General features: G+C 67.4%; 61 protein-coding genes and 2 pseudogenes (1 of these 63 only partly in view). 25 read left to right on the top strand and 38 right to left on the bottom strand.

The window, feature by feature from the left end; all coding sequences use genetic code 11:
• From K6T84_RS15835 to K6T84_RS15785, 11 genes are all read right to left on the bottom strand, one after another.
• A protein-coding gene (locus K6T84_RS15835; protein WP_224863986.1) for an MCE family protein crosses the window boundary here: on the bottom strand, positions 1-82 show its start. 1,511 nt of this gene lie to the left of the window's left edge; 82 of the gene's 1,593 nt are visible here — the first part of the coding sequence; the start codon lies at positions 80-82; the stop codon falls past the left edge of the window.
• On the bottom strand, positions 76-1,227 hold the full coding sequence (locus K6T84_RS15830) for an MCE family protein (RefSeq protein WP_225402092.1): 1,152 nt from the start codon (positions 1,225-1,227) through the stop codon (positions 76-78). The genes K6T84_RS15835 and K6T84_RS15830 overlap by 7 nt, the downstream gene beginning before the upstream one ends.
• A 17-nt stretch (positions 1,228-1,244) precedes the next feature.
• Positions 1,245-2,810 (bottom strand): MCE family protein, encoded by a 1,566-nt coding sequence (locus K6T84_RS15825; protein WP_224863985.1) that lies wholly within the window; start codon positions 2,808-2,810, stop codon positions 1,245-1,247.
• Complete coding sequence (locus tag K6T84_RS15820) at positions 2,807-4,411, bottom strand: MCE family protein (RefSeq protein WP_224865619.1); 1,605 nt, start codon at positions 4,409-4,411, stop codon at positions 2,807-2,809. Before K6T84_RS15820 ends, K6T84_RS15825 begins: the two co-directional genes overlap by 4 nt.
• Positions 4,408-5,436, bottom strand: a complete 1,029-nt coding sequence (locus K6T84_RS15815; protein WP_224863984.1) for an MCE family protein — start codon at positions 5,434-5,436, stop codon at positions 4,408-4,410. The genes K6T84_RS15820 and K6T84_RS15815 overlap by 4 nt, the downstream gene beginning before the upstream one ends.
• Positions 5,433-6,647: an MCE family protein gene (locus tag K6T84_RS15810; protein ID WP_224863983.1), complete on the bottom strand. Its 1,215-nt coding sequence runs from the start codon at positions 6,645-6,647 to the stop codon at positions 5,433-5,435. The genes K6T84_RS15815 and K6T84_RS15810 overlap by 4 nt, the downstream gene beginning before the upstream one ends.
• A 5-nt stretch (positions 6,648-6,652) precedes the next feature.
• Entirely contained in the window at positions 6,653-7,522 is an 870-nt protein-coding gene (locus tag K6T84_RS15805; RefSeq protein ID WP_224863982.1) for an ABC transporter permease, read from the bottom strand.
• A 1-nt stretch (position 7,523) separates the two neighbouring features.
• Positions 7,524-8,261 carry an MlaE family ABC transporter permease gene (locus K6T84_RS15800; RefSeq protein WP_224865618.1) on the bottom strand — a complete coding sequence of 246 codons (738 nt, stop codon included), beginning with the start codon at positions 8,259-8,261 and terminating at the stop codon, positions 7,524-7,526.
• Positions 8,262-8,558: 297 nt separating this feature from the next.
• Entirely contained in the window at positions 8,559-10,136 is a 1,578-nt protein-coding gene (gene fadD5, locus K6T84_RS15795) for a fatty-acid--CoA ligase FadD5 (RefSeq protein ID WP_224863981.1), read from the bottom strand.
• A gap of 18 nt (positions 10,137-10,154) precedes the next feature.
• The gene (locus K6T84_RS15790; protein ID WP_224863980.1) at positions 10,155-10,595 is read right to left on the bottom strand and encodes an SRPBCC family protein; all 441 of its coding nucleotides are present in this window, start codon (positions 10,593-10,595) and stop codon (positions 10,155-10,157) included.
• A gap of 34 nt (positions 10,596-10,629) precedes the next feature.
• Complete coding sequence (locus K6T84_RS15785; protein ID WP_224863979.1) at positions 10,630-11,088, bottom strand: acyl-CoA thioesterase; 459 nt, start codon at positions 11,086-11,088, stop codon at positions 10,630-10,632.
• 14 nt (positions 11,089-11,102) lie between these two features.
• Here K6T84_RS15785 and K6T84_RS15780 point away from each other — a divergent pair, with 14 nt between their 5' ends.
• Positions 11,103-12,212, top strand: a complete 1,110-nt coding sequence (locus K6T84_RS15780; protein ID WP_224863978.1) for an alcohol dehydrogenase catalytic domain-containing protein — start codon at positions 11,103-11,105, stop codon at positions 12,210-12,212.
• Here K6T84_RS15780 and K6T84_RS15775 read toward each other — a convergent pair whose 3' ends face one another.
• Genes K6T84_RS15775 through K6T84_RS15750 form a run of 6 tightly spaced genes read right to left on the bottom strand, consistent with a single transcriptional unit; the run spans position 12,213 to position 17,155 of the window.
• The gene (locus K6T84_RS15775; protein ID WP_224865617.1) at positions 12,213-12,932 is read right to left on the bottom strand and encodes an SDR family NAD(P)-dependent oxidoreductase; all 720 of its coding nucleotides are present in this window, start codon (positions 12,930-12,932) and stop codon (positions 12,213-12,215) included.
• Between the two features lie 11 nt (positions 12,933-12,943).
• The gene (locus K6T84_RS15770; RefSeq protein WP_224863977.1) at positions 12,944-13,699 is read right to left on the bottom strand and encodes an HpcH/HpaI aldolase family protein; all 756 of its coding nucleotides are present in this window, start codon (positions 13,697-13,699) and stop codon (positions 12,944-12,946) included.
• Positions 13,696-14,664, bottom strand: a complete 969-nt coding sequence (locus K6T84_RS15765) for a zinc-binding dehydrogenase (RefSeq protein WP_225401084.1) — start codon at positions 14,662-14,664, stop codon at positions 13,696-13,698. The genes K6T84_RS15770 and K6T84_RS15765 overlap by 4 nt, the downstream gene beginning before the upstream one ends.
• Before the next feature lie 3 nt (positions 14,665-14,667).
• The gene (locus tag K6T84_RS15760; protein ID WP_224865616.1) at positions 14,668-15,840 is read right to left on the bottom strand and encodes a cytochrome P450; all 1,173 of its coding nucleotides are present in this window, start codon (positions 15,838-15,840) and stop codon (positions 14,668-14,670) included.
• Between the two features lie 50 nt (positions 15,841-15,890).
• Positions 15,891-16,607 (bottom strand): NIPSNAP family protein, encoded by a 717-nt coding sequence (locus K6T84_RS15755; protein ID WP_225401083.1) that lies wholly within the window; start codon positions 16,605-16,607, stop codon positions 15,891-15,893.
• Positions 16,607-17,155 (bottom strand): hypothetical protein, encoded by a 549-nt coding sequence (locus K6T84_RS15750; protein WP_224863974.1) that lies wholly within the window; start codon positions 17,153-17,155, stop codon positions 16,607-16,609. Before K6T84_RS15750 ends, K6T84_RS15755 begins: the two co-directional genes overlap by 1 nt.
• A 74-nt stretch (positions 17,156-17,229) precedes the next feature.
• Between K6T84_RS15750 and K6T84_RS15745 the strand changes: the two genes are divergently transcribed.
• Positions 17,230-17,901 carry a DUF427 domain-containing protein gene (locus K6T84_RS15745; RefSeq protein WP_224863973.1) on the top strand — a complete coding sequence of 224 codons (672 nt, stop codon included), beginning with the start codon at positions 17,230-17,232 and terminating at the stop codon, positions 17,899-17,901.
• On the opposite strand, the gene K6T84_RS15740 is transcribed toward K6T84_RS15745, so the two are convergent.
• Complete coding sequence (locus tag K6T84_RS15740) at positions 17,898-18,788, bottom strand: acyl-CoA thioesterase (RefSeq protein WP_224863972.1); 891 nt, start codon at positions 18,786-18,788, stop codon at positions 17,898-17,900. The two genes, K6T84_RS15745 and K6T84_RS15740, sit on opposite strands and share 4 nt — an antisense overlap.
• Positions 18,789-18,873: 85 nt before the next feature.
• Here K6T84_RS15740 and K6T84_RS15735 point away from each other — a divergent pair, with 85 nt between their 5' ends.
• Genes K6T84_RS15735 through K6T84_RS15725 form a run of 3 tightly spaced genes read left to right on the top strand, consistent with a single transcriptional unit; the run spans position 18,874 to position 21,061 of the window.
• Positions 18,874-19,707 (top strand): SMP-30/gluconolactonase/LRE family protein, encoded by an 834-nt coding sequence (locus K6T84_RS15735; protein ID WP_224865615.1) that lies wholly within the window; start codon positions 18,874-18,876, stop codon positions 19,705-19,707.
• 11 nt (positions 19,708-19,718) lie between these two features.
• A complete protein-coding gene (locus K6T84_RS15730; RefSeq protein WP_225401082.1) occupies positions 19,719-20,534 on the top strand; it encodes a thioesterase family protein in 816 nt (271 codons plus the stop codon).
• Positions 20,531-21,061 (top strand): TetR/AcrR family transcriptional regulator, encoded by a 531-nt coding sequence (locus K6T84_RS15725; protein WP_224863970.1) that lies wholly within the window; start codon positions 20,531-20,533, stop codon positions 21,059-21,061. Before K6T84_RS15730 ends, K6T84_RS15725 begins: the two co-directional genes overlap by 4 nt.
• 22 nt (positions 21,062-21,083) lie before the next feature.
• Here K6T84_RS15725 and K6T84_RS15720 read toward each other — a convergent pair whose 3' ends face one another.
• Positions 21,084-22,424, bottom strand: coding sequence for an FAD-binding oxidoreductase (locus K6T84_RS15720; RefSeq protein WP_225402091.1), 1,341 nt, complete (start codon positions 22,422-22,424; stop codon positions 21,084-21,086).
• Positions 22,425-22,485: 61 nt separating this feature from the next.
• On the opposite strand from K6T84_RS15720, the gene K6T84_RS15715 reads away from it, so the two are divergent.
• Positions 22,486-23,379 carry an alpha/beta hydrolase gene (locus tag K6T84_RS15715; RefSeq protein WP_225401081.1) on the top strand — a complete coding sequence of 298 codons (894 nt, stop codon included), beginning with the start codon at positions 22,486-22,488 and terminating at the stop codon, positions 23,377-23,379.
• Here the strand turns inward: K6T84_RS15715 and K6T84_RS15710 are convergent.
• On the bottom strand, positions 23,376-24,011 hold the full coding sequence (locus K6T84_RS15710; RefSeq protein WP_225401080.1) for a TetR/AcrR family transcriptional regulator: 636 nt from the start codon (positions 24,009-24,011) through the stop codon (positions 23,376-23,378). The two genes, K6T84_RS15715 and K6T84_RS15710, sit on opposite strands and share 4 nt — an antisense overlap.
• Before the next feature lie 134 nt (positions 24,012-24,145).
• Between K6T84_RS15710 and K6T84_RS15705 the strand changes: the two genes are divergently transcribed.
• Together K6T84_RS15705 and K6T84_RS15700 are read left to right on the top strand one after the other, a co-directional pair.
• Positions 24,146-24,289, top strand: a complete 144-nt coding sequence (locus K6T84_RS15705) for a hypothetical protein (protein ID WP_224863966.1) — start codon at positions 24,146-24,148, stop codon at positions 24,287-24,289.
• A 75-nt stretch (positions 24,290-24,364) separates the two neighbouring features.
• Complete coding sequence (locus K6T84_RS15700; RefSeq protein ID WP_224863965.1) at positions 24,365-25,192, top strand: tyrosine-protein phosphatase; 828 nt, start codon at positions 24,365-24,367, stop codon at positions 25,190-25,192.
• Between the two features lie 18 nt (positions 25,193-25,210).
• On the opposite strand, the gene K6T84_RS15695 is transcribed toward K6T84_RS15700, so the two are convergent.
• The 3 genes from K6T84_RS15695 to K6T84_RS15685 all read right to left on the bottom strand — a co-directional run bounded on the left by K6T84_RS15695 (position 25,211) and on the right by K6T84_RS15685 (position 27,813).
• The gene (locus tag K6T84_RS15695; protein WP_224863964.1) at positions 25,211-26,074 is read right to left on the bottom strand and encodes an SDR family oxidoreductase; all 864 of its coding nucleotides are present in this window, start codon (positions 26,072-26,074) and stop codon (positions 25,211-25,213) included.
• A gap of 72 nt (positions 26,075-26,146) precedes the next feature.
• A complete protein-coding gene (locus K6T84_RS15690; protein ID WP_225401079.1) occupies positions 26,147-27,085 on the bottom strand; it encodes a class I SAM-dependent methyltransferase in 939 nt (312 codons plus the stop codon).
• Between the two features lie 62 nt (positions 27,086-27,147).
• Entirely contained in the window at positions 27,148-27,813 is a 666-nt protein-coding gene (locus K6T84_RS15685; RefSeq protein ID WP_225401078.1) for a TetR/AcrR family transcriptional regulator, read from the bottom strand.
• 125 nt (positions 27,814-27,938) lie between these two features.
• Here K6T84_RS15685 and K6T84_RS15680 point away from each other — a divergent pair, with 125 nt between their 5' ends.
• Positions 27,939-28,538 carry a TetR/AcrR family transcriptional regulator gene (locus tag K6T84_RS15680; protein WP_224863961.1) on the top strand — a complete coding sequence of 200 codons (600 nt, stop codon included), beginning with the start codon at positions 27,939-27,941 and terminating at the stop codon, positions 28,536-28,538.
• Here K6T84_RS15680 and K6T84_RS15675 read toward each other — a convergent pair.
• Positions 28,525-29,502 (bottom strand): DNA-3-methyladenine glycosylase family protein, encoded by a 978-nt coding sequence (locus K6T84_RS15675; RefSeq protein ID WP_225401077.1) that lies wholly within the window; start codon positions 29,500-29,502, stop codon positions 28,525-28,527. The genes K6T84_RS15680 and K6T84_RS15675 overlap by 14 nt on opposite strands.
• Before the next feature lie 6 nt (positions 29,503-29,508).
• On the opposite strand from K6T84_RS15675, the gene K6T84_RS15670 reads away from it, so the two are divergent.
• Positions 29,509-29,898, top strand: coding sequence for a nuclear transport factor 2 family protein (locus K6T84_RS15670; RefSeq protein WP_225401076.1), 390 nt, complete (start codon positions 29,509-29,511; stop codon positions 29,896-29,898).
• 4 nt (positions 29,899-29,902) lie between these two features.
• Here K6T84_RS15670 and K6T84_RS15665 read toward each other — a convergent pair whose 3' ends face one another.
• From K6T84_RS15665 to K6T84_RS15655, 3 genes are read right to left on the bottom strand one after another with little or no spacing between them, the layout of a single operon-like run.
• On the bottom strand, positions 29,903-30,280 hold the full coding sequence (locus K6T84_RS15665; protein WP_225401075.1) for a DUF427 domain-containing protein: 378 nt from the start codon (positions 30,278-30,280) through the stop codon (positions 29,903-29,905).
• A complete protein-coding gene (locus K6T84_RS15660) occupies positions 30,277-31,290 on the bottom strand; it encodes an NAD-dependent epimerase/dehydratase family protein (protein WP_225401074.1) in 1,014 nt (337 codons plus the stop codon). The genes K6T84_RS15665 and K6T84_RS15660 overlap by 4 nt, the downstream gene beginning before the upstream one ends.
• Positions 31,287-31,790, bottom strand: a complete 504-nt coding sequence (locus tag K6T84_RS15655) for a nuclear transport factor 2 family protein (RefSeq protein ID WP_225401073.1) — start codon at positions 31,788-31,790, stop codon at positions 31,287-31,289. The genes K6T84_RS15660 and K6T84_RS15655 overlap by 4 nt, the downstream gene beginning before the upstream one ends.
• 82 nt (positions 31,791-31,872) lie before the next feature.
• Here K6T84_RS15655 and K6T84_RS15650 point away from each other — a divergent pair, with 82 nt between their 5' ends.
• Together K6T84_RS15650 and msrA are read left to right on the top strand one after the other, a co-directional pair.
• Positions 31,873-33,012: an alpha/beta hydrolase gene (locus K6T84_RS15650; RefSeq protein WP_408066125.1), complete on the top strand. Its 1,140-nt coding sequence runs from the start codon at positions 31,873-31,875 to the stop codon at positions 33,010-33,012.
• Positions 33,013-33,093: 81 nt separating this feature from the next.
• Entirely contained in the window at positions 33,094-33,594 is a 501-nt protein-coding gene (gene msrA, locus K6T84_RS15645) for a peptide-methionine (S)-S-oxide reductase MsrA (RefSeq protein ID WP_224863954.1), read from the top strand.
• On the opposite strand, the gene K6T84_RS15640 is transcribed toward msrA, so the two are convergent.
• The gene (locus K6T84_RS15640; protein ID WP_224863953.1) at positions 33,595-34,941 is read right to left on the bottom strand and encodes a cytochrome P450; all 1,347 of its coding nucleotides are present in this window, start codon (positions 34,939-34,941) and stop codon (positions 33,595-33,597) included.
• A gap of 103 nt (positions 34,942-35,044) precedes the next feature.
• On the opposite strand from K6T84_RS15640, the gene K6T84_RS15635 reads away from it, so the two are divergent.
• Both K6T84_RS15635 and K6T84_RS15630 read left to right on the top strand, forming a co-directional pair.
• Positions 35,045-35,650, top strand: a complete 606-nt coding sequence (locus tag K6T84_RS15635) for a TetR/AcrR family transcriptional regulator (protein ID WP_224863952.1) — start codon at positions 35,045-35,047, stop codon at positions 35,648-35,650.
• A gap of 44 nt (positions 35,651-35,694) precedes the next feature.
• The gene (locus K6T84_RS15630; protein ID WP_224863951.1) at positions 35,695-35,907 is read left to right on the top strand and encodes a TOBE domain-containing protein; all 213 of its coding nucleotides are present in this window, start codon (positions 35,695-35,697) and stop codon (positions 35,905-35,907) included.
• On the opposite strand, the gene K6T84_RS15625 is transcribed toward K6T84_RS15630, so the two are convergent.
• Complete coding sequence (locus K6T84_RS15625) at positions 35,904-36,995, bottom strand: fatty acid desaturase family protein (RefSeq protein ID WP_224863950.1); 1,092 nt, start codon at positions 36,993-36,995, stop codon at positions 35,904-35,906. The genes K6T84_RS15630 and K6T84_RS15625 overlap by 4 nt on opposite strands.
• Positions 36,996-37,012: 17 nt before the next feature.
• The gene (locus K6T84_RS15620; RefSeq protein WP_225401071.1) at positions 37,013-38,080 is read right to left on the bottom strand and encodes a flavin reductase family protein; all 1,068 of its coding nucleotides are present in this window, start codon (positions 38,078-38,080) and stop codon (positions 37,013-37,015) included.
• A gap of 69 nt (positions 38,081-38,149) precedes the next feature.
• On the opposite strand from K6T84_RS15620, the gene K6T84_RS15615 reads away from it, so the two are divergent.
• A complete protein-coding gene (locus K6T84_RS15615) occupies positions 38,150-38,857 on the top strand; it encodes a TetR family transcriptional regulator (RefSeq protein WP_224863948.1) in 708 nt (235 codons plus the stop codon).
• A gap of 1 nt (position 38,858) precedes the next feature.
• A complete protein-coding gene (locus K6T84_RS15610) occupies positions 38,859-39,887 on the top strand; it encodes a glycoside hydrolase family 183 protein (RefSeq protein ID WP_225401070.1) in 1,029 nt (342 codons plus the stop codon).
• A 27-nt stretch (positions 39,888-39,914) separates the two neighbouring features.
• Here the strand turns inward: K6T84_RS15610 and K6T84_RS15605 are convergent.
• Positions 39,915-39,998 (bottom strand): annotated as a pseudogene (locus K6T84_RS15605) (hypothetical protein); the annotation flags it as partial.
• Between the two features lie 322 nt (positions 39,999-40,320).
• On the opposite strand from K6T84_RS15605, the gene K6T84_RS15600 reads away from it, so the two are divergent.
• Genes K6T84_RS15600 through K6T84_RS15585 form a run of 4 tightly spaced genes read left to right on the top strand, consistent with a single transcriptional unit; the run spans position 40,321 to position 43,522 of the window.
• Positions 40,321-41,679, top strand: coding sequence for an alkaline phosphatase family protein (locus tag K6T84_RS15600; protein WP_225401069.1), 1,359 nt, complete (start codon positions 40,321-40,323; stop codon positions 41,677-41,679).
• Between the two features lie 54 nt (positions 41,680-41,733).
• Complete coding sequence (locus K6T84_RS15595) at positions 41,734-41,979, top strand: FitA-like ribbon-helix-helix domain-containing protein (RefSeq protein ID WP_224863945.1); 246 nt, start codon at positions 41,734-41,736, stop codon at positions 41,977-41,979.
• Complete coding sequence (locus tag K6T84_RS15590) at positions 41,976-42,392, top strand: type II toxin-antitoxin system VapC family toxin (protein WP_225401068.1); 417 nt, start codon at positions 41,976-41,978, stop codon at positions 42,390-42,392. Before K6T84_RS15595 ends, K6T84_RS15590 begins: the two co-directional genes overlap by 4 nt.
• An 11-nt stretch (positions 42,393-42,403) precedes the next feature.
• On the top strand, positions 42,404-43,522 hold the full coding sequence (locus tag K6T84_RS15585; protein WP_224863943.1) for a nitronate monooxygenase: 1,119 nt from the start codon (positions 42,404-42,406) through the stop codon (positions 43,520-43,522).
• Here K6T84_RS15585 and K6T84_RS15580 read toward each other — a convergent pair whose 3' ends face one another.
• Positions 43,523-44,128 carry a GNAT family N-acetyltransferase gene (locus K6T84_RS15580; protein ID WP_224863942.1) on the bottom strand — a complete coding sequence of 202 codons (606 nt, stop codon included), beginning with the start codon at positions 44,126-44,128 and terminating at the stop codon, positions 43,523-43,525. It lies immediately after the preceding gene.
• A gap of 54 nt (positions 44,129-44,182) precedes the next feature.
• Here K6T84_RS15580 and K6T84_RS15575 point away from each other — a divergent pair, with 54 nt between their 5' ends.
• Complete coding sequence (locus tag K6T84_RS15575) at positions 44,183-45,139, top strand: dipeptidase (protein WP_225401067.1); 957 nt, start codon at positions 44,183-44,185, stop codon at positions 45,137-45,139.
• Here K6T84_RS15575 and K6T84_RS15570 read toward each other — a convergent pair.
• The 4 genes from K6T84_RS15570 to K6T84_RS15555 all read right to left on the bottom strand — a co-directional run bounded on the left by K6T84_RS15570 (position 45,136) and on the right by K6T84_RS15555 (position 49,084).
• Entirely contained in the window at positions 45,136-45,573 is a 438-nt protein-coding gene (locus K6T84_RS15570) for a hypothetical protein (protein ID WP_225401066.1), read from the bottom strand. The genes K6T84_RS15575 and K6T84_RS15570 overlap by 4 nt on opposite strands.
• 491 nt (positions 45,574-46,064) lie before the next feature.
• Positions 46,065-46,475 (bottom strand): hypothetical protein, encoded by a 411-nt coding sequence (locus K6T84_RS15565; RefSeq protein WP_224863939.1) that lies wholly within the window; start codon positions 46,473-46,475, stop codon positions 46,065-46,067.
• Positions 46,472-48,088, bottom strand: coding sequence for a DUF4226 domain-containing protein (locus K6T84_RS15560; protein WP_224863938.1), 1,617 nt, complete (start codon positions 48,086-48,088; stop codon positions 46,472-46,474). The genes K6T84_RS15565 and K6T84_RS15560 overlap by 4 nt, the downstream gene beginning before the upstream one ends.
• Positions 48,089-48,157: 69 nt before the next feature.
• Positions 48,158-49,084 carry an alpha/beta fold hydrolase gene (locus K6T84_RS15555; protein WP_224863937.1) on the bottom strand — a complete coding sequence of 309 codons (927 nt, stop codon included), beginning with the start codon at positions 49,082-49,084 and terminating at the stop codon, positions 48,158-48,160.
• Between the two features lie 57 nt (positions 49,085-49,141).
• On the opposite strand from K6T84_RS15555, the gene K6T84_RS15550 reads away from it, so the two are divergent.
• The gene (locus tag K6T84_RS15550; RefSeq protein ID WP_065289112.1) at positions 49,142-49,495 is read left to right on the top strand and encodes a VOC family protein; all 354 of its coding nucleotides are present in this window, start codon (positions 49,142-49,144) and stop codon (positions 49,493-49,495) included.
• A gap of 77 nt (positions 49,496-49,572) precedes the next feature.
• On the opposite strand, the gene K6T84_RS15545 is transcribed toward K6T84_RS15550, so the two are convergent.
• Together K6T84_RS15545 and K6T84_RS15540 are read right to left on the bottom strand one after the other, a co-directional pair.
• A complete protein-coding gene (locus K6T84_RS15545; RefSeq protein ID WP_225401065.1) occupies positions 49,573-50,049 on the bottom strand; it encodes a hypothetical protein in 477 nt (158 codons plus the stop codon).
• Between the two features lies 1 nt (position 50,050).
• Positions 50,051-51,085: a DUF4226 domain-containing protein gene (locus K6T84_RS15540; protein WP_225401064.1), complete on the bottom strand. Its 1,035-nt coding sequence runs from the start codon at positions 51,083-51,085 to the stop codon at positions 50,051-50,053.
• Between the two features lie 413 nt (positions 51,086-51,498).
• Between K6T84_RS15540 and K6T84_RS15535 the strand changes: the two genes are divergently transcribed.
• The 3 genes and pseudogenes from K6T84_RS15535 to K6T84_RS15525 all read left to right on the top strand — a co-directional run.
• Positions 51,499-51,972, top strand: a complete 474-nt coding sequence (locus K6T84_RS15535) for a hypothetical protein (RefSeq protein ID WP_225401063.1) — start codon at positions 51,499-51,501, stop codon at positions 51,970-51,972.
• 947 nt (positions 51,973-52,919) lie between these two features.
• Positions 52,920-53,384 carry a hypothetical protein gene (locus tag K6T84_RS15530; RefSeq protein ID WP_225402090.1) on the top strand — a complete coding sequence of 155 codons (465 nt, stop codon included), beginning with the start codon at positions 52,920-52,922 and terminating at the stop codon, positions 53,382-53,384.
• Positions 53,377-54,435: pseudogene (locus tag K6T84_RS15525) on the top strand (hypothetical protein); the annotation flags it as partial. The gene K6T84_RS15530 and the pseudogene K6T84_RS15525, both read left to right, overlap by 8 nt.

The following is a 54,435-nucleotide window of genomic DNA, read 5'->3' as shown; positions in this document are numbered from 1 at the left end:
AGTAGACCCCCAACACCATGAGCGCCGCCGCGGTCAGGGCGGTGAAGATGACCAGCTGACGCTTGACCTGTGGTTTCAGCAATTCCGGTCAGCCCTTTCCACATACGGACCGCCGGGCGCGGTGGCGGGGTTCGGCGTGTACCGAACGTCCGGCATCATCTTCTTCGGGTCGTGGCCGAAGGACTGCTCCAGCGCCCGCAGCATCCCGGAGAACCCGGTTCCGGTCAGAATCGCGTTGTCGATGGATGCGTAGGTGAGGTCGACCACCAGCGAGGTGTTGATGAAGTCGCCGCGCACCGCCTTGAAGGCACCGTCGACGTGGTACGGCGCGGTGATGATGAACTTCAACGCTTCCGGCAGATACGGCGACGCCTTGCGGAGCTCCCGCGCCGGGCACTGGAACGACGTGAGCACGTTGTGCAGATCGGACCGCGCCGGGATGATCTGCTCGTTCACCGACTGGCCCATCTGGCCCAGCGCCTCGATCGCGTTGATGAAGATCCCCTGCTGGGCGTTGAAGTACTTGAACAGCGGCGGGAAATCGGTCAGGACCCTTTCGATGGAGTCCTGGTGCGCACCGAAGTAGCTCATCAGCCGGTTGGTGGAGTCGATCGCCCGGGTGATGTCCTCACGCTGGTCATTCAGGTTGCCGACGAAGGTGTCCAGCTTGGTCAGGAAAGCGTGGATCTGATCCGCGCGGCCATTGGACAGGGCGGCGAACTCGGTGGTGATGGTGTCCAGGTCCGACAGGCCGCCGCGCTGCAGCAGTAGCGCCACGCCGGCCAGCGTCCGCTCGATCGTCGGGTACGACGACGAGTGGTTCACGTCGATCGTGTCGCCGTTGCGCAGTTCACCGACCGGGTCCTTCGGCGACGCCAACTCGATGTGCTGCGAACCCAGCAGGCTGGTCTGGCCGATCTTCGCGGTCGCGTTGCGCGGCAGGTGAACGTCCCTGTTCAGCTTCAGCTTGAGGGTGGCTACCCAGTTCTTCAGCTCGATCCGCTCGACCGCGCCGACGAACACATCAGCCACCAGAACCCGGCTGTTGCCGTTGAGCGCCAGCGTGTCGGGCACCTGGACGTAGACGGTGTAGGCGCCTTTGCCGCTGCCCGGACCGCCCGGCAGCGGCACGTTGGCGATACCGCGCCAGCCGCCGCACGACGTCAGCGTCAGCGTCGCCGCCAGCAGCACCAGGACCTGCCGGCTCCGTCGGCCGGCCGTCTTCATCACTGTCCTCTGTTTCATCAGCCCTCACCTCGCGGGGGAAGCGGTGCCACCGGGCCGGGGATCACGTTCGGTCCCGGCGGCGGCGGCGCGATGGGCGCCTGCCCTGCTGGCAGACCGACGAACGGCAGCGGGCCGGGGGACTCGTCGTAGGAGTTCGGCGGACCGGGCGGTGTCTGGTACTGCGAGTCCACCGGAAGCGGGTCTGGGCCGCCCATCAGCTGCGCCAGCGATTCCGGAGTGAGCAGCCGCTCGGTGTCGTGGCCGGGCTGCACGCCCTGCATCCCCGGCGCGGTGATCCAGCCCGGCTGAGAGTTCTTGTGCGACAACGGGGTGTCCGGCACCCAGATTCCCGGGACGGTGGTGTCCTTGTATCCCGGTGGCGGCTGCAGCCGCGGCTCGGAGTAGGCGATCTGCTTCGGCGTGGTGTAGGCGTTAGTCCAGATGTTGATACCGAACGGCAGGTAGTTGAACTTGATCGCGTCGGCCACCGGCGCCAGGTACTCCGCGCACAGCTCCGCGGAGTCCTGATAGCCCAGCCGGCTGCCGGCCTGGATCGCGCTGCAGATGAACTGCATCGGGTTGGCGAAGTTCACCAGCACGGGGAAACCGGTGACCGCGCCCTGCGCCGGGTGGTAGATCTCGCCCAACGCGGCCAGCACGTTCGGCATCACGTGCAGCGCGGTCTCGAAGCCCTCAAGCGCGTCCGGCTGGGTGAGCGCCGTCGTCACCTGGGCCATGTTGTCAATGTTGCTGACCAGCGGTTCGGCGTTCTGGTTAAGGAACGCCTTGACGATCGTCATCGTGGCGTAGAACTGGTCGGCGGCCGTGGCCAGCGCCTGGTCGGTGCTGGTCAGGTTGTTGGTGAACGTCGCCAGATCGCGGTTGACCGCCACGAACTGCTGGTCGTTGTGGTCCAGCGCCGTGACGAACAGCTTCAGGCTGCGCACCACCGCGAAGAAGTCGCCGCGGCCCTTGTTCAACGCGGTCAGCGCGTCGGACAGGTTGTTGAACGCGGTGTTGACCTGCTGGCCCTTGCCGGCGATGCCGTCGGCGAAGGACTCGATCGCCTCACCGATCGGCCCCTGAGGCTGCGACGGGGTCGGGCCCAGCTTCTCGATGATGTTGGTGACGTCGTTGCGCAGCGTGTCCCACTCGACCGGGACCTCGGTGCGCTCCTCGGGGATGACGGCCTTGTCGGCCAGCGCCGGTCCACCGCGGTACGGCGGCTCCAGCTGAATGGTCCGCGACGCCACCAGCGTCGGGTTCAAGATGATCGCGTGGGCCTCGGCCGGCACCTTGTACTTGTTGTCGTAGTGCAGCGTGACCTTCATCTTGTCGCCGGCCGGCTCGATCTTGTCGATCGCGCCGACCCGCACACCCATGATCTGCACTGCGTCGCCGGGGTACAGCGCGTCGGTCTGCGGGAAATAGGCGACCACCGAGTTACTGCTCAGCTTGCGGTAGAGCTGAAGGCCGCCGAAGGCGACCGCGGCCAGCAGTGCCAGCAGCAGTGCACCGGCAATCATCGTCGTCCGCGACCGCTCCGGCAGTCGCAGGTTACGGACATCAAAGGCGCTGCTCACGGCCGTTCACTTCCTCGTGCGCCGCCGCCGCCACCCGGCTGGCTGTTTCCGCCCTCACCGGGAGTGATGAACGGTGCGGGTAATTGGTCGCCGGGTCCGGGCGGAGCCGCCGGGCCGGGTGCCCGCGGCCCGGGCGGCGGTGCCGCGCCAGGGTTGGCGGGTGCCGGACCGGCCACCGGGCCGACCGGTTCGGAGCGCGCCCCGGGATTGGCCTCGGGCAACGGAACCGGGTTGCCCGGAAGTGTCGGGGGGGCCTCGCCTGGCCGCCCGGCGATCGGGATGCCCGGTGCAGCCGGCTCGGCGTTGGGGTTCGGCGGCGAGGTCAACACATCCATCGGACCCGGGTAGGGGCCGTTCGGCCCGAACGGACCCGAGTTCGGGTCGAGGTTCGCGCACGGCAGCGGGTTGCCCGGCGTCGGGAACAGTCCGGCCGCCGGTGCGTACGAACACGGCGAACCCGGTGCGACGGCCGGTCCGGGGTGCTCGGGGGTGCCCTCGAGCACCTGCGGTGCAGGCGGCGGAGCACCGTTGGCGAACCGGTTGCCGTTCGGGTCGGGGTAGCGGAACTCCGGCAGGCCGGCGTTGCGCCAGAACTCCTCCGGGGTGATCCCCCGCTTCTTGAACGCGGCGTCCACCCACGGCTGCAGGATCCAGAACGGGATCAGGTTCAGCGTCGAGACCTTGAAGTATGGACCGGACGCGATGGCTTCGTTGACGATGGTCATGTATCTGCCCAGGATGGTGAACATCTCCATCAGGTCTTCTTTGCGCCGCACCAGCATGCTGGTGATGTTGTCGGCCTCTACGAACACATGGCGCAGGTCCAGGCTCGGGTTGTCACGGACCAGGCCCTGTACCTGTTCGCCGAAGTAGGCGATGTTGCCCAACAACGCCGAAATCGCCTGACTGCGCTGGTTGAACGCCGCCAGCAGCGTCTGGGTGTTGCGCAATACCGCGTCGACCTGACCGCTGCGGCTGCCCAGCACGCTCGCCACCTGATTCGCCTGGGCGAGCAGGTGGGTGATCTCCTCGTCGCGCTTGCCGATGGTGTCGGAGAACTTGGCCACCCCGTCGAGTGCGCCGCTCAGGTCAGGAGCGGTCTGGTCGACGGTCTCCGAGAGCACCTTCAACGACTTCTTGACCGTGTCGATGTCCCAGCCGGACGCTGCTTTGGTGACGTCGAAGACGGCGTCGTAGAGCTGGTAGGGCGTGGTGCTCTGCCCCAACGGCAGGACGCCGCGCGGCGCGATCCGCTTCTCGCCCTTGGGCTCGATCGCCAGCACCTTGCGGCCAAGGATGGTGTCGGTCTTGACGCCGATCTGGCTGTCGGAGCCGATCGGGTTCGCACCGACCGAGAACTTCACCAGTACGTGGTCGCCCTCGATCGACAGGTCTTGGACCTTGCCGACGTCCACGCCCGAGATTCGCACCTTATCGCCGGCGTTCAGCCCGCCGGTGTCGGCGAGCTGGCCGAAGTAGCTAGGCTCGGCGAACAGCACCGGCACCGTGGTGAAGGTCTGCCCGACCAGCGTCACCAGCAGCACCGAGACCACGCCGATGATGCCGATCCTCGCCCGGTTGGGCGGCTCCAGAGTCCTCACTGCGGCGTGCACCTCCCGGTCGGCTGCTGCCACAACCGCACGTTGCGCACCGGTCCGCCCGGCTGCAGGCCGGGAAGCTTGATCGTCGCGTCGCAGATGTAGAAGTTGAAGAAGTCACCGTAGACACCGGTGCGCCCGATCAGCTTGAGCGCCTTGGGGATCTTCTGCAGCAGATCGTCGATGTCGTCGAGCCGGTCCTCCGGCTCCGGTCCGGCCACCGGGAAGAGGCTGTGCAGCTGGGTCCGGTTGTCGGCCAGCAGGTCGGCCAGGTTGCCGGCGGCGTTGCCGAACTCCGCGGTGCCGTTGGCCAGGCCGGTGTTGTGGCTGTTGAGCCCCTTGACCAGCTTGTCGAAGTTGTCGATCGTCTCGTCGAACGTCTGGCGGTGCTTGACCGCGGTGTCCAGGACGACGTTGAGGTTCTTGACCACCTCACCGATCGCCGCGTCTCGCTCGGCAATGTGCGAGGTCAGCTGAGCCGTTTGCTCCAGGATGTCGTTGATGGTGCCGCCCTGGCCCTGGAAGACCGTGACGATGGTCGACGCGATGGTGTTGATCTTGTCGGGGTCCAGCGATCGGAACACCGGCTTGAAACCGCCGATCAACGCGTCCAGGTCCAGTGCCGGCTCGGTGCGCGACGCGGGGATGAACCCGCCCGCGGGCAGCCGCTGGTCGGCGCCCTCGCCGTCGCCCCGCTTGAGTTCCAGGTAGCGGTTGCCGATGAGGTCGGAGTAGCGGATCTGCGCGGTGGACGACTGAAACAGCGGCAGCGACCGGTCGACGTTGAAGTCCACCACCGCTCGACGGCCGCCGTCGACCAAGCGCACCTTCTTGACCTTGCCGATCTCTACCCCGGATGCGCGAACGAACTGTCCCTGCCGGAGGCCACTGGCATTGGTGAATTCGGCGGAGTAGTTGGCCGTCCGGTCGAACCGGACCTGGCCGAACACCACGACGAGGCCGACGGTGAATGCCAGCAGCACCGATCCGACGGCGCCGAGTTTGATTGCGGTTCTGGTGATGTTCATGGGTTGATCGTGTAATCCCCGACTTGGCGACCCCAGACGTAATCAATGGCCCAGGGCGATCCGACTTCAAAGTGGTTGTAGGGCGCTTGGCTGACTCCCGTGTCGGCCACCAGGTAAGGCGCCGGCCAGAAGTCGTGGGTGATCTCCTGCCAGCAGCCCGGCGCACCGCCGGGGCCGCCGCGAGCGTTGTAACGCGGCAGGTTATCGGGGTAGATATACGGGTTCGCCGGGCTGACCAGCTCACTGACGGTGTCTAGCGCGTAACCGTCGCCGCCGCCGAGTCCCTGGTAGACCTTCGGTGCGACGCCGGCGATGTTGCGGATGGCGCAGAACAGCTCCGGGCTGTACTCGTCGAGCAGGGCCGACACCGGGACCAGGTCGGAGAACTGCCGGCGGAAGTACGGCCCGAACCGGTTGGTGACGTCCGTGCCCAGGTTGCCCACCCCGGCCGCACCCAGCAGCGCGGCGTCGAGTTCCTTCTGCTGCGCGGTGATGGTCTTGACGGCGGGGATGGAGTTGTCCATGAAGCCGACCAGGTCCGGTGCCCCGGCGGCGTAGACGTCGCCCAGGGTCGCGAAGCCCTTGATGTCGCGCCGGAGCGACGGCATGTAGGCGTTGGCGTCGTCGAGGATCGCGTTGCCCTTGACCAGCGAGTCGCCGAGCTTGTCACCGAGGCCGGTCAGCGCCTCCGCGGCGGCGTGCAGGGTCAGGTTCAGCTTGATCGGGTCGACGTGCTCGGAGAGGTTGTTGACGGTCTCGAACAGCGTGTTGAGTTCGGTGGTCACCGAGGTCGCGATGATCTTGTTCTTGCTGATCCGCTCGCGGGTGGGGTTCGCCGGCGCGGTCAGCGCCACGTACTTGTTACCGAACAGCGTGGTCGCCATGATGTCGGCCTGCACGTTCGACGGGATCAGCTTGATGTATTTGGGGTCCACGTCGAGGGTGAACTTGGCGGCCGGCTTGTCGTTGTGCTCGGTCGGCGAGATGTCGGCAACCCGGCCGATCTGCACGCCGTTGTAGGTCACCGGGCCGCCCGGGTCCATCACCAGACCGGCGCGGGGCGCCACCATCGTCAGCGGCGTCGTCTTGGTGAAGGAGCCACGGAACTGGCCGTACACCAGGCCCGCGATCAACAACAGGACGGCGACGGTCACCACGCCCGCCAACTTGTAGGGCGGGGTGTGCGCTGCGTTCTGCCTACCGGTAGCCATGCCCGTCACATCGTCAGGTTGAAGTTGGGGTCGACGCCGTAGAGCGCCAACGCTGCGAGCAGGACCACGGTGGGCACCGTGATCAGCGACAACCGCATGGACTGGCCCACCGCGGCACCCACGCCGACCGGGCCGCCACTGGCGTTGAATCCGTAGTAACAGTGCGTGATCATGACCACGATCGCGATCAGGATGGTCTCCATGAAGGACCAGAACACGTCGTCTGGTCGCAGGAAAGTTCGGAAGTAGTGGTCGTAGGTTCCCGACGACTGGCCGAAGAAGAGCGTGGTGACGACCTGCGGCGAGGCGAACGCCATGATCAGCGCGAGTGCGTACAGCGGGATGATCACCGTGAAGCCGGCGACCACCCGGGTGGACACCAGGTAGGAGATCGAGTTGATCCCCATCACCTCCAGGGCGTCGATCTCCTCGCTGATCCGCATCGCACCGAGCTCGGCGGTGGCGCCAGCGCCGACTGTGGCGGCCAGGGCGATTCCGGCGTTGACCGGACCGACGACGCGGACGTTGACCAGGGCCGCGGCGAAACCGGTGTAGGTCTCCACGCCGATATTGCCCAGTGAGGTGAAGCCCTGGATCGCGATCAGCGAGCCACCGGCCAGCATGACGAAGCCCATGATGGCCACGGTGCCGCCGATCACGGCCATGGCGCCGGTGCCCATGCCCAGCTCGGCGATCAGGCGCAGCGTCTCGGTGCGGTACCGGCGCAGTGCCCAGGGGATCTGCCGGAGGGCGGTCAGCGCGAACCAGCCGAGCCGGCCGCTCCTGTCCAGCGAACGGCCGGCCATCCCGACGTAACGCTGATAGTTCGCGACCAGACCGGGAAAGCGGCCCCGCACCACTGTCGATGTCGACATGTCAGGTCCCCGTTCCGAACTTCACGCCGATGGTGGTCAGCACCACGTTCACGGCGAACAACGCGAGCACACACAAGACCACGGTCTCGTTGACGGCCGTACCGAGTCCCTTGGACCCGCCGCGAACCGTGAGCCCGCGGTAGCACCCGACCAGGCCTGCGATCAGTCCGAACACCATGGCCTTCACTGTGGAGATGACGACCTCGGGCAGCCCGGTCAGCAGGGTCAGGGTGGACAGATACGCGCCACCGGACACGTTCTGCAGGTAAACACCGAACAGGAAGCCACCGGCCAGACCGATCACGATCACCAGGGCGTTGAGCAGCAGGGCGACCACGGTCGCGGCGATCACCCGGGGAACCACCAGCCGATGGATCGGGTCGATGCCGAGCACCTCCATCGCGTCGATCTCCTCGCGGATGGTGCGGGCGCCCAGATCGGCGCAGATCGCGGTCGAGCCTGCGCCGGCCACCACCAGCACGGTGACCAGCGGCCCCAGCTGGGTGACGGCCGCGATACCCGCGCCGGCCCCGGAGACGTCGGCGGCGCCGAACTGCGCCAGCAGGATGTTCAAGGTGAAGACCAGCAACACGGTCAGCGGGATGGCGACCGCGATGGTCGGGATGATCGCGACGCTGGTGATGAACCAGCCCTGCTGGACAGTCTCACGCCACTGGAAGGGCGGCTGGAAAAGCGCGCGGGCGGTCAGCGCGCACATCCGGAAGAACCCGCCGACCATGACCAGCGGTGGTAACAGTCGATCACGAGCGAAGTCAGCCACGCGGGGTCGCGTTGGAGCCGTCACAACACTCCCCTCCTTGGAGACCACCGACGACGACGCATCTGGGAGTCGCGTCGCACCACGGCCTCCTCCTGTCCAGTTTCAGCGAGACCCGCGTCACCTTAGCGGCCCAACGTGCGTTCGGCGACCATCGGACCATACCTGATGACTCGGTGAGAGCGGCATCGAATGGTGCCACCAAACCGAGTTGCCTACCGGACAGTAACGTGTCGCCATCTCGGCGGACGCCGGGGCTCATCCGCCGTAGCGCGCCCTCAGCTCGGTCTTGAGCACCTTGCCTGCGGGATTGCGCGGCAGGGCGTCGACGATCTCCAGTGCTTTGGGGTGCTTGTAGCGCGCCAGCCGTTCGGTGAGGAAGTCCTCGAGGTCGGCCAGCGCCAGGCCGTCGCGGGTGAGCGCGGCCACGGCCACCGGCACTTCGCCCCACTGATCGTGCGGCCGGCCGATCACCGCGACCTCGGCGATGTCGGGGTGTGCGGCCAGTACGTTCTCCACCTCGGCGCAGTACACGTTCTCGCCGCCGGAGATGATCATGTCCTTCTTGCGGTCGACCACCCAGACGTAGCCCTCGACGTCCATCCGCACCAGATCACCGGAGTGGAACCAGCCGCCGGCGAACGCCTCCGCGGTGGCGTCGGGGTTGTTCCAGTAGCCACTCATCAATGTGGGTGCCCGGTAGACGATCTCGCCGACCTCGCCGACGCCCACGTCGTTCATGTTCTCGTCGACGACCCGGGCGGTGACGGTCGGGATGACGGTGCCCACCGATCCGAGTTTTCTGATCGCGTCCTCACCCCGCAATATGCAGGTGACCGGGGACATCTCGGTTTGGCCGAACGCCGCCAGGATCTGAGTGTTCGGGAAGACCTGGGCCATCTCCCGCAGCAGGGTGTCCGACGCCGGGGCCGCCCCCCAGGACATGGTCCGCAGCACGATGTCGCGCGGGTTGGCCTGCTGCTCGGCGCAGACCGCCTGCCACTGCGCCGGGACCAGGAAGATTCCGGTGACCTTCTCGGCGGCCAGCACGTCGAGCAGTTGCCCGGCGTCGAACGCGCCCAACGGATTGATCACCGTCGGGATGCCCAGCCACATGCCGGGCAGCAGGTTGCCCACTCCGGCGATGTGGAAGAACGGCACCCCGATGAACGCGACGTCATTGACTCCGGTGCCGGAGGTGTAGAGGCCGGTCATCAGCTGGCCGGTCAGGTTGATGTGGGTCAGCACCGCGCCCTTGGGCCGGCCGGTGGTCCCGGAGGTGTACATGATCAGCGCCGGCGACTCGTTGTCGATGTCCACCGCGGGGTGCGGTGCGCCGGCCTCGCTGATCAGGGTCTCGTAGGCGATCAGATCTTCGTCGCCGTCTTCCCCTGCCACCACAACCGTTTTCAGGATTGCCTGAACCTCGGTCAGCCCCCGCACCGCGGTGGCCACCGGCGCCAGCGCCGGCTCGGTGATCAGCACCCGGGCTTGGCAGTCGGTGATCAGGAACGCGATCTCCGGCGGGGTGAGCCGGAAGTTCACCGGCACCGCGATCGCGCCCAGCCGGTTGGCGGCCAGCACCGACTCGACGAACTCGGTGCGGTTGAGCATCAGGATCATCACCCGGTCGCCGCTGACCACCCCGCGGCGGCTCAGGGCGTCGGCCAGCGCGGCGACCCGGTCGTGCAACTGCGCCCAGGTGGTGGTCTGTCCGAGGAATCTCAGCGCCGGGGCGTCCGGTTGCATCAGCGCGTGCCGGTCGAGCTGATTGACCCAGTTCTGCCGGCGGGCGCGGTAGGGCTGCTCGGCGGGATCGGTTGGTGCGTGGATCAATTCGAGCCTCCGTTGCTGTCAGCTGCCGGCCAGCTCCTCGGCCCGGCGCTTGAGATTGTCCGCGAGGTAGTCCAGGACGTTGTTGAACGCCTTCTTGACCATCGGCTTGGGCATCGCCATCTCGGTTTCGACGTCCATGTCGACTGTCAGCAGCGTGGTGGCGCCGATCTCGACCACCGAGAACATCTGCTCCTGCTTGCTGAACAGGTCGCCCTGCTGCAGCACGGTCTGGATCTGGGTGTCGCTGGGGTAGTACACCGCCTGGATGAAGGTGCCGTCGAAACCGGAGTACGACGCGTCGAGACGCAGCTGACTGGGCCGGCCGTCGTCGTAGCGGGCCAGCACCCACAGTCCCTTGACCTCTTCGTTCCACTGCGGGTAGGCCTCGAAGTCGGCGACGATCCCCATGACCGTGGCCGCGTCGGCGGCCACTTCGACGGTCTTGCTCACGAGCGGCATCCGCCGAGCATAACCACCGGGCCGGCGGCCCCGGTCAGACCTGGGCGGTGGCCAGCAGGGCCCGGATGCCGTCGGGGATCGGCACCGGACGCCGGGTGGTGCGGTCGACGTAGACGTGCACCCAGTGCCCGAGCGCGGCCGGCGGTACGGCGGCTTCTCCGTCGGGGGCACGGAATACCGCCAGCCGGTAGGTGACGCTGCTGCGTCCCAGCCGGGTGACGGCCAGGCCGACCGCGAGCGGGTCGGGGAAGGCCAGCTCGCCCAGGAATCGACAGCCGGATTCGGCGACGACGCCCAGCTCGGGCATGGACACCGGGTCGACGTCTCGCGCGTTGGCGGCGATCCAGCCGTTGATCGCGGTGTCGAACAGCTGGTAGTACACCGCGTTGTTGAGGTGGCCGAACATGTCGTTGTCGGCCCAGCGGGTCAGCACGGGCCACTGCACCGGAAAGTCGCGGCTGGTCAACCCATCCGGTGCGGGCGGGACAGTCATGGTTGTATTCCAGCATGATCGCCATCCGCGGGGCTGTACTGGAGCGCATCGGTGCGCCGCGGCCGTATTCCGCCTCCCGGCCGCTGACGGTGACCGAGCTCGAGCTGGACCCGCCGGGTGCGGGTGAGCTACTGGTGCGGGTCGAGGCCGCCGGGGTCTGCCACTCCGATCTGTCGGTGGTCGACGGCAATCGGGTGCGGCCGGTGCCGATGCTGCTCGGCCACGAGGCCGCCGGGATCGTCGAAGCCGTCGGTTCCGGAGTCGATCTGCCGGTCGGGCAGCGGGTGGTGCTGACCTTCCTGCCGCGCTGCGGCTCCTGCGCCGCGTGCGACACCGACGGCGCCGCCCCGTGCGAACCCGGCAGCGCCGCCAACGGTGCGGGAACCCTGCTGGGCGGCGGGATGCGGCTGCGGCGGGCCGGGCAAAGCGTCTACCACCACCTCGGAGTCTCGGGTTTCGCCACCCACGCGGTAGTCAGCGCGGCCAGTGCGGTGCCGGTGCCCGACGACGTTCCTCCGGCGGTGGCCGCCCTGCTGGGCTGCGCGGTGCTGACCGGCGGCGGCGCGGTGCTCAACGTCGGAAAGCCCAGGGCCGGTGAGTCCGTCGCGGTTGTCGGGCTCGGCGGGGTGGGGATGGCCGCGGTGCTGACCGCACTGGCCCACGACGGCGTGCAGGTGATCGCGATTGACCGGCTGCCCGAAAAGCTCGCCGCCGCAACGGCTCTGGGCGCACAGCAGGTGATGACCCCGGCGCAGGCAGGCGAGTCGGGACTGCGGGCGCCGGTGGTGATCGAGGCGGCCGGCCATCCGGCCGCCCTGCAGACCGCGATCGAGTTGACCGCCCCGGGCGGGCGCACCATCACCGTCGGCCTGCCGCCGCCGGACGCCCGGATCAGCCTGTCGCCGCTGGATCTGGTCGCCCACGGCCGTTCGCTGATCGGCAGCTACCTGGGCTCGGCGGTACCGGCCCGCGACATCCCGCGATTCGTCGAGTTGTGGCGGGCGGGCCGGCTGCCGGTGCAGCAGCTGGTGTCGGCGACCGTGCCGCTGGAGCAGATCAACTCCGCGATGGATCAGCTCGCCGACGGGGTGGCCGTTCGCCAGCTCATCACGTTCGACGCGTAGTCAACGGATCTGCAGGCACTGGCCGCCGTCGACGACCAGTTCGGAGCCGGTGATGAACGACGCCGCGTCCGAGACCAGGAAGGCCACCGCGTCGGCGACCTCGCCGGGCCGCCCCAGCCGGCCGGTCATCGCCGTCGCGGCGAGGCGCTCCTGGGTGCGCTCGTCGAGCATCGGGGTGGCGATCGGCCCGGGGAACACCGCATTGACCCGGATACCGACGGGCCCGAGTTCGGCTGCGACGGTCTGCGTCAGCCCGCGCAGCGCCCACTTCGACGAACCGTAGGCGCTGTGCTGCGGGAAGGGCCGGATCGCTCCGGTGCTGCAGGTGTTGACGATCGCGGCGCCGTCGGCCGCCCGCAGCTGCTCCAGCGTCGCCTGGATCCCCAGGAACGCACCCAAACAGTTGACCCGCCAGGCCTTTTCGAATCCTTCGACCGTCTCGTCGACGATCGCGGCCCGGTGCAGGGTGCCGGCATTGTTGACCAGTGCGGTCAGCGACCCGAACCGCTGGACGGTCTCTGCCACCGCGGCGGCCCACCCGCTCGGGGAGGTCACGTCGAGTCCGACGGCCAGCACCTTGTCGTCGGCAGGCCCGGCTGGGATCAGCTCGGCGTGGTTGATATCGCAGGCGGCGACGGCGAATCCGTCGGCCCGCAGCCGTTGCACGATCGCGCGGCCCTGGCCGCCGGCGGCCCCGGTCACCAGCGCCACCTTGGACATCAGGGGGGCCATCAGGGACCCTTCCCCGACGCCTCGGCCAGATGCTCGGCCGCCCCGCGCCGCAACGCCTGGGATTCGGCGGCCAGCGTGAGCATCTGATAGCCCAGTCCGGCCAGATCGCGTCCCGCCGTGCCGGTTCCGGCATGTATGCCGGCAATCACCCCGGCCTGTATCGCTGCCCGCTGGATGCGGGCGAACGCCGCCCGCGCGTCGGGGTGCGTGGTGGCCGCCGACAGCGGCACGCCCATCGAGATCGCCAGATCGACGGGGCCCACGTACACGCCGGCCAGCCCGGGCACCGCGCAGATCCGCTCCACATCGGCCAGCGCCGAAGGGGTTTCGATCATCGCGAACACCTCCGCCCGGGATTCCAGTCCGGCCGGGTCGACGCCCAGGCGGGGACGCAACGGACCGAAGCTGCGAACCCCGGCCGGTGGGTAACGCGCCGCGGCCACCGCAGCCGCCGCCTGTTCGGCCGTCTCGATCAGCGCGATGATCACCGCGTCGGCGCCGGCGTCGAGCACCCGGCCGATGGGCGCCGGATCGGCGTTGGCCAGCCGCACCGCCGTGGCGATCGGCAGGTGTTCGGCGGCGCGCAGCATGCCGGCGATCGCCGCGTCGTCGAGGTAGCTGTGCTGGGCGTCGAAGCCGACGTAGTCGTAACCGGCCCGCGCGAATTCCTCCGGCCCCAGCACCGTCGGCCCGGTGATCCAGCCGCCCCAAAGGTTCGCCCGGCCCGCCAGTGCGGTCCGCAGTGCCGGCGTCATGCGACGATCGCGATCTTGGCCCGCCCGGGGGTGGGACGCGCGGCCAGTTCGAAGGCGGCCTGCACCTGGTCCGCGCCGAAGGTGTGGGTGACGTAGGCGCCCAACAGGTCTGGGTGCGCGGCCGCGAAATCACCGGCCCGCTGCAGCATCCGCCGGCGGTCGAGGGTCACACCGGAGATCAGCGTCAGGTTGTTGCGCAGCATGGTGCGCATGCTGATCGGGTAGCTGTCGTCGTCGGTGACCCCGAAGTAGAAGACGGTTCCGCCGGGGGCGACGGCTTCGATGGCGTGGCCCAGGGTGGCGACCTGGTGACCGACGGCCTCGATGACGATCTCCGGTGCGTCGGCGGCGTCCAGATGGTGGATCCACCGATCGCTGGTGGACCGCACCGCGGTGTCGATACCGAAGGCGGCGGTCATGTCCGCTCGGTCCACCGGGTCCACACCGGTGACCCGGCGGGCACCCGCCGCCTTGGCGACCGCACTGAACAGCAGCCCTATCGAACCCTGCCCGATCACCGCCACATGACGGCCGGCCAGATCCGGCAACTGCTCGACCGCGTAGAGCACGCACGCCAGTGGCTGCAGCCCGACCGCTTTGGCGGGCGCGAGCGCCGGGTCGTAGGCGAAGAGCCCGTCCCCGTCGCTGATCACCGTCTGCATCAGGCCGTCGAATTTCGAGGCCCAGCCGACGACGCGGTCACCGACGCGATGCGCGGTGTGCCTGCTGGCGATGACGTCGCCGACGATCTCGTGGATCGGGAAGCCGATCTTCTCGGCGGCACCGGCGCCGCTGTCACCGGGCAGCCGGCCCTGGGTGCCGCGGAACGCCGGCAGATCAGAGCCGCACACCCCGGCGGCGAGGAACCTCAGCAGTACCTGCCCGTCGTCGAGGTCGCTCTCGGTGAGATCGGCGACTTCGATCCGCTCGAACTCATACGGCGCGATCAACCGGTAGGCCCACACGGCTCAGACCTCCACCGGAATGTTGTTCCAGCCCCACTGGAAACTGGACGGCAACCGGGTCGCGTCGTCGGCGACGATCCGGTACTCCCCCACCCGGCGCAGCCATTCCTGCACCAGCACAGTGACTTCCAGGCGCGCCAGGTGGTAGCCGATGCAGAAGTGCTGACCGCGCCCGAAGGCCAAGGAGCGTTTGATCGGCCGGTCCCAGATGAAGGAGTCGGGGTCGGGGTACTGGCGTTCGTCGCGGCTGGCCGAGGCCAGCAGCGTGATGATGCGCTGTCCGGGCTCGATGGTGGTGCCGTGCAACGTGTATGGCTTGCGAGCGGTGCGTGCGAACCATTGCGCCGGTGCGCAGTAGCGGATCATCTCGTCGCAGGCCTGCGGCACCCGGGTGGCCGGGTCGGCGCGCACCGCGGCGAGCTGGTCGGGACGGCCGGCCAGTTCCCACAGCCCGTGCGCGACGATCTTGGGCACCGTCTCGGTACCGCCGATGAAGATGCACAGCAGCTGGGTGGCCGCCTCGACGTCGTCGAGCGCGCTGCCGTCGGGCAGCCGGTAGCGCAGCATCCCGTCGACGATCGAGAGTTCACCGTCGGCTGCGACACGCCTGCGTTGCACGGCGGGTACCAGGTAGTCCAGATAGTTGGGCCGCGCCGCCGCGGTGTCCACCCCGACGCCAGCTGCGGCGAGGCTGCCGGCGTTCACCGATGCCAGCACCTCGGGAGCGAATTCGATTGGTATACCGAGGAGTTCGCACACCACCTGCGCTACCACCACGCCACCGTAGTCACAGGTCAAATCGAAGCGGCCCTGCGGCAGCAGTTCGTCGAGCCGCCGGTTGGCCAACTCGCGGACCCGGTCGGTCCAGTCGCTGACCGACCGGGGCCGAAACGGCGGGGACTGCAGCCGGCGGATGTCGTCGTAGATCGGCTTGTCGAACACTGCGTGGAACGGCAGCGGGTGCAGCGGCGGGTCCGCCACCGGACCGGTGTTGTGCTGCGCCAGCACATTCGCCGCGGGCAGGGTGCCCTCCGAGGCCACGAAGGTGCCGTCGCTGACGGCCAGCACGTCCCAGATGTCGTCGAAACGCGACAGCGCGTACAGATCCCATTTCGGCACGTAGTACACCGGATGCTCGTCGCGCAGCACCCGGTAGTACGGCAGCGGGTCGGCCATCACCGCCGGGTCGAACGGGTCGTAGGTGAAATCGTGCTCCGCAACCGTTTTCACGCGGGTCCGCCCTGCAGCGGTGAGGGCGCCAGGGCCTCGAGGATGGAGTCCTCCCAGCCGTCGCGCAGGGCCGGCGCCACGCTCATCCAGGTCACGATCTCGGCCGGCGGTTGGTCCTTCCACGACGGGTAGTGCTGTTCGAAGCAGTCCCAGCCGCCGTCGAGTGCCCAGTAGTGGATCACCTCGTTGAAACGGAACGTGGTGGTGAAGGAGCCCAGCCAGCGTTTGCCGGTGCGCTCGGACCACGGCACATACAGCCGCTCCAGCTCCCGGATGTAGTCGTCCTGGCGGCCGGGTTTGGTCTGCATGATCTCCTGGATCACCACGGTGGCGTCGAAGCCGTCGGCGCGCAGCTGGGCCAGCGTCTTGTTGTGCGGGCCGGGGTACATGATGCGGCCCTCTCCCGATGCGCCGACGCCGGCGAGGTAGGCCTTCCATTCGGCGGCGGGGGTGGCGTGGCTGCCGGCGCGGGCATGGGCCCGACCGATCCGGGCGTAGTCGGCGAAGCTGTCGATCTCCCAGATGACGGTGACCTGCGGCCAGTGCCCGTTGTAGGCGGTGGTCTCCCACAGCGCGAACAGCCGGGCACCCAGTTCGGTCATCATCGGCTGGTAGATCCGCGTGAAGGCGGTGGTGAAGTCGTCGGCCTGCCCGCGGCCCAGGTCGATGGTTTCGTGCAGGTACAGCAGGGTATGGGCGTGGTATTTGCGCATCAGTCGACCGGCACCAGGTCGGAATCGGTTGGCAGGCTGTGCTTTTGGTCGCTGAGGAACAACTCCGGACCGACTACCCCGGCGTCGGTCTTGGCGGCCAGCAGGGCCTGCCGTTTGAAGGCCCGACCCGCCGCGGTGGGCAGATGCCGAACGTGGTTGAGCCGGTGGTCCATCGGCCAGCTGTGGCCCCAGACCACCACCTCGGTCAGGCTGTGCCGCAACGCGGCCTGCACCCGGTGGCTGATCCGGGCGTCGGTGACCACGGCGTCGGCGACGACGGCCAGGCACTGTCCGGCCGCGCCTTCCGGTGCGCACAGCCCGGCCTCCAGGTCCGCTGTGGTGACGCCGAGGATCTGCAGTGGCCGCAGATCCTGGGAGTCGGGTACCGCAACGGTCACGTCCCAGCCGGTGGCCACTCGGTGATACAGCCATCCGCCCGCCGCCGCGACCAGGCCGGCGACGTCGAGGGCGATGACGTTCAGGCGATAGCGCAGGTGGGGGTCCGGGAAGAGGTCGGGAACCTGCACGGCATTGGCGCTGTTCGGCATCTGGGAAATATTACATTTTCGGACTAGTTTGTAAAGGTACGTCGGGACGAGTGACGCGAGGGAGGTGACCCGAGTTGAGTCTGGTCGCAGGCCAGGGCCCGCTGTCGGAACACCGGGCCGGCCGGATCTACCCGGAGGTCACCGGAGACCTGGTCTATGTCGAACCGCATCCCCGCCGCGTGCAGGCGATCCGAGGCGACCGCACGGTTATCGACACCGAACGCGCACTGCTTGTGCATCGCACACATCAGCCGCTGTCCTACGCCTTTCCCGCCGGTGCCGTCGGCGACCTGCCGCACCAACCCGTGCCGGAGGCGCCCGGGTACGTCCAGGTGCCCTGGGACGCCGTGGACGGCTGGCTCGAAGAGGGCCGGCGGCTGGTGCACTACCCGCCCAACCCGTATCACCGCGTGGACTGCCGGCCCACCAAGCGCGCGCTGCGCGTCACGGTCGCCGGGGCGGACCTGGTGGACACCGACGACACGGTGATCGTGTTCGAGACGTCGCTGCCGGCGCGGCTCTACGTCGCCCCCGGCCACGTCCGCACCGACCTTTTGGCGCCGTCGACGACGTCGACCTACTGCAACTACAAGGGGTACGCCAGCTACTGGTCGGCGGTCGTCGGAGACACGGTGGTCACCGACGTCGCCTGGAGCTACCCGGAACCGCTGCCGGAGAGTTCGCCCATCGCAGGGTTTTTCAGCTTCGATCTGACCCGTGTCGAGGGGTTCGCCGAACTGCCCTAGATCCGGTTCTGCTCGGCGATCTTGTTGTCGCTGGTGCGCAGCGGGCGGATCAGCCCGTCCTGGGCGAAGGAGGCGAGCAGCTCACCCTGCTCGGTGTGCACGGTGCCCCGCACATAGGACATGCCGGCGCCCACCTGGGTGCTCTCATGGCCGTAGAGGATCCAGCCGTCCCAACGCACCGGCTCGTGGAAACTGACCATGACGGTCATCGGTGCGGTGGACACGGTCAGATGCGATTGGCTGGTGCCGATGCCGGCGTGGGCGCGCATCGTCGTCGAAATACCCAGGTGGCCGGTGAAATACGCGATCAGCGCCTTGGCGAGATCGTCGCGGCTGGGAATCGGGTCGTAGCGCAGCCAGGCGTAGAGCTCCGGCGGCCCCACCTCGTCGGGGCTGTTGACGTCCACGACGTCGACCAGGCGCACATCGCGTCCGGTCATCGGCATCTCGCAGTGGTTGGACTCCGCCGGCGAGGCGACGTCCGCCCGCGGCAGGTGATGGGTGATGACGTCGTCGGACGGGACGTCGGCGAGCACCGTGATCGTCGCGCAGCGCCGCCCGTTCTGCAGCACCGCGATGACCGCGGTGGCCGTCGAGCGCCCTTCGTTGACCACGTCGACGGTGTATTCCGCGGGCGGACCCACCATCACCGCGCGGGCGAACACGGCGTGTACCGAGCGGATCGACTTGTCCGCGAAGCGTTTTGCCGCACCCACGATGGCCTGCGCCAGCAGCTGCGTGCCTTCGACCACCTGGCGCTCGTCGTCGCCGGCAAGGCCGGTCTGCCCGATGAACCGGTCGGGGCCGTCCGGGGTTACCTCGAACAGATCGAGCAGGCCGCTGACCGACCACGGTGTGGCCGGGGAGATCTCAGTGGGTTGAACCATTCGGCGAGCGTGACATTTCGGACATGTTTTGTAAAGTAGGCCTGGTCGCGCGCGCGACGGACACAGGAGGGCGACCGTGTTGAGCATCGCCGAGGCAAGTTCGCATCCGGCGCCGCTGGCCGGCGGATTCTGCTTCGGGGAGGGCCCGCGCTGGTTCGAGGGCCTGCTGTGGTTCTCCGACATGCTCGGCGAGGCGGTGCACAGCGTCACCCTCAACGGCTCGATGACCACCGTCGCACTGCCCGGGCACACCCCGAGCGGCCTGGGATTCGCCTCGGACGGTTCGCTGCTGATCGCCTCCGCCGAAGACCGCCGGCTGCTGCGCTACGACGGCGAGGCGGTGACCACCGTGGCCGATCTGCGCGACCGCGTCCCGGCCGCCCTCGGCGACATGGTCGTCGACGACGCCGGTCGCTGCTATGTCGGCTCGCAGGCCTACACCGGCGGGGTGATCGTGCGGATCGATCCGGACGGCGGCATCCACACCGTCGCCGCCGATCTCGACTTCCCCAACGGCATGGTGATCACCCCCGACGGCGCCACACTGATCGTCGCCGAGTCGATCGGCCGGCGCCTGTCCGCATTCACCATCGGCGGCGACGGCGCGCTGAGTGATCGCCGGGTCTTCGCCGACGGTCTGGACGGTCCGCCGGACGGCATCACCCTGGATGCGGCCGGCGGGGTCTGGACCTCGATGACGCTGGCCCACCAGTTCGAGCGGATCACCGAGGGCGGGGAGGTCACCGACCGCATCGACGTCGGCGACCGGGCCGCGATCGCCTGCACGCTGGGCGGGCCCGCACGCCGCACACTGTTCCTGTTGTCCAGCACCGACGCCTACCCCAAACGGCTGATCGGGACCCGCGACTCCCGGTTGGACACGGTGACCGTGGCGATTCCCGGCGCCGGGCGGCCCTGAAGGGAGACTTCGTGACCGACTCCTACTACGAACTGGTGGATGCCGCCGATCCGCACGGCGAACGTTTCGCCGCCACCGACCTGGCCCGCGGCACCTGGTCGGCGAAGATCCAGCACGCCGCACCGGTTTCGGCGCTGCTGGTGCGGGCGCTGGAACGCACACACGCCCGCCCCGACACCCGGCTGAGCCGCGTCGCGGTCGACCTGCTGGGGCCGGTCCCGGTCGAGGGCCCGCTGTGGGTCCGATCCCAGATCGAACGCACCGGCCGGCAGATCGAACTTGTCGGCGCCGAACTGCTGGCGCCGGGCCCCGACGAGGCGCCCCGACCGGTCGCCCGTGCTACCGGCTGGCGGCTGCAGACCCTGGAGACCGGCGCCATCGAGCACGCCTCGGCGCCGCCGCTGCGCCCGGTCGGCGAGGCCCGCGCCATGAACATGCGGCAGAACTGGGACCGCAACTACGTGCACAGCGTGGACTGGCGGTGGTTGACCACACCGCTGGCGCCCGGCGACGGCGAAGCCTGGATCATGCCGGTGGCCCACCTGGTGGCCGGTGAGTCGATGACGCCGCTGCAGCGGCTGTTCGCGGTCGCCGACGACGCCAACGGTGTCGGCACCAAGCTCGACATCACCAAGTGGACGTTCCTCAACACCGACCTGGTGGTGCACCTGCACCGGATTCCCGACGGCGAGTGGATCGGGATCCGCGCCCAGACCAACTACGGCCCGGACGGCATCGGGGCCACCATCGGTACGCTGTTCGACGAGCGCGGCGCGGTGGCGGCCATCCAGCAGTCGGTGCTGGTGCGCCGACGGGAGCCGAAATGACCGAAAGCGTGGACGAACTCGACAACTCGACCCGGCAGCGGATTCTCGCGGCCACCGCCGAGGTGCTCGGCCGCAACGGCATGACCAAGCTCAGCCTGTCCGAGGTCGCCTCCCAGGCCGGGGTGTCGCGGCCGACGCTGTATCGGTGGTTTCCGTCGAAAGAGGAGCTCATCACGGCGTTCTCCCGCTACGAGCGGCACACCTTCGACAGCGGCCTGAGCCGCGCCACCGAGGGGCTGAAAGGTGCCGAAAAGCTGGATGCCGCATTGCGTTTCATTGTCGACTACCAGCATTCGTCGACCGGTGTGCGGATGATCGACATTGAGCCCAAGCACGTGCTGACCGACTTCGCCCGGATCATCGCCCCGATGCGTGAGGGGCTGCAGCGGATGCTGTCCGGGCCCGACGCCGCGGTGAAGGCCGCCGCCGCGATCCGGATCGCCATCTCGCACTACATCATCCGCAGCGACGACTCGGATCAGTTCCTGGCCCAGCTACGCCAGGCCGTCGGCATCAAACACCGCTGAGCGGCGGGTCGTCGCCATCGGCTCAGCCGAACAGCACGGCCGCGTTGAGATACCCGGTCGGATCGAAAGCCGCCTTGACCACCCGCATCGCCGCGATATCGCCCGGCCCGCGTGACATCGACAGGTAGGCCCGTTTGCGACTGCCCACCCCGTGCTCCGAGCTGACGTTGCCGCCGCAGTCGGCGATCAGCTCCATCATCGCCGCGTACAGCCCCGGTTCGGCGTCCGCGGGGCACCGCAGCACGTTGAGGTGCAGGTTGCCCTCGCCGATGTGGCCGAACAGCACCGGCAGCGCATCGGGCGCGTGCCGGCCCACCAGCACGGTGGCCGCGGCGGCGAACCGGGCCACCGTCGCCAGTGGCAGCGCCACGTCGAACTTCAGCGGCGGGCCGAACGCCCCGAGCACCTCGGCCACCGCCTCGCGCACCCGCCACAGCCGGCCGCTGGTGGCACCGTCTACCCCGACCGCCGGCTCGGTACACCCCGCCACCTGCTCCAGTCGCTCGGCGAGGCGATCGGTCTGGTCGGTGTCACCGGTCAGCTCGACCAGCAGCAGCCAGTCGCCGGCCACCGGGGCGGGCACCCCGAGCCGCTCGCCGGTCAGCGCCGTCACCCGGGCGTCGATCAGCTCCAGGGCCGCGACGCCGTCCAGGTCGCGGAAGACCCTGGCCGCAGCCACCAGCGCGTCCAGGTCGGCGAACCCGCAGACCGCCGTGGCCCGATGCGCCGGGGCGGGCCGCAGCCGCAGATCCACGCCGGTGATCACCCCCAGGGTGCCCTCGGCGCCGACGAACAGCGCCGGCAGGTCGTAGCCGGTGTTGTCGGCGCGCACCGCGGAGTGCCGGTGCAGCAGCGTGCCGTCCGGCAACGCGACCTCGAGACCGAGGATCTGTTCGCCCATGTTGCCGTAGTGCACGGTGTGCAGGCCGCCGGCGTTCGTCGAGGCCATGCCGCCGACGGTGGCGGTGTCGCGGGCGGTCAGGTCCACCCCGAACACCAGGCCGGCCGCGGCCGCCGCCTGCTGCACCACCGCCAGGGTGGCACCCGCCCCGGCGCTCACCCGGCGCTCTGTCGTGTCGACGGCGCCGACGGTGTTGAGCCGCTCGGTGGACAGCAGCACGTCGTCGTATTCGGGTACCGTGCCGGCCACCAGCGAGGTCCGGCCACCCTGCACGGTGACGTGCGCCCCGGCGTCCCGGCAGAGCCGCAGCACCGCGGCCACCTCATCGGCCGATCCGGGCCGCACCAGCGCGGTGGCCCGGCCCGAATACCGCCCGGTGTGGTCGACGCTGCGCCCGGCCAACACGTCGGGATCGTCGGTGATCTGGCCGGCCCCCACCACCTGCGCCAGGCCGGCGAGCAGGCTGGCGATCGTGGACCCGGTCACGCAGTCGGTTTATCACATGACGCGCTACCTTTTGATCATGGCCACCCGCGAAGACGTCACCTTCCCCTCCGGCGCCGACCGCGTCAGCGCCTGGCTGTACCGGCCCGAGGAGGTGGGTCCGCGCGGCGCACCGCTGCTGGTGATGGCGCACGGTCTGGGCGCGGTACGCACCATGCGCCTGGACGCCTACGCCGAGCGGTTCGCCGCCGCCGGCTACGCCTGCCTGGTGTTCGACTACCGAAACTTCGGGGACAGCGGGGGCGCCCCGCGCCAGCTGCTGGATGTGAACATGCAGTTGGCGGACTGGGCCGCCGCGGTCGATTTCGCGCACACCCTCGCCGGTGTGGACCCGGCCCGCATCGGCTTGTGGGGCACCTCGTTCGGCGGCGGACACGTGATCGCCACCGCGGCGAGGCTGCCGGTGGCCGCGGTGGTGGCGCAGTGCCCCTTCACCGACGGGATCGCCTCGGCGCGGACCATCCCGCCGCTGACCACCGCGAAGATCAGCCTGCTTGCGGCGCGCGACATGTTGGCGGCGCGGCTGGGCAATCCGCCGGTACTGGTGGCCACCGCCGGGCGTCCCGGTGAGGTCGCGTTGATGAGCACGCCCGACTCCTACCCGGGCTACCTGAAGCTGGTGCCGCAGGGCGAGACCCTGCGCAACGAGGTCGCCGCCCGGATCGGGATGAAGATCCTCACCTACCGTCCGGGCCGCCAAGCCGCCAAGGTCACCTGCCCGATCCTGTTCTGCGTCTGCGACACCGACTCGGTCGCCCCGGCCGGGCCGACGCTGCGTTACGCCGCGCAGGCGCCGCGCGGCACGGTCAAGCGCTACCCGGAGGGCCACTTCGACATCTACGTCGGCGACGCGTTCGAACGGGTCATCGCCGATCAGCTGGAGTTCTTGGACGCCAACCTCAAGGCCGATTAGCGCCCCAGCGGGGACTCCACCCGGATCTTCTCGTCGCGGATCAGCCCGCGCAGCAGTGCGGTGCTGAACTCCGCGGCGATCTCCTGGGCGCTGCGTCGGCCGCTGGGCCGCAACCAGCGGTAGGCACCCATCGTCATACCGATGTAGCCGAGCGCCAGCACATGCGAATCGCATTGGTAGAACTCGCCGTTGGCGATACCGCGGTCGATCAGGCCGTGCACGTGCTCGTAGACCTGGGTCTCCTTCTCCCGGACTTCGGCGACCTGTTCGTCGGTGAACCATTCGGTGATGTAGGGCTGCTCCTGCCAGTACACCGCGGCGCCCTCCGGGTTCTCGGCGATCTGGTCGAGCAGGCGCACGGTGTACTGGTAGAGCGCCTCGCGGGCGGTCCAGGACGGGTCATCATGCACGGCGGCCAGCGTCCGTTCGGCGGCCTGCTGGTAGATGTCGTAGAGGATCAGCGACTTGCTGGCGTAATAGTGGTAGACGGTCGCCTTGTTCAGCCCGACCACATCGGCGACGTCGTCCATCCGGGTGCCGTGGTAACCGCGGGCGGCGAACAGCTTCGTGGCGACCGCGAGCAGTTCCTCGCGGCGGGAGGGCCCCTGGGACGAGCCCTTATCGTTTGCCATGTACGCCCGCTCTTTCGCTGGCCGGTCTCACCGGCGAGTCAATCAACTGGTTGGAAGGATTCTAGGCAGTCTCGCATCCCCGGTGTTGACGAGCCGACTAAACTGGCAGCAGCCAAGTTGAGGGGTTGATCGAAATGGGTCCTGGTTACGGTTACGATCCGAATCCGGATTACGAGATGAGCGACGAAGCGGAGTTCTTCTTCAAATACCTGACGTGGGGTCTGCGCGGCGTCGACGGCGGTGGCGGCTATCCCCCACAGAACTACCCGCCGATCTAGACCCAACCCGCGCCACGAGCAGCCCCCGGTCCCCTCGGATCGGGGGCTTTTGCTGCTGTGACTTATCGTGGCCAAGTGACCTCCCAGCCGGAACTGTCCCCGGAATTGTCCGGGGCCTGGAATTTTCGTGACGTCTCCGACATCGTCGACGCCGTGGGCCCGGGCCGCCTTTTCCGGTCCAGCGAACTGAGCCGCCTCGACGATGCGGGCCGCGAGCAACTGCTGCGGATCGGCGTGACCGACGTCGCCGACCTGCGCTCACCCCGCGAGGTGACCCGGCGCGGTCCCGGCCAGGTGCCGGCCGGCGTCGACATCCACCTGCTGCCGTTCCCGGACCTGGCCGCCGACCAGGCACCGGGCAGTGACGCGCCGCATGAGGACGCCTTCCGCAGGATGATGGAGGAGAAGCCCGACGAGGATTCGGCCGCCGACGTGGCCGCTCGCTACATGCTCGACGAGTACGCCCGATTCCCCACCCTGCCCGGTTCCCGTCGGGCGGTGCACCGGGTGGTCTCGCTGTTGGCAGCGGGGCGGCCGGTGCTGGCGCACTGCTTCGCCGGCAAGGACCGCACCGGGTTCGTCGTCGCGTCGGTCCTGCGGGCCGCCGGAGCGGACCGGGACGCGGTGCTGGCCGACTATCTGCGGTCCAACATCGCGGTCCCGATCCTGCGCGAACACATCCTGGAGATGATCCGCCAGCGCGCCGAGGTCGAGATCACCCCGGAGGTGCTGACCTTCACCGAGGCCCGGCTGTCCGACTCGGTGCTCGGTGTGCGGGCCGAGTATCTCGACGCCGCCCACCACGCAATCGACGAGCACTTCGGCTCGTTCGAGGAGTTCCTGCACGCCTGCGGCGTGACCGACGCCGACCGGGACGGACTGCGCGACGCGCTGCTCAGCTAGACGTCCCCGGCGCGGAGCTCACTGCAGCGAGAAGCTGGCCGACTTGGCCGCCGACAGATCGGCGATCGTTGCCCACTGCGCCGCGACGTCGTCGACCGACGGCGGGTTGTCGAAGGTGGCGCCGGGGTTCTCGAACAGCGCCGCCCGCTGCACCTTGCCACCGCCGGCGATGAACACCGACCCGGTCTCGGGCACCTCTTCGGTGCACAGGTAGGCCACCACCGGCGCGACGTACTCCGGCTTGAGCTTGGCCAGCACCTCCGGCGGCAGGATGTCCTCGGTCATCCGGGTGGCGGCGATCGGGGCGATCGCGTTGGCCTTGATGTTGTACTTGGCGCCCTCGATTGCCAGCGTGTTGATCATGCCGACCAGGCCCAGCTTGGCCGCGCCATAGTTGGCCTGCCCGAAGTTGCCGAACAGGCCGCTGGTGGAGGTGGCCACCACGACCCGGCCGTAGCTCTGCTCGCGGAAGTGCGGCCAGGCGGCGCGCACCACGTTGTACCCGCCGTAGAGGTGGACCTGCAGCACGGCGTTCCAGTTCTCGAAGGTCATCTTGTGGAAGGTGCCGTCGCGCAGGATGCCGGCGTTGCTGACCACGCCGTCGACCTTGCCGAACTCATCGATAGCGGTCTTGATGATGTTGGCGGCGCCGTCGGGGTCGGCGACGCTGTCGTAGTTGGCGACGGCCCGGCCGCCGGCCTCCTTGATCTCGGCGACCACGTGGTCGGCCATGTTGTGTCCGGCTCCAGTGCCGTCGCGCGCGCCGCCCAGGTCGTTGACCACCACACAGGCGCCCTCGCGGGCCAGGGTCAGGGCGTAATCACGGCCCAATCCCCCACCGGCTCCGGTGACGACTACAACACGATCCTGCACTCCGGGCATGAGGTTCCTTTCGCGGTGGGCTTGCTCCTCGCCAGGCTAGAGCACCCGGCGCGCCGACTTCCACGGGTGGGGTCAGCCGCGCACCGCCGTGACGAACTCCGAGAACGCGTCCTCGTCGTCCGTCATCGAGACGTCGACCCAGCGGTTCAGCCGGCGCATCTCGGCGGTGGAGGGCTGCGAGGTGGCCTGCCACCCGTGCTCGTCGAGCCATCCCCGCACCGGCGCGCGGTCGTCGTCTTGGTAGATCAGATCCTGGATGTCCAGGCTTTGCGTCATGCCGACCATCTCCGTGATCTTCTTGAACCGTTCCGCCATCTGCTGGCGCCGCTCATCGGAGCCGTGCTTGCCCGCGGTCTCCGCCGCGATCCGGCTCCCCGGAGCACTGAGCGCGGTGATCTGGTCGAACAGCCGGTCCTGACCCTCGGCGGGAAGGTACATCAACAGTCCTTCGGCCAACCATGCCGTCGGGACCGCGGGATCGAAGCCGGCGGCGGTCAAGGCGGCCGGCCAGTCCTGCCGAAGGTCGATGGCCACCGTGCGGCGCTCGGCCACCGGCGTCACGCCATTGGTCGCCAGGGTCTGCTCCTTGTAGGCCAACACCTTCGGCTGGTCAATCTCATAGACGGTGGTGCCGGCCGGCCAGTCCAACCGGTAGGCGCGGGAGTCCAGGCCAGAGGCCAGGATCACCACCTGTCGAATCCCGGCGTCGGTGGCGTCTGCGAAAAAGGCGTCGAAGAAATGCGTCCGGACCGCCTGATAGTTGCGCATGTGGTGATAGACCCCGGCGATCTCGGCATCGATGGCGGCCACCTTGTCCACCAGGGTCTCGTCGAGCAGCATCTCCCACACACCGGTTCCGGCCCCGGCGACCAGCATCTGGGCGTAGGGGTCACGGATCAGCGGATCGGCGCTGGTGGTCTCGGACGCGCGGGCGGCGGCCACCATCACCGCCGTCGAGCCGACGCTGGTGGCGATGTCCCAGGTGTCGTCGTGGGTGCGCAGAGAGCTCATCGGTTACCTCACTTGGTTGACGCTGATACCGAGCGCCATGTTACCGAAAAAACTTAGCTGCGCTATTCAACGACCAGAGGGCTGGGCTGCCGCAGCGCCCAGAGCTGGTTCGACAACAGCAGGTGCACGTGGGCGATCACCGCCGCGGACTCTTGGTAGTCACCGACGAACGCCACGTAGAACCCCACTCCCCACAGCACCGCCAGCAGCAGCTCGGAAAGCGCGGCGACGTCGACGTGGGTCATCAGCTCGCCGCGCTCGATGGCGGCGTTCAGCACCCCGGACAGGAAGTCGCGGGTGACCACCGAGGTTCCTTCAACGAGGTCCCGCAATTCGGGGTGCCGCTCGGCGTCGAGCACCGCGGTGACGACGAACGCGGCCACGGTGCGGTCGTCCTGTTCGAGTTGGGCCACGGCCAACACGAACGTCGACAGCTGATCGACCAGGTCGGTCCGCGTCAACGCCTCGTTTACGGCCTGCGCGACCAGCGCCTCGGCATCCTCCAGCACCGCCCGGTAGAGCAACTGCTTGTTGGCAAAGTAGTGGTTGACCGCCGGCCGGGTCAGAGCTGCCCGGCTGGCGACGGACTGAAACGTGGTGGCACCGTAACCCAACTCGCTGAACGCACTGCGAGCAGCGGCAATAATGCGCCCGCGAGTCACACCCGAGCGCACACCGCGGGGCCGCCCCGGCCCGTGATTGGCCGAAGCCGCTAACGAACGAATCACGCAGCAAATGTTGACAGCTAATCCTGGGCCGATCCTGGGTCGCCGGTTAACTTCGCGTTACGAGAATTAACTTTCGTGTCGCCCCGGTGGCTACGCGACGGGACCCGGCAAACTAAAGTCGACTTATGGGCGCGGTTCTCTCACGGCAAGCGTACTTCGAGACAGGTCTCGAAATACTGTCTGAGCTGGGCTACGGCGGCCTCAAGTTGGCACAGGTGTGCAACCGGCTCGGCGTGACGACCGGGTCGTTCTACCACTACTTCACCAGCTGGCCGGTCTACACCCGGGAGCTGGTTCAGCACTGGCTGAACGAGCGCACCCTGGTCCACGTGCAGTTCGTGCGGGCCATACCCGATCCCCGGGAACGCCTCGACAGCTTGATCCAGATCGGCCTGGCGCTGCCGCACGGTGCCGAGGCGGCAATCCGGTGCTGGAGTTCCGCGGACCCGGCCGTGCACGCCGTGCAGGCCGAGGTGGACCGGCAGCGCTTCGACATCCTTTACGAGTCGGCGCTGGAGGTGCTGGGCCAGGAGCGCCAGGCGGAGTTGTTCGCCGATTGGGCGATGTATCTGCTGGTCGGCTACGAACAGGTGCTGCTGCCGCCGGACAGCGTCGCGTTCACCTGGATCGCCGGCCAGCTCCTCGACGCGCTGGACTCCGGCCGGTTCGCCGCCGCCCCAGACGCGGACGAGACAGCCGCCAGCTCGTCGGTCACAGCACGCTGATCCGCTGTACCGGCAGCCGCGGCCCGCGTCGAGGTAGCACCGCCAACCCGCTCTCGAACAGCAGTCGCACCACCCGGTGCCGGTGCGGTCGCATCGGCTCCAGCAGTTCGACCATGGTGTCGTCGTCGATCGGGTGGCCCAGCAGCGTCCAGCCGATCATCTTCGCCAGGTGGTAATCACCGACGGCGAGGGCGTCCGCGTCACCGAACGCACGCTGCGCCGTCTCGGCCGCGGTCCACACCCCCACTCCGGGCAGCGTCGTCAGCGCCGCACGGGCTTCGGCGGCCGGCCGGTCGACCAGACGTTCCAATGTTGTGGCTCGCTGTGCGCAGCCGATCACGGTGCGGGCGCGCCCGCCGTCGACGTTGGCCCGGTGGAACTTCCACGACGGAATCGTCCGCCACACCTCCGCGGGCGGTGGAACCCGCATGCGCGACGGGGCCGGGCCGGGCGCCGGGGTGCCGAATTCGCCGACCAGGCGCCGCCAGGCGGCGAACGCGTCGGCACCGGGCACCCGCTGTTCGAGGATCGCCGGGATCAGTGCTTCGAGCACCCGGTGGGTGCGGCCGAGCCGAAGGTGTGGCAGCCGTCGGTGCGCGGCGACCACCGTCGGCTCACTGGGCGCGAAGTCGGATGCGTCGTCGTCGGCGCCGAGCAGCCCCGCAGCGCCGTCGAGGAACTCCTGCGCCCCGGCACCCCAGGCCTCGCAGTCCACCGCGTCGCGTGCCGCCCGGGTGATACGGGCGGTCACCGGCCCGCCGGGCATCAGGCTGGTACGCCAGATCGCGCCGTCGTCGCCGACCTGCAGGCACGGGTCACCGGGGCCGCGGCGCAGCGGGGCCAGCGTCAGCTCCGGACTGGCCGGGCCGTCGAAGATGACGGTGCGGCGAAGCGAATCGGTGATGCCGCGATCATAGAGTTCACCGCGTCGGCGTTGACCGGTTCGGCCCCGGCACGACACCATGAGGGGATGGCCACCCCTTTCGACGATCCGCAGGCAGAACTGGCCTGGATGTTCCTGCAGGGCCTCTGCGGCGATGACGACCTGGACGACGTCTTCACGCTGGTCAGCGACGACTTCACCTACTGGAGCATCTTGACCGGCCAGGAAATCGACATCGCCGGGCTACGCCGCCAGACCGAGGAGCGCCGGCATGGCCTGCGAGTCAATCTGGACTTGCTGCGCTGCATCAACGAGCACGAGACCGTGGTGATCGAGGCACAGGGCGAGTGCCTGACCAGCGAGGGTTCCAGCTACCAAAGCCCGCTGGTGTTCATCGTCGACACCAGCGACGGCCGGATCACCTCGGTGCGCGAGTACACCGATACCCGCTTCGCCGGCGAGGTGCTCGGGCTTTAGCCATTCAGGCGTCGACGCTGATGTCAGCCTTGTCCGGGTAGAAGGCGACGTGCCCGGCGATCTCAGTCACCGCGGGGAACGGCTGCTCGTAGGTCCAGATCGCATCGGCGACGACCTGGCCGGCCGTGGTGGTCACCGTGTAGTAGACCGCATCGCCCTTGAACGGGCAGTAGCTGGTGGTCGCCGTGCGGGCCAACAGGTTGGTATTGACATCGTTTATCGGAATGTACTGCACCGCAGCGTGATTCGCTTCCTGAAGGGTGAGTGCAGCATCGGTGTCGGCGATGACTTCACCGCCGATCCGCACCGTGACATGTCGCCCGGTCGGGGTCACAGTGATCGGGTAGTCGGCGGTCGGGGTGAGAATCTGTCGTTCGCTCAAGCTGCGGTACCTCGCTTCCTGGCGTCGCGCATCTTGACCCAGAACCGGGCCGCCTCCCGAATCGACTCCTCGACCGGGCGGGGCTGCCAGCCCAGTTCGCGCACCGCCTTGCTCGCGTCGACCGGGGCCTCGGCGCGCATCATCCGCACCGAGGCCAGGCTCAGCTCGGCATCCTTGCCCGACAGCCGCGCCCGCAGGCTGCCCAGCGCACCGAGGGCGTAGAGCATCGGCACCGAGATCGTCCGGGCAGGCACCGGCATCCCGGCCTCCTCTGCGGCGATCCGGACGACGTCCTTGAGCGCAATCATCCGTTCCGAGATCAGGTAGCGCTGTCCGTTCCGTCCGCGCTCGGCTGCCAGGATCAGCGCCCGGGCGGCGTCGTCGACCCCGACCACCTCCAGTTCGATGCCGTCCATCAGGAACGGCAGTTTGCCGAAGGCCGCGCCGGCGATGAAGGCGCCGTGCGGGGTGCGGCCCCAGTCGCCGTCGCCATAGGTGGTCGACACGCACATGGCGACCGCGGGCAGCCCGTCCTCGGCGGCGGCGCGCAGCACCAGCTGTTCGGCCTGCACCCTGGACCGCACGTAGGCGCTCAGTCCGCGCGGGCTGATCACGTCGTCCTCGGTGGCGACGTGGCCGTGCCGGCGGCCGACGGTGGCGTAGCTGCTGGTGAACACGAACCGGTGCAGGCCGGCGTCTTTGGCGACGCCGAGCACGTTGCTCAGGCCTTCGACGTTGGTGCGGAACAGCGGGCTGGGATCCCGCAACCATGCGCGGGTGTCCACCACGCAGTAGTAGACGTCATCGCAGCCGGCCATCGCCTCGGCCAGCACGGCCGAGTCGAACACGTCGCCGTGGAATCGGGTCACGTCCAGGTCGTCGATACTGATGGTGTTGGCGCTGGGTCGCACCATCACCCGGACGTCATGGCCGGCGTCAACGAGCGCTCGGGTGACCCGCGAGCCCAGGAATCCGTTGGCGCCGATGACCAGTTTGGGTTTGGCCATCACGCGTTGCCGCCGAACTGCTTCATCCAGGCGGCCGCCTCATCATCGAGGGTGCCGCACTCCTGGGCTTTCTTGCACCACTTCATGGTCGCGGCCACGAACCGCAGCGGGTTGTAGATGTCCTCCTGGCGGCACCAAAATCCGTCGCCGGCGTAGGTGACGATCGAGATGTTGGTGGCGCTGATGATCGTGCCGTCGCCCGGGTCGCGCATCGGGTTGTCCAGTTCGCAGATGATCCGCCCGCTGTCCTCGTCGATCACCGACCACAGGGCCGGGAACTCGGTCATGTGGCTGCCCGGGAACGTCGACATGGTCCGCTGGATCCAGGGGCGCACCTCGTCGCGGCCGTGCATGGTGCCCATCGCGTGCTCGATGTAGTCGACGTCGGGGGTGTAGTGGCTCACCCAGGCATCCCAGTCCTTGCTGGCCGCGGCTTGGGCGACGGTCTGCTCGAAGGTCTCGAAGGCGGCCGCGAGCTCCGCGCGGCTGAACTTGGGCGTCATGCCAAGCACTAGAACACGTTCTAACGGTGTTGTCGAGGGGCCGGGATCTGAATCTGAGTTTATATTCAGATCCGGTGTTACGGTGACCGGCGTGACGACCAGTTGTGCAGTGGCGGTGACCCGCGAATTCGTGTCGCTCACTTCGGCATCGGCGGATGTGAACCCGGCTGGGTATCACCCCGCGCAGGGGCTGTACTGGACCCCGGCCGGTGTCCGGCCGAAGGTGGCGGTGATCGCCAGCCACTACAACGTGGACTTTGCCGAGCATTATCTGGCGCCGCTGATGGCGCAACGCGGCTACGGGTTTCTGGGCTGGAACACCCGCTACCGCAGCGGCGAGTCGGTGTTCCTGCTCGAACACGCGCTGTTGGACATCGCAGCCGGGGTGGCCTGGCTGCGCGAGCAGGCAGGTGTCGAGGTGGTCGTGCTGCTGGGCAACTCCGGCGGCGGATCGCTGATGGCCGCCTACCAGTCCCAGGCGATAGACCCGCACATCACCGCCGTCGGGGGCGGCCCGGTGCCCGATGCGGTCAATGCGCTGCCGCCCGGTGATCTGTACGTGTCGACTCAGGCGCACGCCGGGCGCCCGGAGGTGCTGACCGCATGGATCGACCCGTCGGTGACCGACGAAACCGATCCGCTGTCCTGCGACCCCACGTTGGACATGTACGCCGAGCAGAACGCCCCGCCCTACACCCCGGAGTTCGTCGCCCGCTACCGCCAGGCCCAGCGCGACCGCAACGACCGGATCACCACCTGGGCGCAGTCGGAACTGAAGCGCCTGAAGGCCGGCGGCACCTACGACCGGTCCTTTTCGGTGCATCGGGTGTGGGCCGACCCGCGCTACCTCGACCCCTCGCTGGACCCGTCGGACCGCCCGTTGAACCAGTGCTACCTGGGAGACCCGCGCCGCGCCAACCGCGCGCCGTACAACATCGCCGCGCACTGCACGCTGCGCACCTGGCTGTCCATGTGGAGCCTTCAGACGTCGTTCTGCCAGGGCGCCCCGCACCTGGGCCGAATCACGTTGCCGTCGTTGGTGATTCAGGGAACCGCGGACACCGGCGTCTTCCCCAGCGACGCCCACCACATCTACGATTCGCTGGCCGGCACCGACAAGACGCTGCACTTCATCGCCGGCGACCACTACCTGCAGCACCCGGGCGACAGCCGCACCGTCTGCGCCGACCTGGTGGCGTCCTGGATCGCCGAACGCACCTGATGGCGACGCTCGAGGCTGCCGCGATCCGGGTCTGCCCGCCGGCCCATTGACGAACCGCGGGCAGCCGCGGATAATCGGGGCATGACCAACCACACCGCGATCCTGGCCGGCGGCTGCTTCTGGGGCATGCAGGATCTGATCCGCAGGCAGCCCGGCGTGCTGAGCACCCGCGTCGGCTACACCGGCGACCCCAATGTCCCCAATGCCACCTACCGCAACCACGGCACCCATGCCGAAGCCATCGAGATCGTCTACGACCCGACCGTGACCGACTACCGCAGCCTGCTGGAGTTCTTCTTCGCCATCCACGATCCGACCACGCGTAACCGGCAGGGCAACGACGTGGGGCCCAGCTACCGCTCGGCGATCTTCTACCTCGACGAGGAGCAGCGCCGGGTCGCGTGCGAGACCATCGCCGACGTGGAGGCCTCCGGACGCTGGCCGGGCAAGGTCGTCACCGAGGTGAGCCCGGCCGGCGACTTCTGGGAGGCCGAGCCCGAGCACCAGGACTACCTGGAGCGCTTCCCGAACGGCTACACCTGCCACTACATCCGGCCGGACTGGCAGTTGCAGCGTCAGTAGCTAAGCCCGGGGGCGCACCGTGATCCGGCCGCCCTGCTTCGGGGTGAACGCCACCCCGCGGGAGTGGTACTTCTCGCCGGGCGCGGTGGTGGGCTCGATGGTGAACTGCCGCAACACGGTTCGCAGCACCAGGTCCATCTCCAGGTTGGCGAAGGTCGACCCAGGGCAGCGCCGGCTGCCGCCGCCGTAGGGCAGCCACTCGAAGGCCGACGGGTTGCCGTCGAGGAAGCGCCGGGGGTCGAACCGCTCCGGGTCGCAGAACACCTCGGGGCTCTGGTGGATCTGGTTGATCCCGACGATCACCCCGTGCCCGCGGGGGATCACCCATTCGCCGATCTGCACACTCGGCGCATACACGTGCCGGCCGGCGAAGTCGATCACGGTACGCACCCGTTGCACCTCGCGAATCGTGGCGCGGCGCAACGTGTTCGCGTCGGTGTCGGCCTCGGCGGTCAGTTCGTCGAGCAGTTCCGGGTGGCGGCACAGCCGCTCGAACACCCAGGCCATGGTGGACGCGGTGGTCTCGTGACCGGCGGCCAGCAGGGTCAGCAGCTCGTCGGCGATCTCCCGGCGGGTCATCGCCGTGCCGTCGTCGTAGGTGCTGCTCAGCAGCAGCGTCAGCACGTCGGTGCGCTCGGCGAAGTTCGGGTCGGCCTGCGCGTCGTCGATCAGCTTGTCCAGGATGCGTTCGTACTGGTCGCGCCAGGCCGCCAGCTTGCCCCAGGGTGTATAGCGGCCGTAGTTGCGGATCGGCATGGGCAGCGTCACCAGCCGCGAGCCCAGCGTCACCCACTTGGGCAGGCTGACGCGAAGCTGGTCGAGTTCGGCGCCTTCGGCCCCGAAGATGGCCCGCAGGATGACGTTGAGGGTGATCCGGTTCATCGGCCCGAGCGTCTCGAACGACGTTCCGGTGGGCCATTTCCTGATCTCGTTGAGGGTCTCCTCGATGATGATCTGTTCGTAGGCCCGCACGCTCTTTCCGTGAAACGGCGGGCTCAGCAGGTTGCGCCGCCGCCGGTGCTCGGCGCCGTCGAGCGCGAACACCGAGCCGGAGCCGAGGATGCGCGACAGGTTCGGCTGGATGTTGCCGAGGTCCTCGGGGTCGGCCAGGAAAACCTGCCGGGCCAGGTCCGGTTCGGTGACGAAGACCGTCGGCCCGAAAATCGGGCTGTCGACGGTGAAGGCCGCGCCGAACCGCTTGGTCAGCCGATTGACCAGCCGGCGCCGGTCCAAGGCGAACAGCACCATCCCGAGGGACTTGGGGATGCGCGGCCCCGGCGGCAGGTTGATCGCGGGAGCGGGGACGTCTGTGCTGGTAGTGCTGTTGCCGGGGATGGTCTGGGTCATGACACGCCTTCCGACGCAGGACGTGGTACCAGTGCGTACCAAATGCTTGTCGGACACGGTACCCTTATGTACCAACGGCTGGCAAGGGTTGGGAGGTGCAGTGATGACGGCGGTGGTTGCCGACGAGGCGGCGCCCTCAACCGACCCGTTTCGGCTCCGCCTGCTCGAGGGCCTGGCCGACTCGATCAGCGAGCGCGGCTACCGGGCCAGCACCGTGGCCGACATCGTGCGCGCCGCCCGGACCTCCAAACGCACCTTCTACGACCGGTTCGCCAGTAAGGAGGAGTGCTTCCTGGAGTTGCTGCGCTCCGACAACGAGGCCCTGGCCGAGCGAATCCGCACCGCGGTGGACCCGTCCGCCGACTGGCAGGACCAGATCCGTGCGGCCGTCGGCGCCTACGTCGCCCAGATCCGGGACCGGCCGGCGATCACCTTGAGCTGGATCCGGGAGCTGCCGTCACTGGGTGAGGTGGCGCGGCCGGCCCAGCGCCGGGGCCTGGAGCTGATGTCGAACCTGCTGGTCCAACTCAGCGGCAGCCCCGGTTTCCGCCGGGCCGGCCTGCCCCCCCTCACCCCCGCCTTGGCGGTCATCCTGCTGGGCGGCCTGCGCGAGCTGACCGCCCTGGCCGTCGAGGACGGCGCCGACGTCGGCGTGATCACCGGGCCGGCGGTCGATGCCTCGATTGCCCTGCTGGGGCCCCGTCGCTGATCTACCGTTGATCCGTCGGGGGCACCGAGAACCGGAGGACCGTCATGCAGTTGTCATCGCGTAACCAACTCACCGGAACCATCTCTGACGTCGATGTCGGCGCCGTCATGGCCGTGGTCAAGATCCGCCTCGACGGGGGTGAGCAGGTGATCACCTCCTCGGTGACCCGCGACGCCGCCCTGGACCTCGATCTCAAGGTCGGCAAGCCCGCCACGGTGTTCATCAAGTCGACCGAGGTCACCGTCGGGGTCGATTAGTTCCAGGGCAGCGCGAGCCTGCAGATCTTGCGCACCACGGTGGCGAACTGCCGCAGCAGCGGGCCGCTGTTGTAGGGCACGCCATAACGCTCGCAGATCGCTTGCACCTGCGGCGCGATCTCGGCGTAGCGGTGCGCCGGCAGGTCGGGGAACAGGTGGTGCTCCACCTGGAACGACAGGTTGCCGCTGAAGATGTGAAACCACTTGCCGCCGGTCAGGTTCGCCGAGCCGAGGATCTGGCGGTAGTACCACATGCCGCGGGACTCGTTCTCGGTTTCCTCGATGGTGAATTCCTGTGTGCCGTCGGGGAAGTGGCCGCAGAAGATGATCATGTAGGACCACACGTTGCGCATCAGGTTGGCGGTCATGTTGCCGGCGAACACCAGCGGCGCGAACGGGCCGGCCAGCAGCGGGAACGCCACGTAGTCCTTGAGGGTCTGGCGGCGGACCTTCTGCCAGGTCTCCAGCAGCATCTCCTTCTTGTCGGCGAGACCGATCTCGCCGGCCCGAATGCGCTCGGTCTCCAGCTCGTGCACCGCGACGCCGTACTGGAACAGCACCATCAGCAGGAAGGCGTAGAGCGGGTTGCCCAGAAAGTAGGGCTCCCAGGGCTGCTTGTCGCTCATCCGCAGGATGCCGTAGCCCACGTCGCGGTCCATCCCGACGATGTTGGTGTGGGTGTGGTGCATGTAGTTGTGCGAGTGCCGCCACTGGTCACTGGGGCAGGCGCTGTCCCACTCGAAATCCCGGCCCTGCAACGCCGGTTCGCCCATCCAGTCGTACTGGCCGTGCATGACGTTGTGGCCGATCTCCATGTTGTCGAGGATCTTCGACAGACCCAGCATCACGGTGCCGGCCAGCCAGGCCGGGGGGATGATGCTGAAGAACAGCAGCGCGCGCCCGCCGACCTCCAGGGAGCGCTGCGCCTTGATGATCTTGTGGATGTATTCGGCGTCGCGCTCCCCGAGATCGTCGAGGACGCGCTGGCGGATGGCGTCGAGTTCGGCGCCGAACTCATCGAGCCGCGCGGGCAGATCCGGGCGCTGAGCTTCCAGGACTTCGGTCGGTTCGAGAACTGGTGCGGACATGTTGGCTCCTTTGGTTTCTACAGGTCGATTTCGACGTCGCCGACGGGCACTGACACGCAGATCTGGATGTCTTCGCTCTCGGCGGTGGAGACGGCGCCGGTGATCAGATTGCGCACCGCGCCACCGGTTTTGCGGCAGGTGCAGCTGTGGCAGATGCCCATCCGGCAGCCGCTGACCGGTTGCAGCCCGGCCGCCTCGGCCTGCTCCAGCAGGGTCCGGCCGTCATCGACGACGGCGATGGTGCTGCCCAGGAAGCTCACCTTGCCCCCGGACGCCTCGGCCGGCGCGGTGAAGACCGGCGGCACGAAGCTCTCCGAGATGGCGGCGGGGCAGTGCTGTTTCACCGCTGCCACCAATGCCGTTGGGCCGCAGACGAACACGGCCTCGGCGTCGGGCATCGCCGCCCGCAGGTGCTCGGCGTCGAAGTAACCCTGAAGGTCACCTGCCTCGGGTGTGCGGGTGTAGCCGTGCAGCACCTTCACCCGCGGCATCTCGGCGAGTTCGCCCCGGTAGCAGGCCTCCTCGGGGCTGCGGGCGTAGTGGACGAACGCCACCTTGCCGGCGTACTGCTCGGCGAGCAGGGTGCGCAGCATGGACATCACCGGGGTGATGCCGCTGCCGCCGGAGACCAGCAGGATCCGCCGGGGCCGCACGGCCGGCAGTACGAAGTCCCCGCCGACGGAGTCCAGGCCGACGATCATGCCGGGCCGGGCGTTGCGGTACAGGTATTCGGAGACCAGGCCGCCGTCGTGGCGGCCGATGGTGAGCTCGATCAGCCGCTGGCCCTCGGCGCTGGCCGGCGAGTAGCACCGGGTGCGGCGGCGGCCGTCGATGTCGACGGACAGGTTGATGTGCTGACCGGCTTGAAAACGGGGGGAGCAGCTGCCGAACGCGTCGTTGGGCTCCAGCAGCAGGGTCACGCTGCGCGGGGTGGCGCGCCGGACGGCGACCACCCGGGCGCGGGCGTCGCCCCGGACCCAGGTCGGGTCCACCAGTTCGGTGTACCGGTCGACCCCGTGCGGGCCGGTGAGCAAGTCGACCAGGCTGGAGCTCAACACCCGGCGCTTCAAGGTTTGAGTGAACATATGTACACAGTGAACACTTGTTTACGACACGTCAAGGGGTTTACGCTCGCTGTGTTACGCTTCACAACAGTGAACAGTCGTACGCCGAATTCACGGTCCGGGCGAACGAGGCCGCCGCGCCCGCCCCGTGCCGAGCGCCCGCACCGTCCCGAGCGACCGGAGCGGGGGTCGCGCGAGGAACGCAAAGAGGCCACCCGCCGCGCCATCATCGGTGCGGCGCTGACGCTGCTGGCCGAACGCAGTTTCAGTGCGCTGAGCCTGCGGGAAGTGACACGGGCGGCCAATATCGTGCCGGCAGCCTTCTACCGGCATTTCGAGTCGATGGATGCGCTGGGCCTGGTGCTCATCGACGAATCGTTTCGGGCACTGCGCGAGACGCTTCGCGATGCCCGTACCGGCGGGGTAGACCCCAGCCGCGTCATCGAATCCTCGGTGGAGGTGCTGGTGGACAGCGTGGCCTCCCGCCAGGAGTACTGGCGGTTCATCAACCGGGAACGCTTCAGCGGAATGACGGTGCTGCGGTATGCGATTCGTACCGAGATCCGGTTGATCACCTCCGAACTGGCCACCGACCTGGCGCGCTTCCCGGCGTTCAACGATTGGAGCGCAGAGGATCTGAACATCCTGGCGGGGCTGTTCGTCAACGCGATGATCGTCACCGCCGAGGCCATCGACGAGGCCCCGGACGCCGAGACGCTCGCCGAGATCAAAAGCGTTGCCGTCAAACAGCTCCGGATGATCACCGTCGCGGCCGGCGGCTGGCACAGCAAGCCCTGAGGTGAGCCCCGCCGCGGCCCCCGGAAAACTGGCCGACATCACCGGGCCCGGCATCACCGATCGCTGGGGCGTCACCTGTGCCGACCTGGGGGCGTCGGTGACAGCACCGGACGGCAATCTGGTGTCGGTGTTCGGCGACACTTTCGCCGGTGAGCGCGTGGGCCAGGGCGACTGGCGATCCCCGGTGATCCTGATCGGCACCGGCGGCGCCCGCCACCGGATCCGCTACCAGCGCGCCGGCGGCGCCGACGCCGACTACGCCCGGCAGCTGTGGCACTACCGGCACCGCGAACCTGCGAGCCGGCGCGACCGCAGCTCGATCAGCACGGTGATCCCCTCGGATCTGCTGCGGGTGGACCAGATGCTGTACCTGCACGCGATCGTCAACCGCGGCTTCGGTAACGTGGCCTGGACCGAGATCTGGAGCTCCGCCGACAGCGGCGTGTCCTGGCGCAACCTCGGCGCGAAGTTCCCGGCCCGGCTGCACCGCGGGCACGCCCAATGCTGGTCGTGGGACTACGACCCCGACGACGGCTGGATCTACGTGGTGTCCACCGGTTTTCAGCGCGACAAAGGGGTGATCCTGCGCCGGGTGCGCCCCGCCGACATCGGCGACCCTGCCAAGTACTCCGGCTGGGGCTACCGCGGCGGCCGGCGGGCCTGGGGCCGCGCCCCGGTGCCGATCACCCCGCCCGGTGAGCGGTGGGGGGAACTGTCGCTGCGCCGGCTGGCCGCCGATACCTGGGTGCTCTGCGGGTTCGTATCGTCACGCTACGCGCTGGGGTACCGGGTGCTTTCGTCTCCGGTCACCGAATTGGCCGGTGTGCCACTGCAATTGCCGGTCGTCGGCAGCGGCTGGGACAACGAGGACCACGCCGGCGGCCGGGTCGCCCAGCTCTACGGAGGTTATGTGCTGCCCGGTTCGCGGGTGGACCGCGCCGGTGGGGTGGGATTGCTGGTGTCGCAGTGGAACACCGAGCAGGGCTGGCCATATCGGGTGATGCAGTTCCGGGCGACGCTGGTCAGGTGAATTGGGGCGACTGGATGCGCTTGAGGTCGAGATCCGATGGGCGCCACGCAGAATTTCCTCGAAGGACCGATCGAGCTCAACGGCCGTCACCAACCGCCGCGCCAGCACCGCTTCCCGCGCCCGTCTGCTCGGGCATAGCGCAGAACCTACGCGCGTCGCCGTCCTCGTGCTGCCGCAAGCACCTCGTTAATCCCAGCGCCGACTGGCGAAAATAAGAGGAAACTGTGAATAATCTGATCATTTCCTGGGTGTCTGCTATGGTCGCCGCCACTAGCAGAAACTTCGATAGGGAATCCATCGTGACATCGATCAAGCAGTTCCTGTGTACCTGACCGGCGCGGGCGTCATCGCGCCGACCGACGCACCACTGCCGCTGCCGGGCAGCACCGAGTTGAGCATCCCGGACCTGACACTCGACCTGAGCTGATCCGACGTGACAACCCTCAAGCAGCTTCTGTGCGGTACGGCCGTCGCCGGCCTGGTGGCCGGAACCGGCGCGGCGGTCGGAACGCAGACGGGACTGTCCGCGGTGACGGCGCAGTGGATGCTCGCCGCCGAGCACGTGCTGCTGCTCGGCACCGACGGCACCAACCTGGACAAGATCCTGGAATACGCCTATAACGACGACAGCGGCTTCAAGATGCTGATGGACCGCGGCGTCACCGCCGCCACCAGCATCGCCGGGCATCAGACGATGTCCACGCCGTCGTGGTCGACGATCCTGACCGGAGTCTGGGACGACAAGCACGGCGTGGTCAGCAACATCTACCGGCCTGAGCCGTACACGACCTGGCCGTCGGTGTTCAACCTGATCGAGTACTACAAGCCGGAGGTCGACACCACCGTCATCTCCGGCCGGGGCCTGTTCACCGACATGGCCTCCACCGGCGGCTACCCGGCTGACAACATCATCGGCATCTCCGGCGGCTCCACGTCGGAGGAGATGGACGCGCTGGTCACCGAGGCGACCAGCGCCAAGATCCTGGGCACCACCACCAACCCGAACGTGGACACCTTCATGTTCGCCTACCAGTCCCAGGTCGACCACGCCGGACACGAATTCAGCGGCGGGTCGCCGGAGTACGCGCAGGCCGTCGTCAACGTCGGGGCCAACATCAAACAGATCCTGGAGGCCGTCGCCAACGCCGAGTCGGCCACCGGTGATAAGTGGACGATCATCGCCGTCACCGACCACGGCCACCAACAGACCGTGACCCTGCCCGGTTTCAGCCTGGGCCACGGCTTCCAGACGCCCAACGAGACGTCGAGCTTCGTGATCTTCTCGCTGGCCGGCAACGAGGCGCAGGCCGGCGGGCAGAACCTGAGCTACCAGACCGTCGACATCACCCCAACCATCTTGCAGGCCTTCGGGATTCCGATGCGCTCGGACTTCGACGGCGTCCCGATGCAGAGCGACCCGGACATCCTGCACAGCTTCGTCATACCGGTCGACCTCAAGCAGGCCCTCACCGACGCGATCAACAGCTACGGCTACCCCGACATCGGCACCGACATCATGCTGAGCCTGCGCGCGCTGGCCGGCGGCGCCGGCTTCTTCCTGGAGAGCTACCTGCTGCCGCCGATCCTCAACTACCTGCAGACGATCATCGACCAGGACATCTTCGTGATCAGCGACCTGGCCCAGGGCCTGCAGTGGGCGCTCAACACCGTCGGTCCGGTGGTGGTCGACGTCGCCACCGAGCTGGGCCGGGCGGTCGGCTACCTGACCGGGGCCGGCGTGATCGCGCCGCTCGACCCGCCGCTGCTCGACGCCGACGCGCTGGCGGGCTGATACTTCTTTCGCCCCTCGGCGGTGCCGACAGTGATATCGTAGGAACGATATCGCATGGGAGGTGCCGTGGAGTCCGAACAGATCCTTATCCGGAACCTGCCCGCGGGCACCAAAGCCGCGCTGCGGGAACGTGCCCAGCAGCATCGTCGATCCGTCGAAGCTGAGGCCAGGGCGATCCTCAGTCGAGCTCTCGAACAGTCGGCCGCCACCATGGTCGACCTACTGAGTAGCGACGAAGGCTCCGAGATCGAGTTCGAGCCGCAACGGCTGCCCCTCACAGCGCGCATACCCGATCTATGAGATACGTCCTCGACACGAACGTGGTATCTGCCCTGCGGGTGCGTGGCCGCAATCCGTCGGTCGAGTCGTGGGCGGCTTCCGTGCCGGTGGGGGACCAGTTTGTCTCTGCGATATCTATCGCCGAGATCGAGCGGGGCGTGCTGGCCAAGGAGCGCTCTGACCCAGCCCAGGGCAAGGTTCTCCGACGGTGGTTCGAAGACCGGGTGCTGCCCGCCTTTGCCGGTCGGGTACTGGCCTTCGACCTGCCGGCCGCGCGCATCCTCGCTGCATACCCGGTTCCCGAGCGCGCACCGTTGGATGACGGGCTTATTGCGGCGGTTGCGGAATCGGCCGGAATGGTTGTGGTAACCCGAAACACCAAGCATTTCAGAGAGTTCGGTGTCCGCTGTATCGACCCCTGGGCATCATCGTAAGGAGCGGCGAAGTGAAGACCCCGATCTGCGACCAATACGGCATCGACTTTCCGCTGTTCGCGTTCAGCCACTGCCGAGACGTGGTGGCCGCCGTGACGAACGCGGGCGGTTTCGGTGTGCTCGGCGGCGCCGCCTACACCCCCGAGCAGTTGGATCAGGAGCTGAGCTGGATCGACGAGCAGGTGAAGGGCAAGCCCTACGGCATCGACATCATCGTGCCCGCCAAGTTCGAGGGCAAGGGCGAGCACCTGTCCGGGCGCCAACTGGCCGACCGGATCCCCGACGACTACAAGACCTACATCGCAGACCTGTTGGCAGCACACGACATTGAGCCCGAGGAAAACCCGCGGATGGGTTCGGCGATGCTAGCGGGCAGCTCCGGCGAACAACTGCTGGAGGTCGCCGTCACCCATCCCATCCGGCTGATGGCCAACGCGCTCGGGGTGCCGCCTGACTACATGATCAAATCCGGCAAGGACCACGGCATCCCGGTCGCCGCCCTGGTCGGCGCCAAGGAGCACGCGATCAAGCAGGTGGCCGCCGGCGTCGACCTGATCGTCGCCCAGGGCACCGAGGCGGGCGGTCACTGCGGCGAGGTCTCCACACTGGTGGTGGTGCCCGAAGTGATCGACGCGATCGACGACGCGGTGCCGGTGCTGGCCGCCGGCGGGATCGTGACGGGCCGGCAGATGGCGGCCTGCGTGGCTTTGGGTGCGGCCGGGGCATGGACCGGCTCGGTGTGGCTGACCACCGAGGAGGCCGAGACCGCCCCGCACACCGTGCAGAAGATGCTGGCCGCCACCTCCCGCGACACGATCCGCTCCACGGGGCGTACCGGAAAGCCTGCCCGGCAACTGGTTTCGGACTGGACCGACGCCTGGCGGCCCAACGACAGCGGGCACACCACCCTGCCGCTGCCGCTGCAGTCCATGCTGGCCGAGCCGGCCCTGCGCCGCGTCGACAAGCTGGCCAACGCCGGACATCCCGGGGCGCTGGCCCTGGCAACGTATTTCGTCGGGCAGGGCGTCGGGCTGATGAACAAGGTCAAGCCCGCGCGCGACGTCGTGTTCGAGTTCGCCCGGGACTACCTCGCCGCCGCCGAACGCCTCAGCGGCACCGTCGACGATTAGTTACTGGGGCTGGCGCCACATCTTCCACAGCGTCGGCCCGTCGTCGGGCAGCGTGATCTCGCCGGTCACCTGAAAACCGAAGCGCTCGTAGTAGGGCACGTTCTCCAGCTTGCTGGACTCCAGGTAGGCCGGGCAGTGCTCGGCGTCGCAGCGGTCCAGCCGCGAACGCATGACGGCCTGCCCGAAACCCTTGCCGCGGGCATTGGGATCACTGCCGATCACCGCCAGATACCAGTGCGGCTCCTCGGGGTGGTTGTCCTCCAACAGGTCCGAGATCGTCCGTCCCCGTGAGATTTTCAACCCGAACGCCCAGATCAGCGCCGGCAGCATCCGCAGCTGAGAGGCCTTCGACTGCTTCCACCGGTGCGGCGGGTCCCACAGTGCCGCCGCGCCCACCGTCGTGCCGTCGCAGGCGATCTCGACGCCGCCACCACCGAGGTGGTGATAGCGGGTGGAGGTGGCGAAGTACTTCGACAACTGCGCGGTGCGGGTGTCGGCGTCGGGCAGCATCCACATCGACACCGGGTCGTCGTGGAACGCCCGGCCCAGCGTCGCACCCAGGGCGGTGAGGTCGGATTTCTTCGCGGGCCGCACGTCGATAGCCATCCGGTCACCCTAATGCGTCGCACCCGGGCGCCGCGCGGTGCAAGATCAGCGACCATGAGCACCCTGCTGTGGGATCAGCACACCTGCCTGCCGCTGCGCGACGGCACCGATGTGACGCCGCTGACCCGCTACCAGCAGCCCGGCGGCGCGCTGGTGTCGGTGAACGCGGGCTATTCGCCGCAGCGCTTCGCAGACACCATGGCCCTGCTGCGGCATTTTCGCCGTGCCGTCGACGCCCTGCCCGGCGTGCGGTTGGCGACCGGAGTGGACGACGTGGATGCGATCACCGGGGCCGGGGGCATCGCGGTGGTGTTCGATCTGGAGGACTCCAACCCCCTCGACGACGATCTGGACAATCTGGCCGTGCTGGTCTCGCACGGGGTGCGGACCCTGTTGCCCACCTACAACCACGCCAACCGCGCCGGCAGCGGCTGCCTGGACACCGACGACACCGGGCTGACCGCGTGGGGCCGTGCCATCGTGGCCGAGATGAACAACGTCGGCATGGTGCCCGACGGCTCGCACTGCAGCACCCGCACCGGTTTGGACCTGTGCGACGTGTCGACCCGGCCGGTGGTCTACAGCCACTCCTGCATGCGTTCGGTCTGGGATCACCCGCGCAACATCACCGACGATCAGGCGCGGGCGTGCGCGGCCACCGGCGGCGTCGTCGGAATCACCGGAGTGGGAATCTTCTTGGGCCCCAACACCCCAACGCTGGATGCGATGGCGCGGCACCTGGAATACGCCGTCGAGCTGGTAGGCGTCGAGCACGTCGGGGTGAGCACCGACTTCTCCTTCGATCACACCGAGCTCGCCGACGAGATGGCCGCCAACCCGGCGCTGTTCGACGACAGCTACACCCGCTGGGGTCCGATCCAGTGGATGCCGCCGGAGACCTGGCTCGGGCTGGGCGAGCACCTTGGCGCACGCGGCTGGGTTTCTGCCGACGTGGCCGCGGTGCTCGGCGGAAACTTCCGGCGGGTGGCGCGGGAGAGCTGGGGTGGTTAGCTCAGCCCCTGCTGCCGGCGCCAGTTTGTCCAGTACTTGTCTGAGTTGGAGTGCCGTAGTGCCTGCAATTCTTCGCATGTGGACTGAAGAGTTGAGCCGTCTGCCAACACCCGTTCGACTCGGTCGATGTTTCCGCGCACCCATTCGATCTCTTCCGCCGCGGACAGATACTTGATCTCCGATTCGCCGTCGACGTACTGCTTGATCAGCGATACCCAGAACCAGTTCTCTGCCGTCGCCAACCGCGTCGGTGCAACGGTCACCTCCATCTGGCCTCTGTTGTTTGCCAGGTTCCAGCTCAGGATCGGGCCTGTCAGCTGGATCGACGCGTCGATTGTCGGGTAACCGCGACTACTTGAATTCGTAATCCGATATTGCGGATCCAAATACAGCACGTCGAAATAATTCAAGAAATACTCTAGCAGGGTCTTCATTCTAGTGACCTCCACCTCAGGGCGGCCCGAATAGCTCGGTGGCTTTCGCTTCCTCCACCGCGATCAGCGCCTTACAGGTAGCTTCTACAATCGTGTCGGCAAAAAGTGTTTCCACTCGGCCAATATTACAGCTCAGCCAATCGGCAAGCTCCGCCGACAGGAACGTGCTGCGCTCTTCGATGCATCAAGGTGTCGACGAACCGACGTGAGTCTGAACCAGTTCTCGGTCGCGTCCAGGCGACTTGGTGCGACCGCCACGAAGATCTGACCTCGATCGTTGATCACCTGCCAGCTGACTACCTCGCCGGTCACCCGCAGCGAAGCATTCTCTGTGGGCGAGCCCGCGGTCGTGGAGTCAGTGATGCGGTATTTCGGGTCTAGGTACAATACTTCGAGACATTTGAGAAATAATTCCAATAATCGGGTCACTTATCCTCCCCCTAGGCCTGGCGGCATCAATGTGTTACCGTCGCGTGCCGAGTCGCCGACATCTATGGAGGTCCGAACAGTCTCGATGCGATTTGCTCTTTCAATGAGTTGAGGTCCTGGCATGAATGAACTGCGGTTTCCTGGTCAGTGAAAAGTTGCTCGATACGATTTACATTGTTTCGCAACCACTCGATACTGTTGGCATCAATAATCGTGTCCTCGTCCCCATCCAAGTACTGGCGGATAACAGATAGCCAGAACCAATTCTCGCGAGCTAGGAGTTCGGTCGGGGCGACGGCCAGTTGAATCTGTCCACGGTTATTTACCAACCGCCAGGTCAGCGTCGGACCGCTAATCACGAGAGAAGCATCCATCTGCGCTGAACCGGATGTCCTAGAGTCTGTAATTCGATAGCTTGGTTCAAGATAGAAGATATCAAAATATTCGAGAAAAATTTCAAGCAATGCCTTCATTGGACTGCTCCCTTGTTCGGCGGGATCAAAGTGTTTTCGCCGGTACGCCTGTATCCGTTAGCTTCTAAGTATCGAATTTCCGCCGCCGTGTACGTCGATGCTTCGACATCTCTAAATGGTACCGATAGGGTGATGACGTCGTTGTTTGTGATAGCGATATCAAGAACGTGCTGATTTGCGGCCATTCGCTGGGTCTCGGTGACTGTGTACCAGGCGTCGCCGATGTTGAAGTAGCTGGCCCCTCGTTGCTCGGCGAATTTCATGTAGGACAGGCCGCCGTCTATGGGTGTGAATGGCCCGAGCACCGTTTCGCCGCTGCCGGTGAGATGCTGCTCGGATAGGACCCGCAATTCCGGACTCATGTGGTCAAGCGGGTTGTCCAAGGTGAACGCGGGCCACGAGACCGCCGGTTCACTCGGTAGGTGAGGTATGTGTGGGCCGGCATCCGGCAGCGAGTGTTCGTGGGTGACTGGCGGCGGGAGGTGCTCCTCAGCGGTGACCGGGGTGTGGAGTCCGGGGTGGTGGGCGGCGAGGTCGTCCGCGGCGGCGTGCGCGCGGATTTCGGCTTGGGTGACCGCCCGCGACAGCACGTTGTCGGCGGTCAACCCGGTTGCGCTGCCGCCACCAGCCTCGAGGGCTTCGCGGGCGAACAGTGCCCGCATGCCCTGCCAGCCGGCTTCGACGCCGGCCTTGCCTGCACTGACGGCGGGACCGGCACCCACGGCCGTGAAGATGACGTTCTGCAGCAGTGCGTCGTCGGGAGTGACCCGGCCGGGGTCGAGGAATCGGGAGCCGACGAGTTTGCCGTCCTTGTAGGTGAAGTAGGCACTGCTGCCACTGCCGGCGCCCTGGTCGTAGATCTCGCCGGTACCGTTCTTGAGGGTGCCGGTCACCGCCATCTTCTGGCCGCCGAGGGTGTAGGTGAACGACACCGCTCCGTCGGGACCCAGATGCACCGAGGCCGGGTCGATCTTCGAGTAGTCGGGGATCTTGCCCAATCTGTCAAGGGCGTCGGCGAGGTTCTTCTTCAACGCCGGCAGCCGAGCCATGGCCTCGCGTGCGTCGTCGCTGCCGGCGCCGTGCGCGTAGGCCTTGGCTGCGGCATCATCGAGGGCTTTCTGCGCGGCTTGCACTTGGGCCATCGCATCGATCACCGCCTGATCGTTGGCGCGCAACAGATCCTCGAACGCAGTCTGGTCTGCTGGGCGGTCGAACGCCGGGCTCATCGGCCGACCGAAGCCGGCCAGGTGCACCGTGCGATCGGCGTCGATCCGGTAGCGCCCACCCAGCATTCGCACCGTGGCGGCTCTGGCCCGACTGTCCGCAAGGCCGTCGGCGACGACCCGGTAGATCTCACGGGTCTTGCCGATCAAGAACTGCTGAAACTGACGAGCACCCGCCGGGGTGTCCAGGCCCGGCCACGTCGCGGCAGCTTCCTTGACCTCGGATTCGATTGCGTCCAGGCGCTGTCGTGAATCGCGGTTGTGCTGCACGGCGCCGCGCAGCACCGCCTCGAATTGCTGATCGACCGCCATCGACGCTGCCAGCCGCTGCGCTAGCTGCGCTTCGCGTTTGCGCGCGGCGTCGGCGAACTCACCGCGCTCGTCGGGCATGCCGCACAACGTAGTCCCGATGGCGCGTCGGCGGCAATCCCGTCAACGCAGGCTCTTCGGCCAGACTTGCTACCGCTGAGCGGTGCCGTGCACGAAACCCTCTACTGCGCCGAGGAATTCAGTCGGCCTCTCCACCATCGGGGTGTGCCCTGATCCGGCGATCACGACGGGCTGCAAGCCCGCCTCACGGTAGCGGTCGACATTGGCCTGCGTCGGGGTGAGGACATCGCACTCACCCCACAGCACCAGCACCGGCTTGCCCAGGCCGGCCAGCCGGTCGGCCACCGCGCGCTGGGCGTTGAAGTTGGGAGCCTTGCGGGGGCCGCACAAGGCATTGTGCGTCATGCCTTTCAACGACCGGTAGGCAATATCGGGAACCGGGTAGTCGGCGGCGAATCCGGTCTGCAGCGACGTCTTGTCCACAGCGTCGATACTTCGCAGCCGGTCCAGCGAGGCGCCGAGCACGGGCCAGCACACCGCGTCACCCAAGGCCGGCATGACGACCAGACCCTCGCCGCCCGGGGTGTCGGAAACAACCACGCGGTCAACCATTTCCGGGACGCTCTCGGCCAGCGCGGTGGCCACCGTGCCGCCCATCGAGTGCCCGATTACCACGGCATGCCGCACACCCAACGCGCCGAGTGCCTGGTGCACCGCGGCCGCCTGCGCCTCGGCGCTGTATGCCGCGGTATCGCGGGGGGCTTCGGAACCGCCGTGGCCGATCAGGTCGATCGCAATCACCCGGTTGCCTGCCACCAATGCGGGCGCCACCGCTTCCCACCACTGGATCGATGCGGTGTAGCCGTGCAGCAGCACCACCGCGTGGTCGCCGCCGGAGCCGTACTCACGGACGTTGAGGTCCGGACCGGGCAGATCTAACACCCGGCCACCGCCGAAGGGCTCGGCGGCCCGTGCGATGCGGTCGGTGACCGCCCCGTCGACTAGCAGCGCGACCAGGAGTAGTGCGAACGCTAGAGCCGCAAGACGTTTACCCACCCGCTGACGGTATCGCGGGCCTAGCCTGGAGCGAGAGCGAACACACAGGAGGCCCCCATGAGCGACCACGATATCCGGATGATCGTCTTGTCCACCGACGACCTGGACGAATCCATCAAGTTCTACAGCGAAACCCTGGGCATGCCGTTGAAGTTTCGCGACGGCGCGCACTTCGCCGCCCTCGACGGCGGCTCGGTGACCCTGGCATTGGCCACCGCGGTCGATCACCCGATCCACGGCCAGGTGGTGGTCGGCATCAAGACCGACGACGTCGACGGCGCCGCGAAGGCGATCGAGGCCAGCGGCGGCGGAATCGTGAAGGGGCCCTACGACGACGCGCACGAGCGCCGGGCGGTGGTCTATGACAACAAGGGCAACGGGTTGGTGTTCTATAAGCCGCTGGCGCGGTAGGGGTTTGGTCCGAGTTCACGACTCGGCCGTCATCGGCCTGGTCGCAAGCACCGCCGTCTGTCGTCCCCCGGCGGGGGTCAACGCCGTGGCGGGAAGGCGTCTGGGCAGGACGCGCGTAGCTTGTCGGCGGTGAGGTAGATCAGATCGCCGGCTTCCTGGATTCGATCGGATTCCCCGGGTGGCCCCGCGGGCGACGAGCTCTGTCCACCGTCATGGATAATCTGGGCAAGCAGGCCGAATCCCTGTGCCCAGTCGTCCAGGTTCCGTCTGATCACCGGATCGACAACCGATTGCGCTGCGGCGCCGGCCTTCTGGCTAAGGCTCTTGACGCTGTCGGCGTCGGTGCGGGGCTCGCCGCTGTCGTGGGCGAGTGCATCCATCGACCTGGCCGAGTCTGCCTGCCACAGCTGCGCCACCTGCGCCACCACCGTGCAGTCGTCGGCGGAGGGGTGGCGATGTCTGGCCGCCAGCACCCAGCAGAAGATCGCGCCCGAAACCACGACGAGTGCCGTTGTTGCTGCCGCCCACCACCTGAAGCGAGTCGCGGTCGTCATGTCACCCACCCGAAATCGCCCTCGGCGTTCCCGCGGGCATCGAGAAGGCTCCCCCACCTGGGGTGGGCAATGACAGCGTGAGCCGTGGATTGCCTATCTGGAGTTTGTATATGTCGTTGATGCCTACTGGATTCCACTTGTTGATGCCCCAGGGTTTCGGTCCGTATCCTTCGGCATCATTGTGCGGAACCAAGGCCCGGACATGTTCGGCCTCAAAGTTGTAGTCAATCCATTTCGCTTGGTACCACTGGCCGTCACGCTGCACCCACCGCAGATGGCTCGGCGAACCGTTGAAACTCTCACCGACGACCCGAAAGCGGTATGCCTCCTGCAGAGTCCACGCGGGCTGGACACCCCACCCGTTGGGCTGTGGTGCTACCACCTCTTGTAAGCCAGAACTGGCCCCGGTTACGGGCGCAATCTCGCGGTGCGACGGCCTCGGCAAGGCGACTGGCCCGAGAGGCGGGCCACCACCTGGTCCGGCCGGGTACGCCTGTTGGCCCTCAATGTCCCAGCGGCCACCTCCGGGCGCCGAGTCCGCCGGCGGCGGGGGCTCCCACGGATAGCGCCACGCCTGGTCGCGATCGTCGCCCCCCACATACGCGACATCGCCAGGATTGGTTCCGTCCTCACCAGGGCTGCCGGGACTGTCGCTCGGCGGCCGGGGAGGCTCCAACGGGACTTTGCCACCGACCCCGTAGCGGCCACTCAGCATTTGCACTGTCGCGGCCCTGCTCTGATTGTCGGCAACGCCGTCGGCGACGACCTTGTGAATCTCGCGGGTCTTGGCGATAAGGAACCTTTGGAACTGACGTGCGCCCGCTGGAGTGTCTAGCCCGCGCCAGGTGGCAGCAGCCTCCCTGATTTCGCCTTCGATCGCATCCAAGCGCTGTCGCGCAGCACGATTCTGCTCGACAGCGCCACGTAGCACTGCCTCGAACTCGTTGTCAACCGCCACTGATGCCGCCAGCCGGCGCACCAGCTGAGCTTCGCGATCGCGTGCGGCATCCGCAAAGCTGCCGAGGTCATCGGGCATGCCGCAACGGTAGCCCACCCCGTGGCCAAAGGTTCTGCGGACTACAACGATTCAAGCTGACGACCTGGATTTATGCCGCCCTCACGTTCGCCTTGACCGCTCGGGCGACGTACTGAATGGAAATTCCACGTAATCCCAGTTCGAGTTCCGGTCTCGGGTTCCGCAACCCCAACAACCGACGCCTCGTCGATCGCAGACACAAACCGCCAGAATCCCAGATGCGGGCGAGGATCGTGTCGACGTGCTGCGGTGGGCCTTTACACCCCGCCAGTGGTCCGTTCAAACCCTCGTTGGCGTTGGAGATTCCCCTGGATAGTCGGGTACGCAACCGCCGCGGCTACGTATCCGGGTGTTCCGGCAGCGCGGGCAGCGGTGCATGTACCAACACAGCCTCGGGAGATACGATCCGCGGCATGACCACAACGCAGCCCTGGCCGATGCCACCACACGCCCGCGCCCGCACCTGGCCTGTCACGGTTCTCGCGATTTTGGCCGTAGCCCTGGCGGCAACGGCCGTAATCATAGCGCTCACCCGGTCGGGTGGCGCATCGGGCGGCAACTACACCGCCGCTCAACGAGCGAGCGCGAAGGCAAATCTGTGCAATAAATATCGAATAGCAGGAGCCGCCGTGCGCACTGAAACCTACGTGCCTGACAATACTGCACTTTCACGGATCTCCGAAACCAACGGTGCGGTGATGCTACAGATGGCTGCTGCAGATCCGGCGCTGGAGTCCCAGTACCGCGATTCGGCGATTTCCCTCGCCGCCGCCTTACTAAATGAGACGGCGCTGGGGAGCAGCGGAAAGGACGACCCGCGCTTTCAGTCGGCGGTTGAGGAAACAAACACACAGGCTGACAAATTAAAGTCCCTATGCGGCGACTAGTAGGGTACGGCTTCAGGTTAGCAGTAGGAAGTCACGTCCGACTGCCCTTCATGTACGGGGTTCGCTGGAGACGCTGGGCATAGGGCCGCCATACCAAAGGGGACACGCCAGTCAGCCTCTCCGAAAGGTCGGTGCTGCGGAAGATGCACTGTGTACGTTTTCTGCGCTACTGATTCGCTAGCTCGTGCAGGATAAACCAGGCAGGGGCCAAAATTCATGACGGTGGGGCCAAATCACTTGAAGAAACGCATGGCATGTAAGCGAGGAAGCGGTGTTGGGGCCTACGATCCGTCACGTGACCATGACGCAACCCTGGCCTGTGCCGGAGCCCATCCGCGCTCGCAACTGGCCGGCAACGGCCCTCGCCGGACTGGCCGTAGTCCTCGCTGCGACTGCGCTGATCGTTGCGCTGACCCGGTCAGGCCCAGCTCCACGTCCTAACTACACAAGCGCACAAAAGGCCGAGGCGAAGGCGCAGCTCTGTGACCGGTACCGGTTGGCTGCCCAGGCGATGCACATCGAAACATCTATCCCCGATAGCCCAGCCCTGGCTCGTGTGGCATTAACCAACGGCGCTCTGATCCTCGAAACAGCCGCCGCGGACCCAGCGTTGGACGCGCATGACTGTAGTGCAGCCCACGCCTTAGCTACTGCATATCAGACCCAGACCGCAATAAGCACCACGGCTCCTAACGAGCAATTCCAAAAAATGGGCGAGGATCTCCACGTCAAGGATAGTGTCATGCACGGGATTTGCGGCGGCTGACTGTGTAGGTGCTAGGCCCAGCACGTGATTCTTGATTGGCGCGCCGTGGTCCGTATCCCCGGACCAGCTGGCCGCTGCGACGGCCCCGATGGCCCAGACGGCGCTGCGGCCCGTGCCCCTGCAGGAAAACACGGGTGTAAGCGCGGAAGCGGCGTTCAGGGATACGATCCGTCACGTGACCATGACGCAGCCCTGGCCGGTACCGCCTCCCACTCGCACCCGCACCTGGCCTCTAGCGGTACTCGCGCTCTTGGCGGTAGCCCTCTCCACAGTCGCTGTCATTGTTTCGGTCGTTCGGCCGGGGTCAGGCTCGGGTATTAGCTACACCCGTGAACAGACGAACGCGGCTAAAGCAAACCTCTGTGAACGCTTCAAACTCGCGGATGAGGCCGCCTCTATCGAAACCAACGGGTCTGATATAGCACTAGCGCGCATATCGGCCACGAATGCTGCTGTTATCCTTGAGGCTGCGGCTTCAGACCCTGCGCTAAACGACCAATACCGTAGCGCCGCTCTTGCCCTGGCATCGTCATATGAAACAATGACGGCTTCAGGCAGCAAAGGTACCGATGATGCGCATTTTCGAGCTTCAATTGATGACGTAAACGCCAAGACTCAGGCCCTAAAGGACTTGTGCGGTGACTGAGTCCGCGGATCCAAGGCCTTTCACCCCTCTGTTGATTGGGCCGTGGTGGCCTGCGTATCCCACCCAACTCACAGCAGCAGCCGCTCAGTGGGATGCACAAGCTCAAGTCAAGGACAACGAGCGAAACGCGCTTCGCAATCTACGAACACTCATCGCTACGTCAAACCGCGGCAATACCGCCAACGATCTGACCTCGCGCATGGCTCAGCATGAGCAACGCTTGATGGACGTCGTCGAGCACTGCCATAACAAGCGCAACGCCAATACGGCGGTTGCGAATGAGGTGACTACCCTACGTACAACCTTGTCCGGCATCGCCAACTCGGGCAACAACGAGATCCAAGATATCCTCTCCAAGGACACGCCCTTAGGTGACAAGGTAAACAAAATCAACGGCGTGATCCGCGATAAAAACGAGGAGGCGAAAAGTGCCGCCGACAAGGCCAATAACGAGATCGTTCGTATTACTGGAAAAGTCCTTGGTGTATCAAACGAAGAAGCGAGAACTTGGCTCAAAGAGCATGGTGGAAATTTCGACACCTCTCACCCACCAAAGGAACTCACAGCCGAGGAACTGACTAACAAGCTGAGCAGTGACGGCGGTTCTGGAGGTAAGGGCAACCCGACCGGTGCAGATCCGCAACCGACGACCGGCCAAACCGGCGGGGATGGCGGAGAAGGCGGTCGCGGTCCAACCGGCCATGGAGGAGCCGAATCTTCCCGCGGGGCTGGTGGCGACGGCGGTCAGGGTGGGCCCAGTTCCAGCATGCCAACGACCATCGGGGGTGGCGGCAATTCGGGTGGAAAGGGGGGGCCTGAAGCGGGAAGTCCTACAGCCACAAAAGGAAGCGGCGGCGTTGTCACGGGTGGCGGCGCCGGTTCCAGCGGCAACGGCGGCGGGGGCGCCAGCGGCGGGGGAACCAACGGCGGCAGCTGGAGCGGCGGGAACGGCGGCGCTAACGGCGGAACCAACGGCGGCGGTACCAACGGCGGCAACTGGAGCGGCGGGAACGGCGGCGCTAACGGCGGAACCAACGGCGGCGGTACCAAC

Source organism: Mycobacterium zoologicum (assembly GCF_020181635.2).
GTDB classification, from domain to species: Bacteria; Actinomycetota; Actinomycetes; order Mycobacteriales; family Mycobacteriaceae; genus Mycobacterium; species Mycobacterium zoologicum.
Note: the sequence above shows the minus strand (reverse complement) of the source record. Positions and strands in the feature narration are given on the sequence as shown.

Excerpts from the sequence above, each read along its gene's own strand:
- K6T84_RS15830 (WP_225402092.1), bottom strand. The coding sequence starts at position 1,227 with ATGAAGACGGCCGGCCGACGGAGCCGGCAGGTCCTGGTGCTGCTGGCG.
- K6T84_RS15815 (WP_224863984.1), bottom strand. The coding sequence starts at position 5,436 with ATGAACATCACCAGAACCGCAATCAAACTCGGCGCCGTCGGATCGGTG.
- K6T84_RS15810 (WP_224863983.1), bottom strand. The coding sequence starts at position 6,647 with ATGGCTACCGGTAGGCAGAACGCAGCGCACACCCCGCCCTACAAGTTG.
- K6T84_RS15805 (WP_224863982.1), bottom strand. The coding sequence starts at position 7,522 with ATGTCGACATCGACAGTGGTGCGGGGCCGCTTTCCCGGTCTGGTCGCG.
- K6T84_RS15800 (WP_224865618.1), bottom strand. The coding sequence starts at position 8,261 with ATGGTCGGCGGGTTCTTCCGGATGTGCGCGCTGACCGCCCGCGCGCTT.
- K6T84_RS15790 (WP_224863980.1), bottom strand. The coding sequence starts at position 10,595 with ATGCCGCTCGTGAGCAAGACCGTCGAAGTGGCCGCCGACGCGGCCACG.
- K6T84_RS15785 (WP_224863979.1), bottom strand. The coding sequence starts at position 11,088 with ATGACTGTCCCGCCCGCACCGGATGGGTTGACCAGCCGCGACTTTCCG.
- K6T84_RS15780 (WP_224863978.1), top strand. The coding sequence starts at position 11,103 with ATGATCGCCATCCGCGGGGCTGTACTGGAGCGCATCGGTGCGCCGCGG.
- K6T84_RS15775 (WP_224865617.1), bottom strand. The coding sequence starts at position 12,932 with ATGTCCAAGGTGGCGCTGGTGACCGGGGCCGCCGGCGGCCAGGGCCGC.
- K6T84_RS15770 (WP_224863977.1), bottom strand. The coding sequence starts at position 13,699 with ATGACGCCGGCACTGCGGACCGCACTGGCGGGCCGGGCGAACCTTTGG.
- K6T84_RS15760 (WP_224865616.1), bottom strand. The coding sequence starts at position 15,840 with ATGGCCGACCCGCTGCCGTACTACCGGGTGCTGCGCGACGAGCATCCG.
- K6T84_RS15755 (WP_225401083.1), bottom strand. The coding sequence starts at position 16,607 with ATGCGCAAATACCACGCCCATACCCTGCTGTACCTGCACGAAACCATC.
- K6T84_RS15750 (WP_224863974.1), bottom strand. The coding sequence starts at position 17,155 with ATGCCGAACAGCGCCAATGCCGTGCAGGTTCCCGACCTCTTCCCGGAC.
- K6T84_RS15740 (WP_224863972.1), bottom strand. The coding sequence starts at position 18,788 with ATGGTTCAACCCACTGAGATCTCCCCGGCCACACCGTGGTCGGTCAGC.
- K6T84_RS15725 (WP_224863970.1), top strand. The coding sequence starts at position 20,531 with ATGACCGAAAGCGTGGACGAACTCGACAACTCGACCCGGCAGCGGATT.
- K6T84_RS15715 (WP_225401081.1), top strand. The coding sequence starts at position 22,486 with ATGGCCACCCGCGAAGACGTCACCTTCCCCTCCGGCGCCGACCGCGTC.
- K6T84_RS15710 (WP_225401080.1), bottom strand. The coding sequence starts at position 24,011 with ATGGCAAACGATAAGGGCTCGTCCCAGGGGCCCTCCCGCCGCGAGGAA.
- K6T84_RS15705 (WP_224863966.1), top strand. The coding sequence starts at position 24,146 with ATGGGTCCTGGTTACGGTTACGATCCGAATCCGGATTACGAGATGAGC.
- K6T84_RS15695 (WP_224863964.1), bottom strand. The coding sequence starts at position 26,074 with ATGCCCGGAGTGCAGGATCGTGTTGTAGTCGTCACCGGAGCCGGTGGG.
- K6T84_RS15690 (WP_225401079.1), bottom strand. The coding sequence starts at position 27,085 with ATGAGCTCTCTGCGCACCCACGACGACACCTGGGACATCGCCACCAGC.
- K6T84_RS15680 (WP_224863961.1), top strand. The coding sequence starts at position 27,939 with ATGGGCGCGGTTCTCTCACGGCAAGCGTACTTCGAGACAGGTCTCGAA.
- K6T84_RS15675 (WP_225401077.1), bottom strand. The coding sequence starts at position 29,502 with ATGGTGTCGTGCCGGGGCCGAACCGGTCAACGCCGACGCGGTGAACTC.
- K6T84_RS15670 (WP_225401076.1), top strand. The coding sequence starts at position 29,509 with ATGGCCACCCCTTTCGACGATCCGCAGGCAGAACTGGCCTGGATGTTC.
- K6T84_RS15655 (WP_225401073.1), bottom strand. The coding sequence starts at position 31,790 with ATGACGCCCAAGTTCAGCCGCGCGGAGCTCGCGGCCGCCTTCGAGACC.
- msrA (WP_224863954.1), top strand. The coding sequence starts at position 33,094 with ATGACCAACCACACCGCGATCCTGGCCGGCGGCTGCTTCTGGGGCATG.
- K6T84_RS15640 (WP_224863953.1), bottom strand. The coding sequence starts at position 34,941 with ATGACCCAGACCATCCCCGGCAACAGCACTACCAGCACAGACGTCCCC.
- K6T84_RS15635 (WP_224863952.1), top strand. The coding sequence starts at position 35,045 with ATGACGGCGGTGGTTGCCGACGAGGCGGCGCCCTCAACCGACCCGTTT.
- K6T84_RS15630 (WP_224863951.1), top strand. The coding sequence starts at position 35,695 with ATGCAGTTGTCATCGCGTAACCAACTCACCGGAACCATCTCTGACGTC.
- K6T84_RS15625 (WP_224863950.1), bottom strand. The coding sequence starts at position 36,995 with ATGTCCGCACCAGTTCTCGAACCGACCGAAGTCCTGGAAGCTCAGCGC.
- K6T84_RS15620 (WP_225401071.1), bottom strand. The coding sequence starts at position 38,080 with ATGTTCACTCAAACCTTGAAGCGCCGGGTGTTGAGCTCCAGCCTGGTC.
- K6T84_RS15595 (WP_224863945.1), top strand. The coding sequence starts at position 41,734 with ATGGGAGGTGCCGTGGAGTCCGAACAGATCCTTATCCGGAACCTGCCC.
- K6T84_RS15590 (WP_225401068.1), top strand. The coding sequence starts at position 41,976 with ATGAGATACGTCCTCGACACGAACGTGGTATCTGCCCTGCGGGTGCGT.
- K6T84_RS15580 (WP_224863942.1), bottom strand. The coding sequence starts at position 44,128 with ATGGCTATCGACGTGCGGCCCGCGAAGAAATCCGACCTCACCGCCCTG.
- K6T84_RS15575 (WP_225401067.1), top strand. The coding sequence starts at position 44,183 with ATGAGCACCCTGCTGTGGGATCAGCACACCTGCCTGCCGCTGCGCGAC.
- K6T84_RS15570 (WP_225401066.1), bottom strand. The coding sequence starts at position 45,573 with ATGAAGACCCTGCTAGAGTATTTCTTGAATTATTTCGACGTGCTGTAT.
- K6T84_RS15565 (WP_224863939.1), bottom strand. The coding sequence starts at position 46,475 with ATGAAGGCATTGCTTGAAATTTTTCTCGAATATTTTGATATCTTCTAT.
- K6T84_RS15560 (WP_224863938.1), bottom strand. The coding sequence starts at position 48,088 with ATGCCCGACGAGCGCGGTGAGTTCGCCGACGCCGCGCGCAAACGCGAA.
- K6T84_RS15550 (WP_065289112.1), top strand. The coding sequence starts at position 49,142 with ATGAGCGACCACGATATCCGGATGATCGTCTTGTCCACCGACGACCTG.
- K6T84_RS15545 (WP_225401065.1), bottom strand. The coding sequence starts at position 50,049 with ATGACGACCGCGACTCGCTTCAGGTGGTGGGCGGCAGCAACAACGGCA.
- K6T84_RS15540 (WP_225401064.1), bottom strand. The coding sequence starts at position 51,085 with ATGCCCGATGACCTCGGCAGCTTTGCGGATGCCGCACGCGATCGCGAA.
- K6T84_RS15535 (WP_225401063.1), top strand. The coding sequence starts at position 51,499 with ATGACCACAACGCAGCCCTGGCCGATGCCACCACACGCCCGCGCCCGC.
- K6T84_RS15530 (WP_225402090.1), top strand. The coding sequence starts at position 52,920 with ATGACGCAGCCCTGGCCGGTACCGCCTCCCACTCGCACCCGCACCTGG.